General features: G+C 67.3%; 56 protein-coding genes (1 of these 56 cut by a window edge). 30 read left to right on the top strand and 26 right to left on the bottom strand.

The genetic code is table 11. The features are described from left to right. The 3 genes from IC40_RS0122760 to IC40_RS0122750 all read right to left on the bottom strand — a co-directional run. Positions 1-2,642, bottom strand: the 5' portion of a protein-coding gene (locus tag IC40_RS0122760; protein ID WP_051644423.1) for a (Fe-S)-binding protein. Its footprint begins 406 nt before the window's first position; only the first 2,642 of its 3,048 coding nucleotides appear in the window; its start codon is at positions 2,640-2,642; the stop codon falls past the left edge of the window. A 213-nt stretch (positions 2,643-2,855) separates the two neighbouring features. Beyond that, entirely contained in the window at positions 2,856-5,327 is a 2,472-nt protein-coding gene (iniR, locus tag IC40_RS0122755; protein WP_036470648.1) for an isoniazid response ATPase/transcriptional regulator IniR, read from the bottom strand. A gap of 7 nt (positions 5,328-5,334) precedes the next feature. After that, entirely contained in the window at positions 5,335-7,125 is a 1,791-nt protein-coding gene (locus tag IC40_RS0122750) for an Hsp70 family protein (RefSeq protein WP_030136974.1), read from the bottom strand. Between the two features lie 220 nt (positions 7,126-7,345). Between IC40_RS0122750 and IC40_RS0122745 the strand changes: the two genes are divergently transcribed. From IC40_RS0122745 to IC40_RS0122730, 4 genes are all read left to right on the top strand, one after another. Then, a complete protein-coding gene (locus IC40_RS0122745) occupies positions 7,346-7,828 on the top strand; it encodes an Rv0340 family IniB-related protein (protein ID WP_030136973.1) in 483 nt (160 codons plus the stop codon). Between the two features lie 248 nt (positions 7,829-8,076). Next, positions 8,077-9,048 carry an IniB N-terminal domain-containing protein gene (locus IC40_RS0122740; protein WP_030136972.1) on the top strand — a complete coding sequence of 324 codons (972 nt, stop codon included), beginning with the start codon at positions 8,077-8,079 and terminating at the stop codon, positions 9,046-9,048. 85 nt (positions 9,049-9,133) lie between these two features. After that, positions 9,134-10,963: a dynamin-like GTPase family protein gene (locus tag IC40_RS0122735; RefSeq protein ID WP_030136971.1), complete on the top strand. Its 1,830-nt coding sequence runs from the start codon at positions 9,134-9,136 to the stop codon at positions 10,961-10,963. Positions 10,964-10,983: 20 nt separating this feature from the next. Then, positions 10,984-12,495: a dynamin family protein gene (locus IC40_RS0122730; RefSeq protein ID WP_030136970.1), complete on the top strand. Its 1,512-nt coding sequence runs from the start codon at positions 10,984-10,986 to the stop codon at positions 12,493-12,495. Here IC40_RS0122730 and IC40_RS0122725 read toward each other — a convergent pair. From IC40_RS0122725 to IC40_RS0122695, 7 genes are read right to left on the bottom strand one after another with little or no spacing between them, the layout of a single operon-like run. Continuing rightward, the gene (locus IC40_RS0122725) at positions 12,492-12,908 is read right to left on the bottom strand and encodes a hypothetical protein (protein WP_234411538.1); all 417 of its coding nucleotides are present in this window, start codon (positions 12,906-12,908) and stop codon (positions 12,492-12,494) included. The genes IC40_RS0122730 and IC40_RS0122725 overlap by 4 nt on opposite strands. A 22-nt stretch (positions 12,909-12,930) precedes the next feature. After that, a complete protein-coding gene (locus IC40_RS0122720; protein WP_030136968.1) occupies positions 12,931-13,869 on the bottom strand; it encodes an LLM class F420-dependent oxidoreductase in 939 nt (312 codons plus the stop codon). A gap of 10 nt (positions 13,870-13,879) precedes the next feature. Next, on the bottom strand, positions 13,880-14,500 hold the full coding sequence (locus IC40_RS26670; RefSeq protein ID WP_036470645.1) for a DUF6461 domain-containing protein: 621 nt from the start codon (positions 14,498-14,500) through the stop codon (positions 13,880-13,882). 2 nt (positions 14,501-14,502) lie between these two features. Then, entirely contained in the window at positions 14,503-15,126 is a 624-nt protein-coding gene (locus IC40_RS0122710) for a TIGR03085 family metal-binding protein (protein ID WP_030136966.1), read from the bottom strand. Between the two features lie 16 nt (positions 15,127-15,142). Next, positions 15,143-15,712, bottom strand: a complete 570-nt coding sequence (locus IC40_RS0122705) for a hypothetical protein (RefSeq protein WP_030136965.1) — start codon at positions 15,710-15,712, stop codon at positions 15,143-15,145. Positions 15,713-15,739: 27 nt separating this feature from the next. Next, positions 15,740-17,059 (bottom strand): DUF445 family protein, encoded by a 1,320-nt coding sequence (locus IC40_RS0122700; protein ID WP_030136964.1) that lies wholly within the window; start codon positions 17,057-17,059, stop codon positions 15,740-15,742. Then, positions 17,052-17,957, bottom strand: coding sequence for an Abi-alpha family protein (locus tag IC40_RS0122695; protein ID WP_308193906.1), 906 nt, complete (start codon positions 17,955-17,957; stop codon positions 17,052-17,054). Before IC40_RS0122695 ends, IC40_RS0122700 begins: the two co-directional genes overlap by 8 nt. Before the next feature lie 279 nt (positions 17,958-18,236). On the opposite strand from IC40_RS0122695, the gene IC40_RS0122685 reads away from it, so the two are divergent. The 6 genes from IC40_RS0122685 (at position 18,237) to IC40_RS0122660 (ending at position 24,001) form a co-directional block, all read left to right on the top strand. Next, complete coding sequence (locus IC40_RS0122685) at positions 18,237-18,905, top strand: TetR/AcrR family transcriptional regulator (protein WP_030136962.1); 669 nt, start codon at positions 18,237-18,239, stop codon at positions 18,903-18,905. Next, entirely contained in the window at positions 18,906-19,766 is an 861-nt protein-coding gene (locus IC40_RS0122680; protein WP_030136961.1) for an alpha/beta fold hydrolase, read from the top strand. 219 nt (positions 19,767-19,985) lie between these two features. Next, complete coding sequence (gene dnaK, locus IC40_RS0122675) at positions 19,986-21,839, top strand: molecular chaperone DnaK (protein ID WP_030136960.1); 1,854 nt, start codon at positions 19,986-19,988, stop codon at positions 21,837-21,839. After that, complete coding sequence (gene grpE, locus IC40_RS0122670) at positions 21,836-22,447, top strand: nucleotide exchange factor GrpE (protein ID WP_030136959.1); 612 nt, start codon at positions 21,836-21,838, stop codon at positions 22,445-22,447. The genes dnaK and grpE overlap by 4 nt, the downstream gene beginning before the upstream one ends. A gap of 19 nt (positions 22,448-22,466) precedes the next feature. Then, positions 22,467-23,648, top strand: coding sequence for a molecular chaperone DnaJ (dnaJ, locus tag IC40_RS0122665; RefSeq protein ID WP_030136958.1), 1,182 nt, complete (start codon positions 22,467-22,469; stop codon positions 23,646-23,648). Then, entirely contained in the window at positions 23,645-24,001 is a 357-nt protein-coding gene (locus IC40_RS0122660) for a heat shock protein transcriptional repressor HspR (RefSeq protein WP_019512839.1), read from the top strand. The genes dnaJ and IC40_RS0122660 overlap by 4 nt, the downstream gene beginning before the upstream one ends. Here the strand turns inward: IC40_RS0122660 and IC40_RS0122655 are convergent. From IC40_RS0122655 to IC40_RS0122645, 3 genes are read right to left on the bottom strand one after another with little or no spacing between them, the layout of a single operon-like run. Further along, positions 23,989-24,990, bottom strand: coding sequence for an acetamidase/formamidase family protein (locus IC40_RS0122655; protein WP_030136957.1), 1,002 nt, complete (start codon positions 24,988-24,990; stop codon positions 23,989-23,991). The genes IC40_RS0122660 and IC40_RS0122655 overlap by 13 nt on opposite strands. After that, positions 24,977-25,738 (bottom strand): CbtA family protein, encoded by a 762-nt coding sequence (locus IC40_RS0122650; protein ID WP_030136956.1) that lies wholly within the window; start codon positions 25,736-25,738, stop codon positions 24,977-24,979. Before IC40_RS0122650 ends, IC40_RS0122655 begins: the two co-directional genes overlap by 14 nt. A gap of 13 nt (positions 25,739-25,751) precedes the next feature. Further along, positions 25,752-25,970, bottom strand: coding sequence for a CbtB domain-containing protein (locus IC40_RS0122645; protein WP_030136955.1), 219 nt, complete (start codon positions 25,968-25,970; stop codon positions 25,752-25,754). 255 nt (positions 25,971-26,225) lie between these two features. Between IC40_RS0122645 and nthB the strand changes: the two genes are divergently transcribed. The 6 genes from nthB (at position 26,226) to IC40_RS0122615 (ending at position 30,184) form a co-directional block, all read left to right on the top strand. Further along, positions 26,226-26,921: a nitrile hydratase subunit beta gene (gene nthB / locus IC40_RS0122640; protein WP_030136954.1), complete on the top strand. Its 696-nt coding sequence runs from the start codon at positions 26,226-26,228 to the stop codon at positions 26,919-26,921. Between the two features lie 25 nt (positions 26,922-26,946). Next, positions 26,947-27,543, top strand: coding sequence for a nitrile hydratase subunit alpha (gene nthA / locus IC40_RS0122635; RefSeq protein ID WP_030136953.1), 597 nt, complete (start codon positions 26,947-26,949; stop codon positions 27,541-27,543). Next, complete coding sequence (locus IC40_RS0122630; protein ID WP_030136952.1) at positions 27,544-27,948, top strand: nitrile hydratase accessory protein; 405 nt, start codon at positions 27,544-27,546, stop codon at positions 27,946-27,948. Positions 27,949-27,961: 13 nt separating this feature from the next. Further along, complete coding sequence (locus IC40_RS0122625; RefSeq protein ID WP_030136951.1) at positions 27,962-28,486, top strand: DUF1097 domain-containing protein; 525 nt, start codon at positions 27,962-27,964, stop codon at positions 28,484-28,486. A 61-nt stretch (positions 28,487-28,547) separates the two neighbouring features. Then, the gene (locus tag IC40_RS0122620; protein WP_030136950.1) at positions 28,548-29,006 is read left to right on the top strand and encodes a MarR family winged helix-turn-helix transcriptional regulator; all 459 of its coding nucleotides are present in this window, start codon (positions 28,548-28,550) and stop codon (positions 29,004-29,006) included. Between the two features lie 95 nt (positions 29,007-29,101). Next, entirely contained in the window at positions 29,102-30,184 is a 1,083-nt protein-coding gene (locus IC40_RS0122615; protein WP_030136949.1) for a substrate-binding domain-containing protein, read from the top strand. Here the strand turns inward: IC40_RS0122615 and IC40_RS0122610 are convergent. Together IC40_RS0122610 and IC40_RS0122605 are read right to left on the bottom strand one after the other, a co-directional pair. Then, a complete protein-coding gene (locus IC40_RS0122610; protein ID WP_030136948.1) occupies positions 30,124-31,062 on the bottom strand; it encodes an aldose 1-epimerase in 939 nt (312 codons plus the stop codon). The genes IC40_RS0122615 and IC40_RS0122610 overlap by 61 nt on opposite strands. Before the next feature lie 12 nt (positions 31,063-31,074). Beyond that, positions 31,075-32,241, bottom strand: a complete 1,167-nt coding sequence (locus tag IC40_RS0122605) for an FAD-binding oxidoreductase (protein WP_030136947.1) — start codon at positions 32,239-32,241, stop codon at positions 31,075-31,077. A 60-nt stretch (positions 32,242-32,301) separates the two neighbouring features. Between IC40_RS0122605 and IC40_RS0122600 the strand changes: the two genes are divergently transcribed. Further along, positions 32,302-33,252 carry a putative antibiotic biosynthesis monooxygenase gene (locus IC40_RS0122600; RefSeq protein ID WP_110783256.1) on the top strand — a complete coding sequence of 317 codons (951 nt, stop codon included), beginning with the start codon at positions 32,302-32,304 and terminating at the stop codon, positions 33,250-33,252. A 13-nt stretch (positions 33,253-33,265) separates the two neighbouring features. Here the strand turns inward: IC40_RS0122600 and IC40_RS0122595 are convergent, their stop codons facing one another. From IC40_RS0122595 to IC40_RS0122585, 3 genes are read right to left on the bottom strand one after another with little or no spacing between them, the layout of a single operon-like run. Further along, on the bottom strand, positions 33,266-33,937 hold the full coding sequence (locus IC40_RS0122595; protein ID WP_030136945.1) for a GAP family protein: 672 nt from the start codon (positions 33,935-33,937) through the stop codon (positions 33,266-33,268). A 25-nt stretch (positions 33,938-33,962) separates the two neighbouring features. Next, positions 33,963-34,352, bottom strand: coding sequence for an Rv0361 family membrane protein (locus IC40_RS0122590; protein ID WP_030136944.1), 390 nt, complete (start codon positions 34,350-34,352; stop codon positions 33,963-33,965). Beyond that, positions 34,349-34,987 (bottom strand): CYTH domain-containing protein, encoded by a 639-nt coding sequence (locus tag IC40_RS0122585; protein WP_030136943.1) that lies wholly within the window; start codon positions 34,985-34,987, stop codon positions 34,349-34,351. Before IC40_RS0122585 ends, IC40_RS0122590 begins: the two co-directional genes overlap by 4 nt. 163 nt (positions 34,988-35,150) lie before the next feature. On the opposite strand from IC40_RS0122585, the gene clpB reads away from it, so the two are divergent. The 7 genes from clpB to nhaA all read left to right on the top strand — a co-directional run bounded on the left by clpB (position 35,151) and on the right by nhaA (position 43,887). Further along, complete coding sequence (clpB, locus tag IC40_RS0122580) at positions 35,151-37,697, top strand: ATP-dependent chaperone ClpB (protein ID WP_030136942.1); 2,547 nt, start codon at positions 35,151-35,153, stop codon at positions 37,695-37,697. Between the two features lie 137 nt (positions 37,698-37,834). Continuing rightward, positions 37,835-38,668 (top strand): trehalose monomycolate transport factor TtfA, encoded by an 834-nt coding sequence (ttfA, locus tag IC40_RS0122575; protein ID WP_030136941.1) that lies wholly within the window; start codon positions 37,835-37,837, stop codon positions 38,666-38,668. After that, a complete protein-coding gene (locus tag IC40_RS0122570) occupies positions 38,669-39,436 on the top strand; it encodes an SDR family NAD(P)-dependent oxidoreductase (RefSeq protein ID WP_030136940.1) in 768 nt (255 codons plus the stop codon). Next, positions 39,436-40,332 carry a hypothetical protein gene (locus tag IC40_RS0122565; RefSeq protein ID WP_030136939.1) on the top strand — a complete coding sequence of 299 codons (897 nt, stop codon included), beginning with the start codon at positions 39,436-39,438 and terminating at the stop codon, positions 40,330-40,332. The genes IC40_RS0122570 and IC40_RS0122565 overlap by 1 nt, the downstream gene beginning before the upstream one ends. Next, positions 40,325-40,978, top strand: a complete 654-nt coding sequence (locus tag IC40_RS0122560; RefSeq protein WP_030136938.1) for a TrmH family RNA methyltransferase — start codon at positions 40,325-40,327, stop codon at positions 40,976-40,978. The genes IC40_RS0122565 and IC40_RS0122560 overlap by 8 nt, the downstream gene beginning before the upstream one ends. 15 nt (positions 40,979-40,993) lie before the next feature. After that, complete coding sequence (locus IC40_RS0122555) at positions 40,994-42,103, top strand: glycoside hydrolase family 76 protein (protein WP_030136937.1); 1,110 nt, start codon at positions 40,994-40,996, stop codon at positions 42,101-42,103. After that, a complete protein-coding gene (gene nhaA / locus IC40_RS0122550; RefSeq protein ID WP_030136936.1) occupies positions 42,100-43,887 on the top strand; it encodes a Na+/H+ antiporter NhaA in 1,788 nt (595 codons plus the stop codon). The genes IC40_RS0122555 and nhaA overlap by 4 nt, the downstream gene beginning before the upstream one ends. Here nhaA and IC40_RS0122545 read toward each other — a convergent pair. Then, complete coding sequence (locus IC40_RS0122545; RefSeq protein ID WP_030136935.1) at positions 43,884-45,308, bottom strand: MFS transporter; 1,425 nt, start codon at positions 45,306-45,308, stop codon at positions 43,884-43,886. The genes nhaA and IC40_RS0122545 overlap by 4 nt on opposite strands. A 50-nt stretch (positions 45,309-45,358) precedes the next feature. Between IC40_RS0122545 and IC40_RS0122540 the strand changes: the two genes are divergently transcribed. After that, entirely contained in the window at positions 45,359-45,961 is a 603-nt protein-coding gene (locus IC40_RS0122540; protein ID WP_030136934.1) for a TetR/AcrR family transcriptional regulator, read from the top strand. On the opposite strand, the gene IC40_RS0122535 is transcribed toward IC40_RS0122540, so the two are convergent. Next, positions 45,958-46,650 (bottom strand): DedA family protein, encoded by a 693-nt coding sequence (locus IC40_RS0122535; protein ID WP_030136933.1) that lies wholly within the window; start codon positions 46,648-46,650, stop codon positions 45,958-45,960. The two genes, IC40_RS0122540 and IC40_RS0122535, sit on opposite strands and share 4 nt — an antisense overlap. 25 nt (positions 46,651-46,675) lie before the next feature. Next, complete coding sequence (locus IC40_RS0122530) at positions 46,676-47,194, bottom strand: lipoprotein LpqH (RefSeq protein WP_030136932.1); 519 nt, start codon at positions 47,192-47,194, stop codon at positions 46,676-46,678. 102 nt (positions 47,195-47,296) lie between these two features. On the opposite strand from IC40_RS0122530, the gene fbaA reads away from it, so the two are divergent. Next, on the top strand, positions 47,297-48,334 hold the full coding sequence (gene fbaA, locus IC40_RS0122525) for a class II fructose-bisphosphate aldolase (RefSeq protein WP_030136931.1): 1,038 nt from the start codon (positions 47,297-47,299) through the stop codon (positions 48,332-48,334). 61 nt (positions 48,335-48,395) lie between these two features. Here fbaA and IC40_RS0122520 read toward each other — a convergent pair whose 3' ends face one another. Further along, a complete protein-coding gene (locus IC40_RS0122520) occupies positions 48,396-49,088 on the bottom strand; it encodes an Rv0361 family membrane protein (protein WP_030136930.1) in 693 nt (230 codons plus the stop codon). 80 nt (positions 49,089-49,168) lie between these two features. Here IC40_RS0122520 and IC40_RS0122515 point away from each other — a divergent pair, with 80 nt between their 5' ends. Next, positions 49,169-49,585: a DUF3151 domain-containing protein gene (locus tag IC40_RS0122515; RefSeq protein ID WP_030136929.1), complete on the top strand. Its 417-nt coding sequence runs from the start codon at positions 49,169-49,171 to the stop codon at positions 49,583-49,585. A 10-nt stretch (positions 49,586-49,595) separates the two neighbouring features. On the opposite strand, the gene IC40_RS0122510 is transcribed toward IC40_RS0122515, so the two are convergent. The 3 genes from IC40_RS0122510 to IC40_RS0122500 are packed head-to-tail and all read right to left on the bottom strand — an operon-like array spanning position 49,596 to position 51,924. Beyond that, on the bottom strand, positions 49,596-50,489 hold the full coding sequence (locus tag IC40_RS0122510; protein ID WP_030136928.1) for a cation diffusion facilitator family transporter: 894 nt from the start codon (positions 50,487-50,489) through the stop codon (positions 49,596-49,598). Positions 50,490-50,533: 44 nt separating this feature from the next. Further along, positions 50,534-51,313 (bottom strand): site-2 protease family protein, encoded by a 780-nt coding sequence (locus IC40_RS0122505; protein WP_030136927.1) that lies wholly within the window; start codon positions 51,311-51,313, stop codon positions 50,534-50,536. A 29-nt stretch (positions 51,314-51,342) separates the two neighbouring features. Continuing rightward, positions 51,343-51,924, bottom strand: a complete 582-nt coding sequence (locus IC40_RS0122500) for a hypothetical protein (protein ID WP_030136926.1) — start codon at positions 51,922-51,924, stop codon at positions 51,343-51,345. Positions 51,925-51,993: 69 nt separating this feature from the next. Between IC40_RS0122500 and IC40_RS0122495 the strand changes: the two genes are divergently transcribed. The 3 genes from IC40_RS0122495 to IC40_RS0122485 are packed head-to-tail and all read left to right on the top strand — an operon-like array spanning position 51,994 to position 54,557. Beyond that, positions 51,994-53,283, top strand: coding sequence for an adenylosuccinate synthase (locus IC40_RS0122495; RefSeq protein ID WP_030136925.1), 1,290 nt, complete (start codon positions 51,994-51,996; stop codon positions 53,281-53,283). Further along, positions 53,223-53,924: a PaaI family thioesterase gene (locus tag IC40_RS0122490; RefSeq protein WP_234411537.1), complete on the top strand. Its 702-nt coding sequence runs from the start codon at positions 53,223-53,225 to the stop codon at positions 53,922-53,924. Before IC40_RS0122495 ends, IC40_RS0122490 begins: the two co-directional genes overlap by 61 nt. A gap of 18 nt (positions 53,925-53,942) precedes the next feature. Then, the gene (locus tag IC40_RS0122485; protein WP_234411536.1) at positions 53,943-54,557 is read left to right on the top strand and encodes a hypothetical protein; all 615 of its coding nucleotides are present in this window, start codon (positions 53,943-53,945) and stop codon (positions 54,555-54,557) included. Here IC40_RS0122485 and IC40_RS0122480 read toward each other — a convergent pair. Beyond that, positions 54,554-56,143 carry an HNH endonuclease signature motif containing protein gene (locus IC40_RS0122480; protein ID WP_042509576.1) on the bottom strand — a complete coding sequence of 530 codons (1,590 nt, stop codon included), beginning with the start codon at positions 56,141-56,143 and terminating at the stop codon, positions 54,554-54,556. The two genes, IC40_RS0122485 and IC40_RS0122480, sit on opposite strands and share 4 nt — an antisense overlap. Between the last annotated feature and the right edge of the window lie 123 nt (positions 56,144-56,266).

Genomic DNA, 56,266 nt, shown 5'->3' with positions numbered 1-56,266 from the left:
TTGGCCGGTGCTGCCTTCTTGGCCCCCGGACGGCGGGCGCCGGAGGCGATCCCCAGTCCCTTGACCTCGGGTTCGGGCTTCGCGGGCTCGGCCGGTGCCGACTCGGCCGGGGCCGCGGCGGGTGCCGCTGCCGCGGGTGCGGCTTTCTTCGCGCCCGGACGCTTGGCGCCACCGGCGATGCCCAGACCCTTGACCGGAGCGGCCGTCTCGGCGGCGGGTGCGGCCTCGGCCGCGGGCGCCGATGCTGCCTTCTTGGCGCCGGGGCGCTTTGCGGCACCGGCGATTCCGAGGCCCTTGACGGGGGCGGCGGCGGCCGGAGCCGCGGCTTTCGCGGGAGCGGCCGTCTCCTCGGCGACCGGCTCCTCTTCGGCGGCCTCTTCGACCGCGGGCGCGGCGGCGGCCTCGGCCTCGGCACGCTTCTCGGCGAGCTCGGCCGACCACTTGGCCGCCGTGCCCTTCTCGGGCAGCGTGTAGAGGCTGGTCTCCAGCGAGGCCAGCAGCAGCTGCGCCACGTCGAGCACCTCTGCCTTCTCCCGGTCGGACGCGGTGGCCACCTCGTCGACACCGTCGGTGATCATGACGCGGCAGAACGGGCAGCCGGTGGCGATCGCCGAGGCGCCGGTGTCCAGCGCCTCCTCGGTGCGTTCCTGGTTGACGCGCTTGCCGATGTGCTCTTCCATCCACATCCGGGCGCCACCGGCACCACAGCACAGGCCGCGGTCGGCGTGCCGGGGCATCTCGGTCAGCTTCGCGCCTGCCGCACCGACCAGCTCACGCGGCGCCTCGTACTCCTTGTTGTGGCGACCGAGGAAGCAGGGGTCGTGGTAGGTGACGTCCTGGCCGACCGGGTTGATCGGGATGAGCCGCTTCTCGCGGACCAGGCGGTTGAGCAGCTGGGTGTGGTGCACGACCTGGTAGTCGGATCCGAGCTGCGGGTATTCGCGGTTGATCGTGTTGTAGCAGTGCGGGCAGGTCACCACGACCTTGCGCTTGGCGGTCTCGACACCCTCGAACAGCTCGTTGATGGTCTCGACGTTCTGCGCCGCCAGCTGCTGGAACAGGAACTCGTTACCCGCGCGGCGGGCCGAGTCGCCGGTGCAGGTCTCGCCGGTGCCGAGGACCAGGAACTTCACACCCGCGGTGGCCAGCAGTTCGGCGACGGCCTTGGTGGTCTTCTTGGCGCGGTCCTCGTAGGCGCCGGCGCAGCCGACCCAGAACAGGTACTCGAACCCGTCGAAGGACTCCACGTCCTGGCCGTAGACCGGCACGTCGAAGTCGACCTCGTCGATCCAGTTGGTGCGGTCCTTGGCGTTCTGGCCCCAGGGGTTGCCCTTGTTCTCCAGGTTCTTGAACAGCACACCGAGCTCACCGGGGAACTCGGATTCGACCATCACCTGGTAGCGGCGCATGTCGACGATGTGGTCGATGTGCTCGATGTCGACCGGGCACTGCTCCACGCAGGCACCGCAGTTGGTGCAGGACCACAGCACGTCGGGATCGATGACGCCGCCCTGCTCGGCGGTGCCGACCAGCGGGCGCAGCGCCTGCTCGGGGCCGGAACCCTCGATGCGTGCGAAGCCGTCCTCGGGCACACCGTGTCCGTGCAGGCTGTCGCCGAGCTCGGCGAAGTCGACCGAGCCCTCCTCGGGCATGGGCTTGCCCTCGATCAGGTAGGGCGCCTTGGCGAACATGTGGTCGCGCAGGTTCATGATGACGAGCTTGGGCGACAGCGGCTTGCCGGTGTTCCAGGCCGGGCATTGCGATTGGCAACGTCCGCACTCGGTACAGGTGGTGAAGTCGAGGTAGCCCTTCCAGGTGAAGTCCTCGATCTTGCCGCGGCCGAACACCGCGTCCTCGGCGGGATCGTCGAAGTCGATCTTCTCGCCCTTGTGCTCCATCGGCAGCAGGGGGCCCAGCCCGTCCGGCAGCCGCTTGAAGGTGACGTTGATGGGTGCCAGGCCGATGTGCAGGTGCTTGGAGTGCAGCACGATCAGCAGGAACACCAGCATGACGCCGATGTGGCCCATGAGCGCCAGCGTCTCGATCCACATGTTCGCGGTCGCACCCAGCGGGGCCAGCAGCCAGGCCACACCGTCGGAGAGGAACGCGCCGCTCTGGTAGGGGAACTCGTCGCCGAGCACGTTCACCGCGGCACCGCGGAACAACGCGTAGGTCGCGATGACCAGGAAGATCATGAACAGGATCTCCCAGGCGCCACCGGTGTGCGAACCGTAGAACCGGGATTCGCGGCCGATCTTCTTGGGCTCGCGGGCGATGCGGATGATCGCGAAGGTGACGATGCCCAGGAAGACCATGAGGGCGAAGAAGTCCTGCAGGAAGCCCAGCACGGCCCAGCGACCGACGAACGGGATGTGGAACTCCGGGTCGAACAGGACGCCGTAGGCCTCCAGATACACCGTGGCCAGGACGAAGAAGCCCCACATCGTGAAGAAATGCGCGATGCCCGGGATGGACCACTTCAGCAGCTTCGACTGCGCGAAGACTTCCTTGTTCTGGTTCAGGAAGCGGCGGACGAGATCGTCCTTGCGGCCGCGCTCGTCACCGAGTTTCTGGCCCGAGCTGATCAGCTTGGTGAGCCACAGGACGCGCTTTGCAGCAAACACCAACACGACGGCGGTCATCAGCAGTCCGAGGATCAATCTGCTGATTTCGAGAGTGTGCTGCACGGCGTGCCTCCCAGTGATTTCAGTTACTAGCCGGTAACTTGAGCGCGGTTACTCACGGGTAACTTAGGCTAGTTGCCTGCTCATAGTTACATCACCGAAGTTGGCACCGCTAGCAAGGCTGTCCTAACTAGTCGGTTGGCTACCTTGCGAGCGCTCCGGCGCGACCGCTCAGGCGGGCGTACCGAGTAGCGCGCGCAGCATCGACAGCATCTCCGAACGGGACTCCGCGCCGAGCCGGCGACGGATGCGGGCGACGTGATGCTCGACGGTTTTGGCCGAGATGAACAACTGGCTGCCGATATCGCGGTAGGGCATACCGAGCAGAAGGAGTTCGGCGACCTCGCGCTCGCGGTCGGACAGTGTCGAGGACGCCGCCGGCCGGGCCGGCGTGGGAGTCGACGTCGTGGCCGGGTCGGCGCCCGCTTCCGGGCGCTCTGTCCTGTGGGGAAGATCACCGTCGGATCCGTCCGGGTCCGTCATGGTGATCTTGAGATCGCGGGCCAGTTGCAGCATCACCCCCGAGATCCGTGGATCCGGGGTCTGCAGTGCCGCCTGACTCGCCAGCCGCGTCGCGTCCCAGGTGAGTCCGAACTGCGCCAGGCCGTTGGCGGCCGCGGTGACCTCGTCGACATCGACCTGATTGGCCAGCACCCGAAGCCAGGTCCGGCCCGCCGTTGCGAGTGCTCGGGCGAAAGTGCTGTGCGGCGCCGCCGCAGTCAGCGCGTGCCCGTGTGGGGCGACGGCGTCGGGGGAGTTGGACAGGATGCCGGCATGCACGCCGGCCCAGTGCAACGGCACCGACCACAGCACCGGTTTGCCGAGGCGCTCCAGCAGGTCGAAGGCGGTATCGATGTGATGCTGCACCTGGTCGACAAGGCGTAGCCGGGCGGCCGCCACCCACAGCTCGCCGAGCGGCAGCAGAGAGTAGAGGTCCAGCGAGTACTCCGAGAGCACCTCCATGGCCGCATACCAATGCTTATGCAACCCGCCACTGTCACCGTTGCGGCGCGCGATCGCGGTGCGCAACGCCGCCGCCCAGAGCGCATCGCGGCGATGCAACGTCACACCGTCGGTCGCAGCGACCTCGGCGGTGGCCCCGGCCAGCCGGCCGTCCAGCATCCGCGACCATCCCCACAGCAGCCGGTGCCGCTGGGCGGTGAAGGGTTCGGGATGTGCGCGCGTCGCCCGGCCGATGATGCTGCGGGCACGCACCGCGTCGCCACCGTGCAGTGCGGCGAGGGTGACCAGAGCGGACGGGCTGTCCGGGATGACGACCGATATCGGATGGTCGGCCGTGACCGCCTGGCTCAACGTCGCGATCGCGGTCGGGAACGGCGCCGTCAGCGACTCGAGCAGGCCCTCGGCCAGCCGGCGTGATGCCCGCGCGGTCGAGGTCGGCGGTCCGGCATCCGGTATCTCCAGGGCGGCGCGCGCCGCCGCGGTGTCGCCGGTACCGATCGCCACCACCGCCGCCGCTGATGCGATGACGGCGTCGGGGTAGGGGCCCAGCCAGGCGAACACATCGGCAGCCTGTGCGGCAGCACCGTCGTGGACCGCGACACTTGCCGCGACCCGGACCGCGGCGGCGCGCTGAGCCGGATCCGTAGCGGAGAGCATCTCGTCGGCCAACCGCGCCGCGGCCGCGCAGTCCCCGGTCAGCGCGAGCGCGTCGGCGAGCTCGGCACTGAGCTCGGTTGACCCGGCGTCGGCGGCCGCGCGGTACAGCCGGGCCGCCTGCGCCGGTTGGTCGCGGTGGCCTGCGGCCAGGTCGGCCAGCGCCGCGGCCAGCTGCGGATCGCGCAGCCCGTGCTCGGCCATGGCGAGGGCCAGATCGACTGTCAGGGTGGACATCTGAATCTGGGTGCGCAGCAGAGACAGTTCGAGGTCGTGATGGCGGGCGGCTCCGACGACCTCGGCGGCCGCGCGGTGCACGGTTCTGACAAAACCGCGCTGCCTGCCTGCGGCGAGCAAGCCGCCGGCATGCGCCCCGTCGACGAGCTGCCGGGCGGGGTCGATGTCCAGGCCCAGTGCCGCGGCGATATCGTCGGCTCCCAGGCCGGACACCAGCGAGCACAGCAACACGGTGTCCAGGACCGGTTGGGGCATCTGGCGTAGCCGCTCCACCAGGGCGAAGCGGGCCGAATCGGCCGGCGCGCGGTGCGGTGCGGACACCGCGGCGTGCACCAGGAACGGCAGGCCGGCGGTCGCGGTATGCACAGCCGCGACGAACTCGGGGTCGGGGGAGCCGCCGTTCTTCTCGGCCGCGGCGCGGTGGATCTCGGCCCCCGTCCACGGTCCGAGCGAGACCGCCGGTCCCTCTCTGGTGAGGGCAATGGTCAAGGCGCGCAGGGCATCCCGGTGCGCCGAGGGTTCACACGCCACCACGACGGTGCGGTCGGTGTCGGCCGCGAGCTCGGTCAACACGGCCAACTGGTCGTCGTCGAGAAGGTGCGCATCGTCGATGACCAGGGCTGCGGAAACGGCTTCCCCGGCTTGCGGGACCCGGCTCAGCACCGGCACCCCGGCGCTGCGCAGCGCGGCGCGCACCGTGCCGAGCAACGTCGTCTTGCCGGTACCGATCCCGCCGGTGACCAGCACCCGGACCGGATCGGCCGGTGCCTGCAGCAGCGCCGGGATCACGGTCGGACTAGGCGGCGCCGTCTATGACGGGATCCACCGGCTCGGGCGCCGGTTCTGGAGCCGGTTCGGGGGCGGGGGCCGCCGTGGTGGTGACGACCGGCTGCGTGGTGGTCACCGGAGGCTGGGTGGTGGTCACCGGCGGAGTCGTCGTCGTGGGCGGCGTCGTCGTGGTGGTCGTGGTGGTGGTCGTTGTTGTTGTCGTGGTGGTGGTGGTCGTTGTGGTCGTCGACGAAGTGGTGGACGGCGTGGTCGTCGTGGTGCTGCTGGACGGGGGCGGCGGTGGTGGTGGGATCTCCGAGGTGGTGACGACGCCGTTCTCGCCCGTGACGGTGACCGTCTGGGTGGTCTGTACCGGCTCGGTCGAGAAGCTGGTCGCGGTTTCGGTGACCGGGCCGCTGGGTCCACTGTTGCCGGTCAGCGTGACCGCCAGCCCGCCGACGGCCAGCAGCGCCGCGGCGGCCGCGGCGCCGAAGAGCAGCGGCGGCCGCTTGTACCAGGGCAGTGGGGCCGGTTCGGCGGGGTAGTCGTCCTCACCGGTGGCGAATTCGAGCTGCGGGCGGGCATCGGTAGGGCTTGGGGCGTAACCGGTTTGGTAGTCCGGCCCCTGGTAGGGCACGGGTTCGCCGGTGGGCGCGTCCTCGTCCTGCGACCAGGCCAACCCGCCCGACGGTCCCTCCTCGGCGGGGGGTGTGGCGCCGGCCCAGCCCATCGTCGGAGCCATGCCGGTCGGCGCCGCATCCGGCGATGCCACCGGAGCCAGACCGGTCGCCGCGCCCGCCTCCGACGCCAGGTCGGCCACCAGTGCCGCACCCGCGGCCACGCCGGCGGCCGCCATCGGGGCGGTGCTCACCGGGGCCTGCAGGCGTTCGGAAAGTCGCTGGGTGACAAGCGGGATGGCGGCACCGCCGCCGACGGTGGCGACCGCCGAGATGTCACCGGGGCCGATGTTGTTGTGCTGCAACAGCTCGTCGATTGCGCCGAGCAGGCCGCCGAGCGGGGCTTCGATGAGTTGCTCGAGCTCGGATCGGGTGACCCTGACCTCGGAGCTGAATCCGGGTAGTTCGGCCGGGATCGCGGTCGCCGTTTCGGCGGACAGCCGTTCCTTGGCGCGGCGACATTCATCGCGTAACCGGCCCAGCGATCCCACGGCCGCCGTTCCGGCCGGGTCCGCTGCGCCGGCATCGGCGATTCCGTTGATGACGTGATTGAGCAGCGCCTGGTCGATCAGATCGCCGGAGAATTCCGGGTAGCGCAGCGTCGCGCCGATCGGGGCGAGCTGGGCACCCGCATCAGCCAGCGTCACGCTGGTGCCACTGCCACCGAGATCGACGAGGGCGACGACGCCGGCGGACGGCAGATTACCGGCGGTACGCAGACCCGCAAGTGCGGCAATGGAATCCGGCACCAGGGCGGCATTGGCCAGGCCCGGCTTGTTGCGCAGTGCCCCCTGCAGAGCCGCCACCACATTGCCCGACCAATGGGCGGGAACCGCGATGGTGATCGGGTTGCCGCCGCCGACCGTATGTGCCATCGCATCGAGTGCCTCGGCGAGTACCTGTTCGCCCCGGTGCGAGGAGCCGTCAGAGGCGACCAGCGGAACCGGGTCGCCGACCCGGTCGACGAAACCGCCGAGCACCAGGCCCTGGCCGCCCAGGTTGGGATTTTCGCTCGGTAGACCCACCTCCGGTGCCCGGTCGGTGAACACGGTCAGCACCGACCGCCGGGTGACCGGCGCCCGACCTGCACGGGCCGCCACCAAATTGGTCGCCCCGACGGACAACCCCAGCGAGTCGCTCATGGAGCGGCCCCTCCCTCGTCTTTGCTCATCAGTCCTGCCACACCTTATCGGCTGGGATCCCGCGGAAGCGGTAATCCCCCTAACGTGTCGAAACCCCTAATGGGTCATCCCCTAACCGGTGATGCCGGCGAGTGGGTTCAACACCGATCTCGTGAGCCGCCGTCGTGGATAACATCGGTGCACGAGCGTCAGATGTAACGGACTTCAGGGACGGGGATTGATGAGTAACTCGCTACTCGACTTCGTGATGGCGGTGGTGCGTGACCCCGATGTCGCGGCAAGCTACGCCGCCGACCCCACCCAGGCGATCGCCGATGCCGGGCTGACCGACGTCACGATCGCCGATGTGAACCAGCTGATTCCGGTGGTCAGCGAGACCGTGGCTCCCGCCGCCGATGCCAACGTCTGGGCCACGGGCGCGGCCACCGCGGCGTTCGACGCCTTCGGCATCGACGATGCGGTCCCGACAACGGTCGATGACCTGCACCATCTCGATATTCCTTCCGTGGTCGACACCGCGCCGGAGGTCCACGACGTCGGTGCCACCCTCGACGACGTGTTCACGAATCAGGATCTTCCGGTGAGTCCGGTGATCGTCGACGAGCAGGTCGCCGATCCGGGGTTCGAACCCGTCGTGGCCGACTGGTCTGTGCCCGAGCAACCCGTCGACCCCGAGCATCACGACTTCCACACCTTCGGCTGATCCGCCGAGGACGAGCCCGCCCGCAGCCACTGTGGGCGGGCTTTTTCGTGTGCAGGTGTCGACTCCCCAAAGGCATCCCCTAATCCCCTAATGGGGTCACCCCCTAAACCCCTGTACGGGGCTCGGTCGGAAGGGGAATCAACCCCGTTTCAGCGGGGTCGGCGGGTCCATAACGTTGTCCTCAGTTCGCCGGACCATCCAGCGACAGGAACAAAGCCTCCTGAGCCAAGATCGAGAAAGGCACCGAAATGACCACCATCATCGACTACATCCTCGACCTGTTCCGCAGCCCCGACGTGGCCGGCGCCTTCATCGCCGACCCGGAGCAGGCGCTGCGCGACGCCGGTCTGCCCAACGTCACCGCGGCCCAGCTGCACGCCGTTGCCGCGACGGCGGCCCCGGCCGGTGTCGCCCTCGGCGGCGGGGACCCCATCCTCGGCCTGCAGCGCGCGGTTGCCGACCACCACAGCCTGGCCAACTCGTTCGCTCCGATGTACGCCCCGCAGCGCACCTTCGCCCCAGAGACCGATATCGCGAGCCACAACCGCACCAACGCCGAGTTCCTCAGCCCGGACCAGAGCTCCGGGGCCAACTCTCAGGTCGGCGGCTTCAACCTGGGCTTCGGTGACATCACCTTCGGCAACAAGACCGCCAACACCGCCACAGACGGCGGCGTCGTGGTCGACGGCAACAACGCGGGCACCGTCACCACCGGCAACGGCAACGTGGTGGGCGACGAGAACGTCACCGGCAAGGACATCGTGGTCGGCGACGACAACGTGACCGGTCACCACAATGTCGTCGGCGACGAGAACGTCACCGACAACTCCGAGGTCGACGTCAAGACCGGCAACCACTCGCCGGTCATCGTGGGCAGCGAGAACGAGGTGCATGACAACTCGCAGATCGCCGGCGACGACATCATCTCCGGCAACAAGGGCCCGGTGCTCAACGATGTCGACACCAGCGGCGGCCATGGCGGCGGCGCGGTGGCCGGCGGCGGACTGCTCGGCGGTGGCAGCGCCGTCGGCGGCGACGGCGGCAGCGGTGGTGGCATCACGATCGTCGACAACTCCGGTGTCCTCGACAACAGTGCCGACCACACCCTGGTCGACAATTCCGAGCACACCTCGGTCGACAGCTCGGTCGACAATTCGGTGGGCATCCACACCAACATGGACACCCACGTCGAGACCAACGTCGACGCCGGACTGTTCTGAAAAACCCTCCACCGAGAACTGGCGGGGACCGCTTCTGGTCCCCGCCAGTTCGCACGCCTACCGTTGACGCCAGGAGGGAACCCTGATGACGACGAACGCGCCGACGAGCTCAGATCCTCGCAACACGAAGGTCATCATCGAGCTCATCGACCACACCACCAGAATCGCCGAGCTCTACGAGCGCACCGATCTGGTGGCACGGCTGGGCGTCGCGAAGGACAAGATCGCCGATCCACACATCCGGGTGGTCATCGCCGGACAACTCAAACAAGGCAAGAGTCAGCTGCTGAACTCCTTGCTCAACCTGCCGGTCGCCCGCGTCGGCGACGACGAGAGCACGGTCGTGGCGACCGTCGTCTCCTATGCCGAGGAACCGTCGGCTCGACTGGTCCTCGCCGGGCCGGGCGGGTTGGAATACGCGCCCATCGAGATGGGCGACCTCAAGAAGGACCTGCGCCGGTTGCCGGTCGCACTGGGCCGGGAGGTGCTGCGCGCGGAGGTCGGTGCACCCGCGCCGATGCTCAAGAACGGCCTCACCTTCATCGACACCCCCGGCGTGGGCGGGCATGGGCAGCCGCACCTTTCGGCGACGCTGGGTCTGCTGCCCGATGCAGACGCGGTGTTGATGGTCAGCGATACCAGCCAGGAGTTCACCGAACCGGAGCTGACGTTCATCCGGCAGGCCGTCGAGATCTGTCCGGTGGCCGCCGTCATCGCCACCAAGACCGATCTGTACCCGTACTGGCGCGATATCGTCGGCGTCGACACCGCCCACCTCGGTCGCGCCGGAGTCCAGATCCCGGTGATCCCGGCCAGTTCGGTGCTGCGCGGACATGCCATCAGCCTCAACGACAAGGAGCTCAACGCCGAGTCGAACTTCCCGGCCATCATCTCGTTCCTTTCCGAGAAGGTGATGTCACGCGAGACCGACCGGATCCGCGACCATGTCGTCACCGAAATACGCGCCGCCGCAGAACATCTGCGGCTGTCCATCGATACCGAGTTGGCCGCGTTGGACGACCCGGCCACCCGTGAGAGGCTCACCGCCGAGCTGGAACGTCGCAAGCAGGAAGCCCAGAACGCGCTCCAGCAGACCGCGCTGTGGCAACAGCGGCTCAACGACGGTATCGCCGACCTGACCGCAGATATCGACCACGATCTGCGAAACAGATTCCGCCACATCACCGCTCACACCGAGAAGGTGATCGACGGTTGTGACCCGACCCTGCACTGGGCCGAGGTCGGTGCGGAGTTGGAGGATGCCGTGGCCACGGCCGTCGGTGACAACTTCGTCTGGGCCTACCAGCGAGCCGACGCCCTGGCCGCCGAGGTGGCCAGGCTCTTCATGGAGGCCGGCCTGGATGCCGTCGAACTACCCCAGGTCAGTGCCCGCGATATGGGCGCCGGGTTCGGTGAGTTCAAATCGCTTGCCCGGCTGGAGGCCAAACCGATCAAGGCGGGCCACAAGGTGGTCACCGGTATGCGCGGCTCCTACGGAGGCATCCTCATGTTCGGCATGCTGACCTCGTTCGCCGGGCTCGGCATGTTCAACCCGTTGTCGCTGGGGGCAGGATTCCTGTTGGGGCGCAAGGCCTACAAGGAGGACATGGAGAACCGGATGCTGCGGGTGCGCAACGAAGCCAAGACCAATGTGCGCCGCTTCGTCGACGACGTCTCCTTCGTGGTGAACAAGGAGTCCCGGGACCGCTTGCGCGCCATCCAGCGTCAGCTGCGCGATCACTACCGCAGCATCGCCGACCAGACCAGTCGGTCACTCAACGAGTCGCTGCAGGCCGCGCTGTCCTCGGCCAAACTCGAGGAGGCCGAGCGCGACACCAGGATCAAGGAACTGCGCCGTCAGCTCGACATCCTGCGTCAGGTGATCGAGAACACCGACAAGCTGGTGGGCGGCTAGTCACTAAGCTTGTCCGGGTCATGAGCACCAGCGATCACGTCCGCGCCATCCTGGCCGGCACCGTCAATGCCTATCGGGCCGATCCCGCCTACCGGAACCGGCCCGATGTGCATGCCGAACTGGATCGCATCGGCCGCCGGCTCAACCAGCCGATGCGGATCGCGCTGGCAGGCACCCTCAAAGCCGGTAAGTCGACACTGGTCAACGCCCTGGTCGGGGAGGACATCGCCCCGACCGACGCCACCGAGGCCACCCGCATCGTGACCTCGTTCCGGCACGGACCCACTCCCAAGGTGACCGCCAACCACCGCGACGGCCGCACCTCGAATGTGCCGATCGCGCGGGCCACCGAGGACGGGCAGCGTGGTCTGACGTTCAGCTTCGCCGGGCTGGACCCCGACGATGTCGAGGATCTCGACGTCGCCTGGCCGGCCGCCGAACTGATCGACGCCACCATCATCGACACGCCAGGTACGTCCTCGCTGTCACGCGATGTCTCCGAGCGCACGCTGCGTCTGCTGGTGCCCCAGGACGGGGTGCCGCGCGTCGACGCGGTCGTGTTCCTGTTGCGCACCCTCAACGCCGCCGATATCGCGCTGCTCAAACAGATCGGTGAGCTCACCGGCGGTGAGACCGGCGCGTTGGGTGTCATCGGGGTCGCCTCCCGCGCCGACGAGATCGGCGCCGGACGTCTCGACGCCATGTTGTCCGCGCGCGAAGTGGCGACGCGGTTCACCGCCGAGATGGACAAGACCGGCATCTGCCAGGCGGTGGTTCCGGTCTCCGGGCTGCTTGCGCTGACCGCGCGGACGCTGCGCCAGAGCGAGTTCGTCGCATTGGAGAAGTTGGCGGCCATGGAACCCGCCGATCTGACCAAGGCGATGCTCAGTGCTGACCGGTTCGTCCGCGAGGACGAGTCGTTGCCCGTCGATGCCGCGACCCGCGCGGACCTGCTGGAGCGGTTCGGCATGTTCGGCCTGCGTATCTCGATCGCGGTGCTGCGGGCCGGTATCAGCGATTCGGTGGCGCTGGCCGACGAACTGCTGGAGCGCAGCGGTCTGATCGCGTTGCGCGATGTCATCGACCAGCAGTTCGCCCAGCGTTCGGATCTGCTCAAGGCGCATACCGCGCTGTTGTCGCTGCGGCGGTTCGTGCAGGTGAACCCGATCTACGCGGCCCGACAGATCCTTGCCGACATCGACCCGCTGCTTGCCGACACGCACGCCTTCGAGGAACTCCGACTGCTGAGCCAATTACGTTCGCGCCCAACGACCTTGACTGATGACGAGATGGCCTCGCTGCGCAGGCTGATCGGCGCGGCGGGTACCGACGCGGCCAGCAGGCTCGGATTGGGGCCGTTGGTCCCCGGCCTGGGACCCGACGACGGCCCACGTGCGGCGTTTGCCGCCACCCAGCGCTGGCGCCGCCGCGCGGAGCACCCGCTCAATGACCCGTTCACCGCGCGGGCCTGCCGGGCCGCCGTCCGCAGCGCCGAGGCGCTGGTCGCGGAGTTCCACGCGCTGGGTCGTTAGGGAGCCGGGATCGGGTACAGCGTCCTGGTCTCGTTCTGTCGGTTGCGCCGGGTGGTGGTGGTTTCTTCGTCGTCCTCGTCGTCGTTGTCCCGGGTGCGCTCGGTGCGGGTCCGCTCGCGGGTGGTGGTCGTCGTGGTGGTGGTCGTCTCGCTGGTTTCGGGTCCCAGGATGTCGCTGGTCTGCGGCGGCACGTAACTGCTGGTCGGCGAGGTCGAGCCGGTGGTGGTGGCCGACGAGGTTCCGCTGTCATCGGAGAAGCTCGGCGTCACGTAATCCGGCGGGGGTGCCGGGGTGTTCACCTGGCGGACCAGCGTCATCGTCAGCCACACGACCAGGCCGATGGCGACCAGCGCCGCCACACTCGCGGCGAGCAGGGTGGGCGTTCGCTCATGCCATTTGGGATCGCCCGTCACGGCCACCGATCGTAGCGGTGTGTCAGTCCAGCTGCCCGATGACCTCGGAGGCGAAGAACTCCAGATGATCCAGATCGGACATGTCGAGTACCTGCAGGTAGACCCGCTGCACACCGGCTCGGGTGAAGGCGCCGAGCTTGTCGACGATCTCGGCCGGGGTGCCGACCACCGGCGAATTGCCCCGCATCTCGTCCAGCTCACGCCCGATCGCCCCGGCCCGCCGCGTCAGCACTGTCTCGTCGGCGCCGGCACACAGCACGAACGCCGCCGAGTACACCAGTGACTCCGGGGCGCGTCCGGCCGCGGCGACGGCGGCGGCCACCCGGTCGAACTGAGCGGTCAGATCCTCCAGTGAGGCGAACGGAATGTTGAACTCGTCGGCGAAGCGGGCGGTCAGCGCCGGGGTTCGCTTCGGGCCCGCACCGCCGATGATGATCGGCACCCGCTGCTGTGCGGGTTTGGGCAGGGCAGGGGAGTCCTTGATCGTGTAGTGGGTTCCGGCGAAGTCGTAGGTCTCACCGACCGGGGTACCCCACAGGCCGGTCAGGATCTGCAACTGTTCGGTCAGCCGATCGAAGCGTTCGCCCAGTGGTGGGAACGGGATGGCATATGCCTGGTGCTCGGCCTCGAACCAGCCTGCGCCGATGCCGAGTTCGACCCGGCCGCCGCTCATCTCGTCGACCTGGGCCACCGCGATGGCCAGCGGACCGGGATGGCGGAAGGTGGCCGAGGTGACCATGGTGCCGAGCCGGATGGTGGAGGTCTCCCGCGCGATACCGGCCAGGGTGACCCAGGAATCGGTGGGGCCGGGCAGCCCGTCACCTGCCATCGCCAGGTAGTGGTCGGACCGGAAGAACGCCGAATACCCCAGCTGTTCGGCGGCGCGGGCCACCGCGAGTTGGTCGGCGTAGCTCGCGCCCTGCTGTGGTTCGACGAAGACCCGGAAATCGATGCTGGACATGGTTTCCACCCTAGCCCGCGGACATGGGTACGACGGCGACCGTGAAGTCGGCCCGCTCGAACAATGCGGGGGTGCAGGCCACCCCGGTGATTCGCTCGGCGAGTGCGAATGCGGCCGCACTGAGATTCAGTGCCGAGACATCCTGGTCGGGATCCAGCGTGAGCCCGATGGCCTTCAGATGGTGCAATGCCGCGTCGGGCTCGTCGCCGGCACGCTCGGCAGGGAACAGCAGATCCAGATCGGTCAGCAGCCGCCCATCGCGCCACCACGCGAACTGATAGACCGCGTTGATGTTCTTGAAGTGCGCGACGACGGTCCGGCCCACGGTGAGTGGCCGGATGAGTTCATGTGTGACGCCCAGATATCCGTTCACCTCGGCGATCATCGTCCAGCCGGTCTCGGTGCAGGCCACCCCGATGAGCGCCTCGGTCGGGTTGTAGGACTCACCCGCGTGTGCGGCGGCGTGCGCCAGCAGCGCATCGATACCGGTTACCCGATCGATGAGGTGACCACCCAGATCGCTGATCACCTGCTCCGGGGTCGCGGCATCGAGCAGTGTCACGCAGTGCGCATCGGCCCAGTCCGGCCGAAAATCTTGCCACCAGAGGTAATCCGCGATCGTGGCGTCCATGCCTAGAGTCCGCGGCTGCCGGCTTTCACGGCGGCGATGGTGTCGGCGTCGCCGGTGAACTCCACCCGCACGGGTTCGCGGCCGGCGGCGAACAGCAGCAATTCCCCGGGCTCACCGGTCACGGTCACCGGGGCGCCCTTGCCCGCGGTCGTCAGTACGGTCCCGTCGGGCGTGGCCAGTGACACCTTCGCCGGCGACTTGGCCAGCGTCATCTTGGCGAACGAGCGGACCTGCTTTCGCAGCGCGGCCGTCGTTGCCTCATCGAGAACCCTTGGCTCCCAGGTCTTTGCAGCGCGACGCACATCCTCGTGGTGGATGAACATCTCGGCGACGTTGATCAGCGGGTCGAGCAGTTTGAACGGCGAGTACAGCGGCGGTCCCGCGGCGACCTGGCTGATCAGGTCGGACCAGTCCGTGGAGGCGGTCACCTGGTCCTGGACTCGGGCTGTGTAATCGGCCAACTGCGGGACCAGGATCCCGGGGGCGGCATCGAGGCGGCGTTCCCGCACGACCAGATGGGCGGCGAGGTCTCGGGTGGTCCAGCCCTCGCACAGGGTCGGCGCATCGGGGCCGGCGGCACGCATGGTGTCCACCAGTGCGGCCCGTTCTCTGCGGGCAATGGTCATAGCGGTCGGCCGTTCATCAGTACGTCTCCACACCCTCGATCCGGACGAACATCCCATGCCCGGTTCCGTCGTTGGTGAAACGGGTGCCGTCCTCGGTGGCGACGATCGTCCAGCCGAGCGCGGTGTAGGTGCGGTAGTCCAGTTGCACCGTCGGGATGTCGCCGAGATTTCCCGTCAGCCAGGTGACTTCCCCCGCTGCGGTGATGTTGACCCCGTTGGCGGGGAAACCGTCGACCTCCGGGGAGTTCTCGAACTCGGCCTCACAGCCAACTGCCCGGTCGGAGATCTGGCAACGCGTCTGGCCCGATTTCGTCTCGATGTATACGTAGCCGTTCTGCGGGGCCAGGTTCTCTCCGCCCGGCGGCACGGTGACCGGCGGCGGGGCCGGGGCCGGGGTGATGGGCGACTGGGTGGGCGTGGTGGTGGTGCGGTCCGGGCGCGAGGTGGGGAAGTCCGGTTCGGTGACTGTGGGTCCGGCGCCGACCGGGCGGCCGTCGGTGCTGTCCGAACACCCGCCGATCAGCAGCGCCAGAGCGATGCCGCCGCTGCCGAACCACAGCGCTGTCCGTTTCGCCCCACCCGTCACACCTGCGAGGCTACCGTCGTGGCGCGATTACAGGTGCAGGGCGTGCCGGACGAGCTGGGGTAGTGCGCTCACCGCGGCAGGCTCGTTGCCGAAGTTCTCGATCAACACCACCTGGAGTTCACCGACGACACCGCCGAGGATGGCCCCGACGGCGATCATCGTCGGCTCGTCGTCCTTGAACACCGGCCGCAGGATGGACTCGTACTCCTCATTGCTGAGCTGGCCCATCTTCTCGATGATGGTGTTCTCCAGATCAAGGGTCTTCATGGCGTAGTCCTGCGCCTCCACCAGTGTGGTGGGCAGCCGCTCCAACACGACCTGGACCAGGCTGTCCTTCAGGGCGTTGTAGCGCTGGGTGCCGACGGCCAGCTTGACCAGGGGCGTGGCCACTCCGGTCTGGGCGTCGATCGCCGCGCTGACCTCCTTGCCGACCAGGCTGAACAACTTGTCCGCGCCGGGGCCGCGCAACACCCCGTCGAACAGGATCTCCGGGGAGAACAGATCATCGGCCAGGATCCTGGCGTAATCGCGGGTGACCTTGTCACGCTGGGCGTGCAGCAGTCCCTGGAAAGGGATGAAGCCCAGGTACTTTTTCGGTTCGATCGGCCGGAACAGCATGTTCAACGCGATGTAGTCGCTGATGAAGCCGACGCCGAAACCGAAGGCCGGCATGATCCACGGGTTCTGGAACAGTGCCCAGGCGATCATCTGCACGACACCGATGACAAGGCCGAAGTAGATGCCGCTGCGCCGGACGAACGCCATTGCGTCATCGCCCATCCCACGCATCAGCTTGTTGAGCTTGTCCTTGTTACGCACCAGCGTGGTGACGGCGAGGAACTGGATGTCGACGAAACGCGGCAGATCGGCCCGCATCTCGTTGAGCAGCGATTCGACGACGCGGGGGGTCTCGTCCTGGATGCGCTTCTGGATGGCGCGTCGGGCCGGGTCGGGCAGGGCGTCCCACAGGCCGGGCCGGATCTGCTCGGCGACCTCGCGGGACACCTCGTCGATGGCCTCGGTGAGTGGTTCACGCAGTGCCTCGACCGCTTCTCTGGCATCGACGCGTTCGAGCAGCTCCTCGGGTTTGAGGAGGTTCTGGGTGAGTAGTTCGATGGTCTTGGAGCCGACCTTGCCTGCCCGACGCGGGACGATACCTTGCCAACCGAACGGGCCGATTCCGCGGAATTCCATTGGCCGGTAGAGCATTTCGACCGCGACGATCTTGGTGCTCCAGCCGACGAAGGCGGCCACGAACGGCATCGACAGATAGATGAACCAGTTGACCTCGAAGTCGGCGGTGATCTCCCGCCAGGACTGGATGGCGAGCAGGGTCTCGTTAGCCATCGGCGACGGCAGCCGCCCACAGGCCCATGCCGAGCGTGGAGAGGCTCAGCGAGAGCTTCTCCGTCCTGGCGATCAGCGGACCCTTCGATGCACCCTTCACCGCCTTGAGCACCATCGGTTCGGCCATCAGCACCTCGTAATCGGCTTTCTTGGACGGGTCCTCCGGACCGGTCTCGACAAGACCAAGGGATAGCAGATGATCGACGTACTGCGGGACCATATGGGGAAGTGCGACATTCGCGGTGCGTCCGATGAGGCACGCATTCTGCAGGACGACCTGGTTGCGCGACCGGCTGTAGATGTTGACCAGCGGCGAGGATGTCCCGTCTGACAGCGCGCCGATGATGCGGGCCTCGTCGGCCACCAACTGGTCCAGCAGACGGTGGTAGAGCTCCTGTTGGCTGCCGGCGGTGCTCTGGTCCAAGGCGCGGTCCAGTAGGCGACCCAGTTTGGTGTGCAGCGAGTCGTGCGGGGAGGCCTCGGGTTGCGGCAGCGGTCGCGGGGTGGGCTCGACGGCGTCCAGGCGGTTCTTGACGTAGGTGACGACCTGCTCCTCACCCCACGCGGCGAGCTTGAGACCCGTCTTGGCCGCATCCACGGCACGGTCGGTGAGCCCCAGCGGGTCGAACCATTTCGGCACCACCGGCTGTTGTTTCGGGGTGCGCACAGCGATCGCGATATCGCCCAGGGGGGTAGAGAAGCGGAACCCGCGCCGGTTGAAACCGTTGCGCTTGACCGGCGCCTTGTCGGTGACGACTCCCTCGGCAGGCTGGGGCTGCTCGTCGGGCTCGGGAAGTTCGGGGATCTCCGGCGGCTCGGGTTCGCTGTCGATCACGTGTGCAGGCGGCACGTCGACCGGGACCTGCACCGGGTCGTGATGCGGAATCTGCTCTCTCACCTGTGACCGAACCCCCAATTGCGCGCAACGGATACCGCAGGTTACCGGCTGCGCCGATATCCGTGGCAGGTGCCGTCGTGAATTGGGATCGGTAGCCGCACCGTTGCCATGGATGGCGGCACGAGCAAAGCGATGTTGTCATTGCCGGTCGCGGTGGCCGTGTTGCTCGCCGGCTGCACATCCCGGACCGCCACGCGAGAAGAGCCCGCGGCATCGGTGACCTGAGGTACCGTTGTAGTGACCGGATATCAATAGCTGGTCACTACGAAAGGTGCGGCTTTGCCCCGTCCGCGTGTCCCCGACCGTCGCGAGCGTGTCCTCGCGGCGGCGCATGAGCTGGCGCTGACCCAGGGCTGGTCGGGCACCACGATCGCCGAGATCGCCGCCCGCGCGGGAATCGGCAAGGGCGCGATCTATCTCGAATTCCCGGACAAACCGGCCATCCTGTCCGCCGTGCTGACCGGGCGTATGCGTGCGCTGACCGCCGGTATGCGCACCCGCGTGCTCGAGGCCGACGGCCTGGTCGACCTGCCGACGGCGTACCTATTCGCAGTCGAGGCGATCCTGGCCGATCCACTGATGCGTGCCCTGTATCTCGGCGACGCGGCCGTCCTCGGCGACCATGTGCGCGGCGTCTCCGACGATCGCTACGCACAACGCTTCACGTGGCTGGCCGACTATGTGGTCGCCCTGCAGAGCTGCGGCCTGATCGACCCCCGGATGGCCGTCGACCCCGTGGTGCGGATGCTCGGCGTGTTCACCATCGGTCTGCTGAATGGGCCCGCTACCACCGACGACCAGCTGCGCGATACCGTCGCGACCTTCGCAGATCTGGTCGGGCGGGGCTTGGCCACCGGCGGCCCGGTCGACCCCGAGGCTGCCCGACAGGCGCAGATCGTGCTGCTGGACCGCTTGGACGCGCAGCTGCGGCAGTTGGAGACGCTCTAGATGAGGCATGTCGACATCGCGGTCAGCGGCGGTCCGGTGCGGGTGTACCTGGCCGGTGACACCGGCCCGGCGCTGCTGCTCCTGCATGGAGCGATGCTGGATACCGGCCTGGGGGTGTGGCACGACGTCACCGCCGACCTGGCCCGCGACCACCGCCTGTACGTCGTCGACCTGCCGCGGCACGGCGGCAGCCGACCGTGGCGCGGCATGCTCGACGACCGGTTCTACCGCCGATTCCTGGGGGAACTGCTCGACGAGCTCGGGCTGGATCGGGTGGGGTTGATCGGTCTGTCGCTCGGCGGCGGGGTGGCCACCGGCTTCGCGCTAGAGCACCCCGACCGCGTCGATGCCCTGGTCGCGATCGGTCCGGGCGGACTCGACGCGGTCCGGCCCTACCAACTACTGACGTGGGCGGCCACCCGGACGCCGGGCTTGCTGAGGGCGAGCAGCTGGCTGCTGGCCAGGTTTCCCGGACTGGTCCGGTCGTCGCTGGCGGCCACCCTGACCGCGGGTGCGGATACGCCGGGCTTCGACCGAATCGTCGGGTCCGCGGTCGAGGAGGCCGTGGCGAAGAACCGGCACGGCGAGCGGGCACTCGACGACTGGCAGGTCCATGCCTACGGGCCGCGGGCGATGCGGGTGTATCTGACTCCCGAGCTGCACCGCCTTACCGTCCCGACGCTGTGGATTCGCGGCAGCGACGATCCGTTGGTCGGCGCCGACGTGCTGGACGAGGCGCACGCTCGGACGTCGGATTCGCAGTTGGTGACCATCGCGGGGGCGGGCCACATCGTGACCTATGACCAGCCCGCCGAGTTCCTCCGCGTGCTGCGCGAGTTCCTGCGCTCTCGTCGACAGTGACGTTTCGGCTGCTCAGGACGCATCTGTGACGACCGCACCGTCACTTTCGGCGAGGTGGGAGCGTCCGGGAACAAATCGCGACGACGGTGACGTTGACCAATTCGACAACAACTTGAGTGAATCGGGCTCAACTTCTACTTGACAGGGTGAACCGGTCGGGTGCAGGCTTGAGTGAGGTTCACTCAGATCCTATTCAAGCCAAACAGGAGGCAATGAACTATGGCTCGTGCGGTCGGTATCGACCTCGGGACCACCAACTCCGTCGTCGCAGTGCTGGAGGGTGGCGACCCGGTCGTCGTCGCCAACTCAGAGGGCTCCCGGACCACCCCGTCGGTCGTCGCGTTCGCGCGCAACGGCGAGGTGTTGGTCGGCCAGCCCGCCAAGAACCAAGCGGTCACCAACGTCGACCGCACCATCCGCTCGGTGAAGCGGCACATGGGTAAGGACTGGACCGTCGCCATCGACGGCAAGGACTACACCCCGCAGGAGATCAGCGCGCGCACGCTGCAGAAGCTCAAGCGCGACGCCGAGGCCTACCTCGGTGAGGACATCACCGACGCCGTCATCACGGTGCCCGCGTACTTCAACGACGCCGAGCGGCAGGCCACCAAGGAAGCCGGCCAGATCGCCGGCCTCAACGTCCTGCGCATCGTCAACGAGCCCACCGCGGCCGCCTTGGCCTACGGTCTGGACAAGGGCCAGAAGGAACAGACCATCCTGGTCTTCGACCTCGGCGGCGGCACGTTCGACGTGTCCCTGCTGGAGATCGGTGACGGTGTCGTCGAGGTGCGCGCCACCTCCGGTGACAACCACCTCGGTGGCGACGACTGGGACGACCGGATCGTCGAATGGCTGGTCGACAAGTTCAAGAGCACCAGTGGCATCGACCTGACCAAGGACAAGATGGCCATGCAGCGGCTCCGCGAAGCCGCCGAGAAGGCCAAGATCGAGCTGAGCTCCGGACAGAGCACGTCGATCAACCTGCCCTACATCACCGTCGACGCCGACAAGAACCCGCTGTTCCTCGACGAGCAGCTCACCCGCGCCGAGTTCCAGCGCATCACCCAGGATCTGCTGGACCGCACTCGTGCGCCGTTCCAGCAGGTGATCAAGGACGCCGGTATCTCGGTCGGCGAGATCGACCATGTCGTGCTGGTGGGTGGTTCCACCCGGATGCCCGCGGTCACCGATCTGGTCAAGGAACTCACCGGCGGCAAGGAGCCCAACAAGGGCGTCAACCCCGACGAGGTTGTCGCCGCGGGTGCCGCGCTGCAGGCCGGTGTGCTCAAGGGTGAGGTGAAAGACGTTCTGCTGCTTGACGTCACCCCGCTGTCCCTCGGTATCGAAACCAAGGGTGGCGTGATGACCAAGCTGATCGAGCGCAACACCACCATCCCGACCAAGCGCAGCGAGACCTTCACCACGGCCGATGACAATCAGCCCTCGGTGCAGATCCAGGTGTTCCAGGGTGAGCGCGAGATCGCCTCGCACAACAAGCTGCTGGGCTCCTTCGAGCTGACCGGTATCCCGCCGGCCCCGCGCGGCGTGCCGCAGATCGAGGTCACCTTCGACATCGACGCCAACGGCATCGTGCACGTCACCGCCAAGGACAAGGGCACCGGCAAGGAGAACACGATCAAGATCCAGGAGGGCTCCGGCCTTTCCAAGGAGGAGATCGACCGGATGATCAAGGATGCCGAGGCGCACGCCGACGAGGACCGTCAGCGTCGCGAGGAGGCCGACGTCCGCAACCAGGCCGAGTCGCTGGTCTACCAGACGGAGAAGTTCGTCGCCGAGCAGCGCAGTGCCGAGGGCGGATCCAAGGTTCCCGAGGACACCCTGGCCAAGGTCGATTCCGCGATCGCGGAGGCCAAGACCGCACTCGCCGGTACCGATATCGCGGCCATCAAGTCCGCGATGGAGAAGCTGGGCACCGAAAGCCAGGCTCTGGGCCAGGCCATCTACGAGGCCACCCAGGCAGAGCAGGGTGCCGGCGGCGACGCGGGTTCCCAGCAAGCCGATGACAACGTCGTGGACGCCGAGGTTGTCGAGGATGACCAGGAGCGCAAGTGAGCCAGGCCGATTCGCATGAAGAGCCGGTGACCATCACCGACAAACGGCGTATCGATCCGGACACCGGCGAAGTTCGCGAGCAGGAGCCAAACCCTCAGGACGATCCTGAGGGCTCGGCGCCCGCCGAAGCCGCCGGTGGCCCCGGAGCCGCCGACGAGAAGGTCGCCGAACTGACCGCCGATCTGCAACGGGTGCAGGCCGAATTCGCCAACTACCGCAAGCGGGCGTTGCGCGATCAGCAGGTCACCGCCGACCGGGCCAAGGCCGGCGTCATCACCCAGCTGCTGGGCATTCTCGACGATCTGGAACGCGCCCGCAGCCACGGTGACCTGGAATCCGGTCCGCTCAAGGCGGTTTCGGAGAAACTGGTCACCACCTTGGAGGGACTCGGATTGAGCAGCTTCGGGGCCGAGGGCGATGCCTTCGACCCGTCGCTGCACGAAGCGGTCCAGCACGAGGGTGATGGGTCGGCCCCGGTGGTCGGCACCGTCATGCGTCGCGGATACAAGGTCGGTGACGTGGTGGTGCGCCACGCAATGGTCGGAGTGGTCGACACGGTCGAGAATGCTGACTCCGGCAATGCCCAACCTGCACAATCAGAAGACTAGCCAGCGAAGGAGGTGACGGATGGCCCAACGTGAATGGGTCGAGAAGGACTTCTACAAGGAGCTCGGTGTCACCTCTGACGCCGGCAAGGACGAGATCAAGCGGGCCGCCCGCAAGATCCTGGCCGAGAACCACCCGGACCGGAATCCCGGTGACTCCGCCGCAGAGGAGCGGTACAAGGCCGCCTCCGAAGCCAAGGAAGTCCTGACCGACGACGCCAAACGCAAGGAGTACGACGAGACCCGTCGGCTGTTCGCCAGCGGTGGCTTCGGCCGCCGACCCGGCGGCGCCGGTGGTGGCTTCGGCGGTTTCTCCGGTGACGGAGTGGAATTCAACCTGGGCGACCTGTTCGACCAGGCCGGGCAGGCCGGCGGTGCCAATATCGGTGATCTGTTCGGCGGGTTGTTCGGCCGGGGTGCTCAACAGCCCCGGCCGAGCCGCCCCCGGCGCGGTAACGACCTGGAGACCGAAACCGAGCTCTCGTTCCTGGAGGCCACCAAGGGCGTGGCGATGCCGTTGCGGCTCACCAGCCCGGCCCCGTGCACCAATTGCCATGGCAGCGGCGCGCGTCCGGGCACCAGCCCGAAGGTGTGTCCCAGCTGTAACGGCGCCGGGGTGGTCAACCGCAACCAGGGCGCGTTCGGCTTCTCCGAGCCGTGCACCGAATGTCGTGGCAGCGGGTCGATCATCGAGCACCCGTGTGACGAGTGCAAGGGCACCGGTGTCACCACCAGGACCCGCACCATCAACGTCCGCATCCCACCGGGCGTCGAGGACGGACAGCGAATCAGGCTGGCCGGTCAGGGTGAAGCGGGCCTGCGCGGCGCACCGTCGGGTGATCTGTATGTCACCGTGCACGTCCGCGCCGACAAGGTGTTCGGTCGCGACGGTGACGACCTGACCGTCACCGTTCCGGTGTCCTTCCACGAATTGGCACTGGGGACAACACTTTCGGTGCCCACCTTGGAGGGCAAGGTCGGAGTGCGGGTGCCCAAGGGCACCTCCGACGGCCGGATCCTGCGGGTGCGTGGACGCGGGGTGCCCAAACGCTCCGGCGGTCACGGCGACCTGCTGGTCACCGTGAAGGTCGCCGTGCCGCCCAATCTGGAGGGTGAGGCGGCCGAGGCGCTGGAGAACTATGCAAAGGCCGAGCGGGCCACCGGATTCGACCCCAGGGCGGGTTGGGCAGGAAATCTGTCATGAGCCGCCAAGAGGACGCCAGGACCTTCCTCATCTCGGTGGCCGCCGAGCTGGCCGGTATGCACGCGCAGACCCTGCGCACCTATGACCGACTCGGTCTGGTCAAACCGCAGCGCAGCTCCGGAGGAGGTCGACGTTATTCACAGCACGACGTCGACCTGCTCCGCGAGGTGCAACGGCTCTCCCAGGACGAGGGCGTCAACCTGGCCGGTATCAAACGGATCATCGAACTGACCAACCAGGTCGAGGCCCTCCAGAGCCGCGTTGCCGAGCTGACCGCCGAGGTAGACCGGTTGCGCAAGCCCAGCACCGCGCTGGTGCTGTGGCAACCCCGCGGGAAGCGTCAGTCAAGCTGACCAACAGCGGCACGCATGCGGGCATGCGTGCCGCTGTACGGATCGGCTTGTGGCAGAAGCGATTTGTGAATCTTCGTCACCGCGCTGTAGTTCACGTCGACGACGTTGGCCAGGGGTGAAAGACACAGCTGCGAACACAGCTGGTAGGCGTCCATGGTGGCGAGGTCATACAGTTCGGTCAGCCAACGGACCATCTCCACCTGCGAGCAGCGCCACGCATCTTCCAGTGGACGTGCCGACCCGACCGTCAGCAGCGCATCGTCGTGTTCCAGGCGCGGCCACGCCGGTGCGCCGCCCTTGATCAGTTCCACGAGTACCGTCACGTTCATCGCGCCCTCCAACGCGGTGCCACAGGTTTCCCCCTCGCCCTGCCGGTAGTGCCCGTCGCCCACCGAGAACAGCGCACCTTCCACATTCACCCCGAGATACACCGTGGTGCCGGCGCGCAGTTCGGGGGTATCCATGTTGCCGCCGAAGTAGTCCGGCACCAATGTCGTTCGCACCTCCCGCAGCGCGGGGGCGACCCCGACGGTGCCGAGCATCGGAGCGAGCGGCACCGTCAGCGTGAAATCGGTTTCGTGCGCGGTGAAGACCGCGGTGGACTCCGCGCGATCGATCTGGTAGATCCAGGTCTGCTCGGGTAGCGCAGGCTGCAGGCCCGCGGTCCGGTCGGTGCCGGTGAGCGCCCCGAACAACGGAATGGTGGTCGACGCGGCCCAGTCACGCGCCGGCTCCAGTGACACGATGTGCAAAGCCAATGTGTCACCCGGTTCGGCGCCCGTGACGTAGAACGGGCCGGTCTGGGGGTTGAGCTCTTTGGGATTGAGCACCTCACTCGGCTTGTCCGAGCTCGACGTCACTCGGCCCGCGAAGGCATCCTCGGTCCACAGTTTCAGCACCGTTCCCGGTGCCACCTCCATGATCGGATCGGCGCCCCCGAACGTCCAGACGTACTGATCGGGGGTCGGGCTGAACTCAACGATGGGCACGCAGATACTCCTCTGGGGTGACGGTGCGCAGCGCGCGGGGCAACAGACAGGCGAACGTGGCTCCGATGACCAACCACAGCAGTGCCTGGTTGGTCAGCGATGCGAGCCGGAAATCGGCGAGGACGTCGGCGGGGAAGCCGTGCGGTGTCTCGTCGAAGGACGGCAGCGCCGACACGAGGAGCGTCACCGCCACCAGGTATCCGACCGCGGCCGTCACTGCCGATGGCCAGCCCCCGATGCGTGTGCGCAGCGCGAGCCCGACCGCCAGCGCCGCACAGGCGATGGCGACCGAACCGGTGATCAGGACGAGGTAAGCGGTGGTCCTGGCGCCCACGGTGGCGTCGTCGCCGACCCCAGGTGGGCTCGCCGGATAGGTGAGCAGCGGCACCGCCGAGACGACGCAGAACGCCCCCGCCGCGGTAAGGGCCGCCACGGTGCGCGGATCGGCAGGTAGGCGCCTGTTGCGCAGCATGCTCAGCAGCACAGCGAGTGCGACGGCGAACAGCGCACCCATGATGACCGCGGACATCACCGAGCCGACGGCGGCACCGATATTCTCCTGGATTGCCCTGCTGAACACCTCGGGTTCGTGTTCGTGCGCCTCCGCGACGGGCCCGTGCGTGTGTGCGCCCTCCATGCCGATTGCCACATCGATGAGTGGCGTGATCTGGATGCGGGCGAAGCCGTAGGTGAGGATGCCGGCGAGTGCGCCGGCACCGAGTCCCAGCCCGATGAGTCTCTTTTCCATCGTCGGATTCCGCTCAGTGGCAGGGGAAGCCGAGCAGATGGCGGGCGTCGTGCAGGAACTCGTGCACATGGGTGTCCGACCCGAAGACCGAGACCGCGCCCTGGTCATAGCCGAGGAAGTAGTACGCGATCAGCGCGAGGGCGACGGTGCCGGTCAACCATAGGGCCGAGCCGACGGCGGCATCATCGGCGGGGGTGACCGCAGCCGCCCGCGCAGTGCGTGAAGTGCTCATGAGGATCTCTCTCCTGACTATTAGTTCCACGGAACAACTATTCCGCTGGTGTGTGATGGTTACCGCCGACCCGGCCTGACGCAACCGCTACAGGCGGATAAAACAGCTCACGAAACGCATATTTAACTTCCGAATGGCCGGTGGTAAATGCCGTGTTACGGATTCCTGGACAGATTGCGACCCACGCCGCACCGGCGAATACTTCCAACTCGAAGTGTTGTGGAGAAGAACCGATCGACAGGAGTGCCTCACAAAATGCACGGTCCACATGACGTCGGCGGACGGGATGGGCTCGGTCCCATCGATCCCGTGTTCCTCGAACCGGACATTCCCAATTGGCGCTATCCCTTCGAAGGCCGGATGCACGCAGTCACCGCGATGGCGATCGCCAAGGGTGCCTTCAATCTCGACGAGCAGCGGCACGGCATCGAACTCATGGGATGGAGTGATTACACCGATTCGACCTACTACGCACACTGGTTGTTCTCGGTGGAGAAGCTGCTCAACGACAAGGGATACATCTCCCACGACGAGATCGATGCTCGGATGCAGCAACTGGGTACGCCGTCGATGAACCCACATCCGGAAAAGCCGGAGACGTTGTCCCCGTTCGCCGAACAGATGGTCGACGTGCTGTGGAAGGGAACGCCCCATGACCTGCCTGCGGACACACCGCCTGCCTATGAGGTAGGTGCGACGGTGACGGTGCGCAACATTCACGAGGTCACCCACAACCGGCTGCCGGGGTATCTCAATCGCGCCACCGGTGTCGTCGCCAAGCAGTACGGGGCCTATCACGACCCCGCGGCCAGCGCCCACCAGCAGACCGACGTCCCCCACCAGCTCTACATGGTCCGGTTCACCTCGACCGAACTGTGGGGCGAGGCCGCCGCCGAGAAGTTCGACCTGTACGCAGACCTGTTCGAGGACTACCTCGAACCCGCAAGCTGACGAAACTCTAAGGAAGAGAACACACATGGACTGGCTTTCACTATCCGATGTCGAGGCGCGGGTGAACGCGCTGGAATCGCTCATGGTCGAGAAGGGACTTGCCGAGCACGAGGCCGTCGACGCCGTCGTGTCGTCCTTCGAGAACGACATGGGCCCGGTCAACGGCGCCAAGGTGGTCGCGCGCGCCTGGACCGACCCGGAGTACAAGGAATGGCTGCTGCGTGATGCCACCGCTGCGATCGCCGACATGGGATTCACCGGGCTGCAGACCGAACACATGGTGGCCGTCGAGAACACCGCGGAAAAGCACAATATCGTGGTGTGCACGCTGTGCTCCTGCTACCCGTGGACGCTGCTGGGCATCCCGCCGGCGTGGTTCAAGTATCCCCAGTACCGTGCCCGCGTGGTCAAGGAACCGCGCAGCGTGCTCGCCGAATTCGGGGTGACGCTGCCCGACGATGTCGCCATCGATGTCTGGGACAGCAGCGCCGAAATCCGCTATCTTGTTGTCCCGCAGCGTCCGTCGGGCACAGAGGGGCTCTCGATCGACGAACTGGTGGATCTGATCAGCCGTGACTCGATGGTCGGAACCGCTCTGGTCTCCGCGGGGCAGGAGAGCTAGATGACCATCACCCAGGATGTCACCGATATCGTCGGATTCGACGATCAGGACGGTGCGACGGCACTGCCCCGATCCAACGGCGAACTGATCTTCGACGCACCATGGCAGGGCAGGCTGTTCGGGCTCGTCGTACACCTCTGCAAGGCAGGAACCTTCGAGTGGGACGAGTTCAAGTCACATCTCATCGCGGTGATCGACGAATCCGGGCTCGGCGATGTCTGCGACCCGGCGGTCTACTACCGACAATTCGGGGAGGCGTTCTGCCGACTGGCCGCGCAGAAGGGCTTCTTCGACGCCTCGACCCTGGAGCGCCGCGCCCTCGTCGAGGGCGAGCGGTTGGCGCACACAGGCCATGAACACGACCATGAACACGACCATGACCATGACCACGGACACGCTCACTGATGGAGAACATGCGATGAGCAAGGCCACTGCGCTGTCCATCAGTGTCGGAATCTTCGGCGCCCTGTCGACCTGGCTGACCGCCGCCGTCTGGCCGCTACCCGTCTGGGTGTTGTTCCTGGCGTGGGCGTCGTTCTTCTTCGTCGGGTCCGGGATCGGTGGGCTGTTGAAATCGGTGGCGTGCAACTGGACAGGCATCGCCATCGCGACGTGCACCCTGCTGGCGGTCAACGGAACCGAGAGTGCGGTACTGCTGGCCGTCGCCGTCGGGATCGGCAGTCTGGCAATGGTTCAGGTGTCGCGCATGCCGTGGTTGTCGGCGACGCCGGCGATCGTCTTCGGCTTCGCGATGACGGTCGGCACCATTGCGGCGACCACGCATCCGATCACCACCTCCGGTGTCTCCAATCCGGCGCTGATCGCCGCGACGACGGCCTTGGTGGGCGCGGCCTTCGGCGTGGCGTCGGAATGGTTGGCCCAGATCGTGCTGCGGGCGTGGCCGGTGCCCGGCGAAGCCCCCGATATGGCGCAGCCGGCGTGAGTGTGCGGGTCGTGATGAGGCCGGATATCCTGCACGAACCCAATTATTCGAGATGGAAGAGATGAGCGGGGGAGCGGTGCCGACGACGACCGGTCCCGACAGCGTGTCGGAGGTCCTGTTCCGGGCCGGCCGGTGGTGGTCGGATGCGTTGGCGAGTGGACTGCTGGACGCCGATGTCACCAGTATCGACGGGTGGCGTGTGCTCGGATCGCTGCGCGGCGGCGACGGATTTACGATGAGCGATATCGCGCTTGCCCTGACGATTCCGCCCCCGTCCCTGACCAGGATCGTCGACAAGCTCGTCGATGGCGGATTCGTGGTGCGTCGGGTCGATGCGATGGATCGCAGGCGGGTCCTGATCTACCTCTCTGCGCGGGGAAAGACCAAGGTGCGCAAGTTGGTTCGACAGGAGGGCCTGGTCAAATCGGCCCTCATCGACGAGTTCGGTGAGGACACCGCGGTTCATCTGATCCGCACGCTGGCGCGGGTCAGCGACCTGTCGATGCCCTGCTCCCGCTGAGGACAACTTTTCATCGAACCAACAGTTGCGCAACGCGGCGTTAACGACAGCGGTCGAGGATCGAACCCGGATAGTGGCGGGACGGAGATGCGGCGATGGTCGACGAATCGGGACGAATCGGGCGCGACACCATCGACGTCGCGCTCGTGGTGCCGTTCAGCGGATCGGCCGGCATCTACGGTCCGTCATGTGAAGCCTGTGCCGAACTCGCCATCGCTGATATCAACGCCGGACCTGGATTACTCGGCAGACAGGTGCGATTGGTCCCCGTCGACGGAAGTCGCGCGCCGACAGTCGTCGCCGCCGAAATCGCCGCGCTGATCGATCTGGGCGCCGTCGATGCGGTGACCGGCTGGCACATCTCACCGGTGCGCAAGGCGATTGCCGAGGTCACCGCCGGCCGGGTGCCCTATGTCTACGGTCCGCTGTATGAGGGTGGCGAGCGCACGCCCGGTCTCTTCCTCACCGGCGAAACCCCGTCCAAGCAGCTGCTGCCGGCGATGAGCTGGATGAAATCGGAGTACGGTATCGATCGCTGGGTGGTGATCGGTAACGACTACGTCTGGCCACGGGAGACCGGGTCGGCGGCGCGGGTCCACGCCAGGGCGTCCGGGCAACCGCTGCTGGCAGAGATGTACTTCCCGCTGGGTACCGACGATTTCGGTGCGGCAATCAGCCAGATCGAACAGACCGAGGCCACCGGTGTCCTGCTGTTGTTGGTCGGTGGCGACGGTGTCGCGTTCAACCGCCAATTCGCGGCCGCGGGCCTGGGGCGGGCGGTACCCAGACTGAGCCCGCACGTCGAGGAGAACATGCTGCTGGCCAGCGGACCCGAGAGCAACGAGGGTCTGTTCGCCGCCGCCGGATACTTCGAGGCACTGAACACCACTGCCAGCATGGATTTCGCCCGCCACTATTACGGTCATTTCGGGGTTGCGGCGCCGGCCCTGAACAGTATCGGTGAATCCTGTTACGAGGCACTGACATTGTTCGTGACGCTGGTCTCACGTGCCGGCTCACTCGGCATCGAGTCGATGACCATGGCGGCGACCGACCTGCGCTACTCCAGCCCGCGCGGTGAGGTGCGGATGCACGGCAACCAGATGTCCCAGGACATCTACATCGCCGAGGCGTTGGGGCTGGATTTCGAGGTTCGGGAGAGGATCTCGGCCGCCTGAACGGTGATGCTGAACTCGAATACCGCGGGATCGCCCTCGGCCACCCGGTAGCCGCCGCGCCGTAACGCGTCGGTCGGGGCCGCCATCGGCTCGATGGCGACCAGGTCAGCGTCGGGCGGTGCGAACAGCTGAGCCGCCGGATAGCCACGACCGAAACGCACCTCGATGCGCCGCCCACCGCCGGCGATGGCGAACACCGCCCCCTCGGGCACCTCGTCGAAACCGTCGTCGAGCGCGCGGTCGGCCAGCGGCTCCGCAGCCGCCGGCCACACCTGGTGTTGACCGGTCGGAAGACCGGCATCATCGACCGGCAGCCACCGCATGCCAGGAGTGCTCAACACCCAGTCGGCCCGTGGCACGTCCGGGATCGTGAGATACGGGTGATAACCGAAGCACAGCGGTACCGCGACGCCGGGCTCGGGCGCCACCGTCGTCGTGATGGTCAGCGTCCGGTCTGCCAGCCGCACCCGTTGGGTCAGCACATGCGGAAACGGGAACGCCGCCAACAGCTCCGGGGTCGTGTACTCCAACACCGCGAGCAGCTCATCGGCCGAATGCTGCACCTGCCATCCGGGGTGCGCGGCCAGGACCCCGTGCATCGGTGCGCCGTGCGGATCGGTCCGCACACCGGGCGCACCGTCCAACCGCACCGTCGTGGTGCCGACCGCATAGTCCTTGCCGCTCAGCCTGTTCGCCCACGGATACAGGATCGGGATGCCCATGGTCTTGCCCTCGGCGATGTACGCGTCCAGGCCACGGCGCTGCCCGAGGAACTCGACACCGTCCTCGGCAAGCGAGGTGCCGATCATGCCTGCACCGGGGACGAAGGTCGCGGTCAGCGAGGACGACGGATCATGCAGCACCAGGGATTCGGGCATGGACCGATCCTTTCACGAGAGCGGATCGTGCTGGATGCGCTCCGGTGGCGCACCCTTGGCGATCAGCGCCGCCTTCGTGGCGGTCACCATCTGTGGCCCGCCGCAGATCAGGATCTGCCGATCCCCCCAGCCGCCGTAACCCGACACGACCTCGGGGAGCAACCCGGTCTGACGTACATGCAGGCCGCGCGGTGGCGCGTGATCCGGGTAGTCGGCGGCCCATGGGGGATCGGACGAGAACTCGGATACCGGGGTGACCGACAACCACGGGTTCATTGATGCGATCTGCCACAGAGTCGGCAGATCGTAGAGGTCGCTGGGGTACCGGCCGCCGAAGAAGAGGTGCACGCGCGGGTTGTCCGCCTCCCGGCACAGATCCATGATCAGCGAACGCAACGGGGCCAACCCGGTGCTGCCGGCCACCATCAACACGTCACCGGCGTCCCGATCGACGTGCAGACCACCGTGCGGGTGCGACAGCCGCCACCGGTCGCCGACCGTCGTCTCCCCGATGATCGCCGGGCTGACCATGCCACCGATCACGGAGCGGATGTGGAACTCGACGGCCCCGCTGCCGTCATCGGGGATCGCCGGGCTCAGATAGCGCCACCGCCGTGGCCACTGCGGCACCTGCACCGTGACGTACTGCCCGGGGTGATACGGCAGTCGCTGGTCCAGTTGCAGTCGCACCACCGACACATCCCGGGTCGTGCGGATGTGCTCGACGACGGTGCCGTCGCAGAACGGCGGCCCCTGCTCGGCATCGGCAGCACCGCGCATCACCCCGATGACCAATTCCACGAAGTCGACCGTCGCCTCGGCGATCCGGCCGTCCCAGACATACGTCAGATGACCGCGCAGGGTCGCCAGCAGCGCCTCCCGCATGGTGTCGTAATGGGCGTGCGTCACACCGTATTTGCGGTGATCGCGACCCAGCTGGGCCAGGAAGGCGACCGGTTCCTCGGCGCGCTGGGCGATCATCTCACCGAGTAGCCACCCCAGCGCCTGGCTGAACGCCCGGCGCTGGGGCGCCATATCCGGCGGGAACAGGTCGCGCACGGTCGCGTCGCTGGCGAACCAACGGGTGTAGAAGCGGCCGATCAGTGCGTCCGAATGGGGGCCGTTCGGGTCGACGGCGGCGCGCAGTGTCTGCAGCGCGTCGCGATCGTCGAGTCCCACGTCCGCCGAGTTTAGGTGAGTCGCCACCAATACCGACGCACGGCAGGTTGCCGCGATACCGTGTGCACCATCGAAGAGACAACGGCGATTCTGGTGTTTCACCACGGTGGCGACGGCTCGTTCGCCGAGTGGGCCGACACGGTGGTGGCATCCGCGTCGGCCGCAGCCGGCCATGTCGCGGCGTGGGTGTCGATGGTCGACGGTCCCTTCGAGCCGGCGCTGGCGGTGAGCTTCGGCACCAGCGCCGCGGCCGATGTCTGGTTGGACAGCGCCGAACGCGCAGCAGTGATGCGTGCCGGTGCTGCGCTCGGCTGGCGGTCCGCCGCGCCGGCACTGTTGCTCGACGGGACGGGGGCACCGCCACCCGGAATCAGTGCTTTCCGGCATCAGCTCAGGGCGGGCCTGGTCGGCGAATTCCTGGAATCCCAAACCGATCTCACCGCGGCGGCGAGCGGATTCAGCGGATACGAGGGCACCTCGGTGTTCGTGCAGGGCGAGGAGGAAGCGCTGTCGGTGCTGCGATTCCGCACCGACCGGCAGCTGGCCGCGTGGACATCATCGCGGCAACGGGAGAATGCCCTGCCCTCCTTGCGGTCGAGCCTGCGGGGTGATTTCGCCTCGGTGTCGGGCACCACTGCGTTCGGCACCACGGTGCGCGCCGAGGGCGGCCGGGTGCTGATGACGCCGAACTGGAAGTCGGCCATGCTGGTGTTGCTGGTGCTCTACCCGACGGTGATGCTGTTGTCGCGATTCCTCGGGCCGCAGCTGGATCGCTCGGGAGCGGACCCGTGGCTGGCGTTGTGGCTGAGTCAGGTGGCCAGCATCGTCCTGATGCAGTGGTGGCTGATGCCATGGGCCTCAAAACCGTTCCGGCGCTGGCTCGATCCGGTGGAGGGCTCGGGTTGGCGCAGTAATCTGGCCGGCGCAGCGGCGATCGCGACGATCTACCTGGTGACGCTGTCGTTGTTCGGGACGGTCCGGTGGCTGCAGTACTGGGACTACGCAAACTGATCAGGCCAACCGATCAAACCAACCCGTGAATCCCCTTGTACAGCACCATGATGCCGATCACAAGCAGAATGGCCGCGACCAAGGTCGCGTGCTGGTGCTCCATCCACATCCGTAGCCGACGCAGTGGTCCGGCCAGTCGCTCACCGCTGATCGTGTAGGCCACAATCGGCAGGATGACGGTACTCGCGGCGAGCACCACGAAATAGGGGACCGCAAGCCAGGCGTGTTCGACGCCCACGCCGGCACTGCCGATGGCCAGCCCGGCGGCGATGCAGATGAACAGCACTTTCGGGTTCACCACCGCCAGCACCGCCGCGGTCGCCGCCGCGCGGGTCGGGGTGAGGCCGCCGAGCGTGCGCATCCAGGCCGGGGAGTGCTCGGACTTGTGCCGGGTGGCGAACCGGTAACCGCCGAACACGATCAGCGCGGCGCCCACCACCAGCCGCAGCCAGGACGCCCAACCCGGTGGCTCGTCGAAGGACCCGACCAGGCCCGAGGCGGCGACGAAAACCGAGGTGAGCACCCCGAGTCCCACCAGCCAGCCGGCCAGGTACGCCAGTCCGGTCGGGCGCGGACGAGCGGTGTCCAGGGCGAGCACCGCGGGGATGATCGAGAGCGGGGACAGCGCGATCACCATTGCCAGCGGGGCCAGCTCGGCAAGCAATGATCCCCAACCTGTGGTCATGCAGCAGAAGGTAGCAAGCTGCCGGTCAGTATTCGCACCACTTCCACTGGCCGCCCTCCCTGACGAAAACGATCTCGTCGGCGTCCACACCGTGATTCTCGATGACCGACCGCGCCGAGGAGCCGTCGATCTCCAGCTCCAGGATCGTCAGGTCCAGCGTGCCGTCGGCGCGGGCGTCCTGCAGTTCAGCGTCGGAGAACACGTCCTGAGCCAGCAGCTCGGTGCACATCAGCTGCCGTAGACCATCGAAATCACTGGTGTTCCAGGCCGATTCGAACTCCTGAACGAGTTCGGCGATCTGCGCTTCGGCGGACCACGGCCGCACGTCGGTGGGCGCCGCGGCGGTCCCGGTCGTGGCCCGGGTGCAACCGGCCAGGCTCAGGGCCACGCAGATCAGCAGCGCCAGCCGAGTCATGGTCGCTGCGAGGACCCTTCGACATCGTTGTGCCCGAGGGAGTCGACGAAGCGTGGGCCGAGCCGGGCGAGCTCGTCGCGATAACTGGTGGCCCAACCCCCGAAGGGCTTGTGGGCCAGATACTCGTTGCGGAACCGGTCATCCTCGGAGACCTCGGTGGCGCAGAAGGCCGGGATGGTCAGGTCGACCACGGGTGCATTCCGCTCGACCTCGGCCAGCAGTAGCGGGGCGTTGCGGCCCAGGAAACGGTCGATGACCCAGCCATCCTCGCCGAGCCACGCCGAATAGCGGACCTTGGCGATGACATGCTCGGCGCGCGCCACGATCTGCCCGGCGACCATCGGGTCCAGATCACGTTCGGCCTCGTATCGGGTGCCACCGGCCGCGGGGCCTTTGGCGGTCATGGTGCCGATGGCGTCGTCGCCGAGCGCGTCGATCAGCTCGGCCGGCGTGGCGTCGAGGTCTTCCGGTGCGGAACCTTGCAGACGGATGCGCACCGCGTACCCGTCGGCGGCGAAGAGATAGGCCTGCACGATCAGGGCGGGCCGGGGATCGAGGGCAGCGACGGCGGGCAACTCGTGGACGTAGAACTTCCGCTCGAACTCGAAGTCCCCGAAATCCTGGGATTCGGACATGTTCCGACGTTAGTCCCTAGACGCGGCTCCGGCCGGGCGCGGAGACTGTGTGTCACCGACGTCAAAAAAAGATAGACTTGAGCGGAACAGACTCAACCCTGACCGCGTTGGACTACACGACAAGCATTTTTACCAAGCTGCACAACCTAGAAAGGTAGGTGTCGTGGACTCGTTCAATCCGACCACGAAGACCCAGGCGGCACTGACCTCGGCCTTGCAGGCGGCGACCACCGCAGGCAACCCGCAGATCACTCCCGCCCATCTGTTGATGGCGTTGCTCACCCAGAACGACGGCATCGCTGCACCACTGCTGGAGGCGGTCGGAGTGGAGCCCGCGACCATCCGGGCCGAGGCCGAGCGCCTGCTCGGGCGGCTTCCCAGCGTCTCGGGCTCCACCTCGCAACCCCAGCTGAGCCCGGATGCGATCGCGGCGATCACCACCGCTCAGCACCTCGCCACCGAGATGGACGACGAGTACGTCTCCACCGAGCACCTGCTGTACGGACTTGCCAGCGGCGACTCCGATACCGCCAAGCTGCTCACCGGTGCGGGCGCGTCCCCGCAGGCACTGCGTGACGCCTTCGTGAAGGTGCGCGGCAGCGCCCGGGTGACCAACCCGGATCCCGAGGGCACCTATCAGGCGCTGGAGAAGTATTCCACCGACCTGACCGCGCGGGCGCGCGAAGGCAAGCTCGATCCGGTCATCGGGCGCGACAACGAGATTCGTCGTGTCGTGCAGGTGCTGAGCCGCCGGACCAAGAACAACCCGGTACTCATCGGTGAGCCCGGCGTCGGCAAGACCGCCATCGTCGAGGGCCTCGCCCAGCGCATCATCGCAGGCGATGTGCCGGAGTCCCTGCGGGACAAGACCGTCGTCTCGCTGGACCTGGGGTCCATGGTGGCCGGTGCCAAGTACCGCGGTGAATTCGAGGAGCGGCTCAAGGCCGTCCTTGATGACATCAAGAACTCCGCCGGACAGGTCATCACGTTCATCGACGAGTTGCACACCATCGTCGGCGCCGGTGCGACCGGCGAATCCGCGATGGACGCGGGCAACATGATCAAGCCGATGCTGGCGCGTGGTGAACTGCGGCTGGTCGGTGCGACCACGCTCGACGAGTACCGCAAGTACATCGAGAAGGACGCCGCCCTGGAGCGCCGTTTCCAGCAAGTGCTGGTCGGGGAGCCGTCGGTGGAGGACACCGTCGGCATCCTGCGCGGACTGAAGGACCGCTACGAGGTGCACCACGGTGTGCGCATCACCGACTCGGCGTTGGTCGCCGCCGCCACCCTCTCCGACCGCTACATCACCAGCCGCTTCCTGCCGGACAAGGCGATCGACCTGGTCGACGAGGCCGGATCCCGGCTGCGGATGGAGATCGATTCCCGACCCGTCGAGATCGACGAGGTCGAGCGGTTGGTCCGGCGCCTGGAGATCGAGGAGATGGCGCTGGCCAAGGAGGAGGACGACGCGTCCAAGGACCGGCTGGAGAAGTTGCGGGCCGAGCTCGCCGACAAGAAGGAACAGCTCTCCGAGCTGACCACCAGGTGGCAGAACGAGAAGGGCGCCATCGACGTCGTGCGCGAACTCAAGGAGCAGCTCGAATCGCTGCGTGGTGAGGCCGACCGGGCCGAGCGCGACGGTGATCTGGCCAAGGCCTCCGAGCTGCGCTACGGCCGCATCCCCGAGGTGGAGAAGAAGCTCGACGCCGCACTGCCCGTCGCCGAGGCGCGCGAGAACGTGATGCTCAAGGAGGAGGTCGGGCCCGACGACATCGCCGAGGTGGTGGAGGCCTGGACCGGCATCCCCGCCGGGCGCATGCTCGAAGGTGAGACCGCCAAGCTCCTGCGCATGGAGGAGGAGCTGGGCAAGCGCGTCATCGGACAACGCTCGGCGGTGCAGGCCGTCAGCGATGCGGTGCGCCGCAGCCGCGCCGGGGTGGCCGACCCGAACCGGCCGACCGGCTCGTTCATGTTCCTGGGCCCGACCGGCGTCGGGAAGACCGAGCTGGCCAAGGCGCTGGCGGAGTTCCTCTTCGACGATGAGCGTGCCATGGTCCGTATCGATATGAGCGAGTACGGCGAGAAGCACTCGGTGGCCCGACTGGTCGGTGCACCTCCGGGCTACATCGGCTACGACCAGGGCGGTCAGCTCACCGAGGCGGTGCGCAGGCGTCCGTACACGGTGGTGCTGTTCGACGAGATCGAGAAGGCCCACCCGGACGTGTTCGACGTGCTGCTGCAGGTGCTCGACGAGGGTCGGCTGACCGACGGTCAGGGCCGCACGGTCGACTTCCGCAACACCATCCTCATCCTGACGTCCAACCTCGGCGCCGGGGGTAGCGAGGAGCAGGTGATGGCGGCGGTGCGCTCGGCCTTCAAGCCCGAGTTCATCAACCGGCTCGACGATGTCCTCATCTTCGACGCGCTGAACCCGGCGGAGCTGGTCTCCATCGTCGACATCCAGCTGGCCCAGCTGCAGAAGCGGCTGGCTCAGCGGCGACTGGTGCTGGAGGTCTCACTGCCCGCCAAGCAATGGCTGGCCGAGCGCGGTTTCGATGCGCTCTACGGCGCCCGCCCGCTGCGCAGGCTGGTGCAGCAGGCCATCGGCGACCAGCTGGCCAGGATGCTGCTGGCCGGCGACGTGCACGACGGCGACGTCGTTCCCGTCAACGTCAACGCCGCGGGTGATGGTCTGGTCCTGGGCTGACCCTGGAGGCTGGGTGGCCACTTGTCGCACGGTTTCGCAAAGATTCCGGGCGATGAGTGGCCATTCGGCGTTCCGGTCGAAGATTGTGACCACTTCGAGTTCTGGCGAATCCGGGTCCAGCAAGTACGCTGAAGGCGATGGTTCCTCTCTGGTTCACGCTGTCCGCACTCTGCTTCGTGGGTGCGGCAGTTCTGCTGTACGTGGATTTCGGCCGTCGGCGAGGTCTCGGCCGACGCCGTAAGTCGTGGGCGAAGTCGCACGGTTTCGACTACGAGCACGAATCCGCCGACATCCTCGACCGCTGGAAGCGCGGTGTGATGTCCACCGTCGGCGAGAGCGCGCACGCCCGCAATGTGGTGCTCGGCCAGATCCGCGGCGAGGCGGTGTTCATCTTCGATATCGACGATGTGGCCACCGTGATCGCCCTGCACCGCAAGGTCGGCACCAATGTGGTGGTCGACCTGCGGCTCAAGGACATCAAGGAGCCCCGCGAAAGCGATATCTGGCTGCTCGGTGCGATCGGCCCGCGGATGGTGTACTCGACCAACCTGGATGCGGCCCGGCGCGCCTGCGACCGTCGGATGGTGACCTTCGCCCACACCGCACCTGACTGCGCCGAGATCATGTGGAACGAGCAGAACTGGACGTTGGTGGCCATGCCGGTCACCAGCACCCGCGCCCAGTGGGACGAAGGTCTGCGCACCGTGCGCCAGTTCAACGACCTGCTGCGGGTGCTCCCGCCCGTGCAGCAGGCCGGCACCAATGGCGCGCGGGCCGGCCAGCCCGCGTTGGCCCGCCGCAGCGGTTCACCGAGCCGGCCGCTGGCATCCCGGCCCTCCGCGCTGCAAAGCCCCGCCGAGCTGCCTGCCGGCCGCGGCGATCAACCGCCCGGTCGCAGCGATGTGAGCCGCTACACCCAGCAACGGCCGCCGGTGCACCAGCCCCGCCAGGCGCCCCACTTCCAGCGGTAGATGCAGGTCCTGATCACCGGCCCGACCTCGGGGCTCGGTGCCGGATTCGCCCGTCGCTATGCCGCGGACGGCCATGACCTGATCCTGGTGGCCCGCGACGCCGTCCGACTGAACACGTTGGCCGCCGAACTCGGCGACCGCCACGGTGTCTCCGTCGAGATCATCTGCGCCGACCTCGCCGACCAGGCGGGCCGCGATGCGGTCTGCGAGCGGCTGCGCGACGGCGTGCATGTTCTGGTCAACAACGCCGGGTTCGGCACCTCCGGTGAGTTCTGGACCGCGGACTACGTCCAGCTGCAATCCCAGCTGGACGTCAACGTCACCGCCGTCATGGCGCTCACCCACGCCGCGCTGCCCGCCATGCTGGCCGCCGGTGCCGGCACCGTCATCAACGTCGCCAGCGTCGCCGGCCTCATGCCGGGTCGCGGATCGACCTACTCCGCCTCCAAGGCATGGGTGATCGCGTTCTCCGAGGGGTTGGCCAATGGTCTCGGCGGTACCGGGGTCGGCGTCCACGCGCTCTGCCCAGGATTCGTGCACACCGAATTCCACGAGCGGGCCGGTATCGACATGGCCGGAACGCCGACCTGGTTCTGGCTCGAGGTCGACGATGTCGTCGCCGACACCCTCACCGCTGTCGCCGCTGACAAGGTCGTCATCGTGCCGGGCCTGCAGTACAAGCTGCTGACCACCGGCAGTCGGCTGCTCCCGCGAACTCTGTTGCGCGGTCTGACCAAACGCGTCGGCAAGGGTCGTGATCGCACGTGATGCGCACCGCCATCGCGCTGCTGGTGGCCATCATGCTGGTGGCCGGGTGTGCCGGCGGCGATGATCACCAGGGGCCGTTCGGTGCCGAGCAGGCCACCCTCGGGGAGGCCCAGTCCCTGCTCGGCTGGAACATCTCGGTGGCCAATCTGCGCTTCGAGGGCAACCAGGTGCTCGTCGACGTCGACGCAGCCGTCGCCGACGAGAACGCCGAGCATGTCGCCGCGGACAGCCTGCGCTTCGGTCTCTACGGAGCGCTGTCACATCCGCTGGAGGCCACCGCCGTCGGCAGCTGCGACTCGGTCACCGACCTGAACCTGCAACCCGTCACCGCCGCCGATCCCGCCAGGCTCAGCGGCACCGTCTGTCTCGGCCCGCTGCGCGACCAGAGTCAGGTGCGCGGCATCTACGTCTATTCGCCCAAGGACCGGATGCCGAAGACCACCGTCGCCTACCCGGCCGCCTTCCCGCTGGGCCTGGCACCCACACCCGACACAGACACCGGACTGGTCATCACCTCCACCAGCGTCGACGGGTTCGCCGCCGACGGGTCGCAGCTGCGGCCCGAGGCGATCGGTGATCCCAACGCGTTCACCGGTAACGGCTACATGCTGCTCGGCCTGTCGATCGACGGTCTGGCGCAGCGGTATCGGGAGGATTCGCAGAACCGCGGCGGGCCACTGATGGTGCTCACCGGTCCGACACTGCCGGGCAAGGGACTTTCGCATGCCTGCTCGGCCTACGGGTCCTCGCTGCTGGTGTTGCCCGACGAGACCCGTGATGCCGTCGCGATCCGGGCCTCGCTGTGCACCCAGGGTGAGATCAACGCCGCGCTGCTGTACCCGACCGTCTCGGTGGTCGGTACCCACGCCGCGTTGTGGATCACCGCCGATGACTGAGTCGCCCGGACCCACCGAGTGGGGTGCGGGCCCCGGTGTCGGCCCGTGGCAGGGCCCGCTGCCCACCGGAGCGGACGCGGCGCGGTACGACCCGGAGCTGCTGCGCGCCGGTGACACCCGCAATGTCGTTGACGCATACCGCTATTGGACCCGTGAGGCAATCATCGCCGATATCGACCGGCGCAGGCACCCGCTGCACATCGCGATCGAGAACTTCGGCAGCGATGCCAATATCGGCACCGTGGTGCGCACCGCCAATGCCTTCGCCGTGGACACCGTGCACATCGTCGGGCGGCGCCGATGGAACCGGCGCGGCGCCATGGTCACCGACCGTTATCAGCGGCTGCGCCATCACGAGGACACCCCCGGCCTGCTCGCCTTCGCCGCCGATGCCGGGCTGACCGTCGTCGCCGTCGACAACGTGCCCGGATCGCGTCCACTGGAGACCGCGGTCCTGCCGCGCGACTGCCTGCTGGTGTTCGGTCAGGAGGGCCCGGGGATTACCCCGGAGGCCTCGGCCGGCGCGGCGTTCACGGTGTCCATCGCGCAGTTCGGCTCGACCCGCAGTATCAATGCCGGCGTGGCGGCCGGTATCGCGATGCACGCCTGGGTCCGCACACATGCCGACATAACAGCGGCCTGGTAGGGCAAAATCGTGCCCATGGTCGACGTATGGGCAAATCGCGCCGCGAGCTCGGAGGCCGCCGTCACCGCGCGGCACCTGCGACGGCTGTGGGGTCTGCCCGGAACCCAGCTCGGGGTCACCGCATGGCCTGCGGCGCGCAACCAGGCCCTCTTCGGCACCTGGCATTACTGGTGGCAGGCGCACCTGCTCGACTGCCTGGTCGATGCCCAGCTGCGCGATCCCCAGCCGCAACGGCTGACACGGATCAAGCGTCAGATCCGCGGTCACCATCTTCGAAACAACCTGCGCTGGACGAACAGCTACTACGACGATATGGCCTGGCTGGCCCTGGCCCTGGAGCGCTCCGGGAGACTGGTGGGTGTCGGCCGCCCCAAGGCGTTGCGCACCTTCACCGAGCAGTTCCTCAACGCCTGGGTTCCCGAGGACGGCGGCGGAATTCCCTGGCGCAAACAGGATCAGTTCTTCAACGCCCCGGCCAACGGTCCGGCAGGCATCTTCCTGGCCCGGTCCGAGGACCGGCTGCGCCGTGCGCAGCAGATGGCCGACTGGATCGAGGACACCCTGATCGACCCCGAGACCAAGCTGGTCTTCGACGGCATCAAGGCCGGGTCGCTGGTGCGCGCCCAGTACACCTACTGCCAGGGGGTCGTGCTCGGCCTCGAGGTCGAACTGGCCAACCGCACCGGCGACCCCGAGCACGCCGAACGGGTGCACCGGTTGGTCGCCGCCGTCGAGCAGCACATGACCACCGACGGCGTCATCCGCGGTGCCGGCGGTGGTGACGGGGGATTGTTCAACGCCATCACCGCCCGCTATCTCGCCCTGGTGGCCACCGATCTGCCCGGCAGCACCCCCGCCGACGAACAGGCCCGCGCCACCGCGCGCACGATCGTCCTGACCTCGGCGCAGTCGGCGTGGGACTACCGCCAGACCGTCGACGGGATGCCGCTGTTCGGCCCGTTCTGGGACCGCAATGCCGAGGTGCCGCAGGCAGCGACCAAGACCGCACAATCGGTGGACGGCGCGGTCAACGCCTCCGAGACGCCCGAACGCGATCTGTCGGTGCAGTTGTCGGGCTGGATGCTGATGGAGGTCGCCCACACCCTGGATGCCGGTACCGCGTGATCCGGCGCATTCCGACCGCCGCGCGCAGCGGCGAGAACACTGCTGCCGGTCTGCTGCTGCTGTTCACGCTGTTGGCCATCCTGTGGTCGAATTCGCCCTGGGCGCACAGCTATACGGAATTCTGGGACACCCACGTGGGATTGACCTTCGGCAGCGCGCATGCCGAGATGAGCGTCAAGCACCTCGTCAACGACGCGTTGATGACGTTCTTCTTCTTCCTGGTCGGTTTGGAGGTCAAGAGCCAGTTCGTCATCGGTGAGCTGACCGACCGGTCCCGCGCCGCGGTACCGGTGTTGGCCGCGCTGGCCGGCCTGATCGTGCCGGCACTGGTGTTCCTGTTGTTCAATCCCAGCGGCGACGAGGCGCGGGCCTGGGGTGTGGTGATCTCGACCGACACCGCCTTCCTGGTCGGCGCGCTGGCCATCATCGGGCCCAAGCATCCGTCCCGGCTGCGGACGTTCCTGCTGACCCTGGCCGTCGTAGACGATGTCGGTGCGCTGCTGGCGATCGCGCTGTTCTACTCCGATCAGATCCGGATCTGGCCGTTGCTGTTGTCGGTGGTGCTGATCGCGCTGCTGGCCATGGTGCGGCTGCTGCCCGCCGCCCGCGGCCCCGCCTACTTCGTGCTGGGTCTGGGCTTGTGGCTCGCCCTGTTGCAGGGCGGTGTGCACCCGACGCTGGCCGGTGTCGCGGTCGCCTTGTTGATCCCGGTCTTCAACCCCGAACGCGATCGGGTGGAGGAGGCCGTCGAGATGATCGGCGTCTTCCGACAGTCCCCGAACTCCGAGTACGCGCGGGAGGCGGCGCGACGGCTGCGCGACTCGATCTCCATCAACGAGCGCCTGCAGACCGCGTTCACGCCGTACGTGTCCTACCTGATCCTGCCGGTGTTCGCGCTGGCCAACGCCGGCGTCCAGTTCAACATGCAGACCATCGAGTTGGCCGTCCGCTCGCCGCTGACATGGGGCATCATCGCCGGCCTGGTGGTCGGCAAATTCGTCGGCATCACCGCGGCGACGGCCATCGTGCGGGCCAGCGGCCTGGGTCAGCTGGCACCGGGGCTGACCCTGCGCCGGGTGGCCGGCGGCGCGGCGCTGTCCGGGATCGGGTTCACCATCTCGCTGTTCATCGTCGACATCGCGATCAGCGATCCGGTCAGCCAGGATTTGGCCCGTGTCGGTGTGCTGGTGGCCTCGGTGGTGGCCTTCGCTCTCGGCTGGCTGCTGTTCGCCGTCACCGACCGGCTCAGCCCCCCGGTGGCCGTCGGTGCCACCCTGTTGCGCCCCGTCGACATCGAGCGCGACCATATCGCCGGAAATCCGCACGCACCGCTCACTCTGGTCGAGTACGCCGATTTCGAATGCCCGTTCTGCAGCCGGGCGACCGGTTCGATCGACGAGGTGCGCGCGCATTTCGGAGATCGGCTGCGCTACGTGTGGCGGCATCTGCCGCTGGAACGGGTGCACCCGCATTCGGTGGATGCCGCCCGCGCCAGTGAGGCCGCCGCGTTGCAGGGGCGGTTCTTCGAGATGGGTGCCCGCATGTTCGAGATGCAGGACCACCTGGAATGGCAACACATCTACCGCTACGCCGACGGGGTCGGCTGCGATATCGCGAAGTTCGACGAGGATGTGCAGTCGGCCAGGGTGATGCACCGGGTGACCGATGACATCGAGGATGCCGAACTGATGGACCTGGGCGGGACGCCGACGTTCTTCGTCAATGGTGTCCGGCACACCGGGCCGTACGACGCCGCGAGCCTGATCCGCGCGCTGGAGGGTTAACGGCTGCGCCCGCGCACCGAACCGAAGACGACCAGCGCCGCTGCCAGGGCGGTGAGCACCAGCCCGGCCACCGTGACGGCCTGCCGGAACTGGCCGGTCTGCGTCGCGGTCCAGTTCCCGGTGGCCAGCGAGCCGGTGAACAGCGCCGCCAGAATGGTGCCGGTGACGACGATCCCGATCGCCGAGGTCACCTGTGCGGCGGTATCGGTCAGCGCCGTGCCGAGCGAGGTCCGGTCCTCCGGCAGCCCACGCAGCACGTTGAGCGCGGCGACCACGCCGACCACCCGCATGCCCGCGGCCACCAGTACCAGCGACAGGGCAACCCACGGATAACCGAACCGGCCGAGCAACCCGAACACGGCCAGGCCGATCACCACGGTGCAGGCACTGAGCCAGGCGGCACGCTCCGGTCCGACGCGGCGGACGAACGGATCGACGAAGGCACTGCCTGCGATCAACACGAGGACCTGAGGCAGCATGCCGAGCGCGGCCAGCGCCGGCGGCCACCCCCAGTCGAGCTGCAACTGCAGCGTCACGAGGTAGCCGAGCCCCGCAACCGCCAGCCCGGCGGCCGCCTTGAAGGCCAGCCCGCTCGAAACCAGCGGGCGCGCAACGAGTTCCAGGGATATCAGCGGGAAGCGCGTGCGCCGCTCGCGCACGACGAACAGTGCGAGGGTGGTGACGGCCGCCGCGGCGGCCGCCCACGGCAGCCATGATCCGACGCCGCGGTCGACGAAGAGCGTGGGCGTCAGCAACGTCAGCAGGACCGTCGTGGTCCCCAACGCCGCACCGGGCAGATCCAGCGGGTCGCGGTGCAGATCGGCCGCGCGGTCTGCCGCCACGCCGCGACCCACCCCGATGATCGCCAGCGCGGCAATCGGGACGTTCACCAGCAGGAGTAGCTGCCACGGCGCGATCTGGATGACCAGGCCGCCGACGGTCGGTCCGATGGCGAGCCCGACCAGGCCGACGGTGGAGATGAGGGTGATGGCGCGCAGTCGCAGGGTGTCCTCGTCGAAGAGCCGGAACGCCAGCGCCATCGAACCGGGCGTGGTCATCGCCGCGGCGACGCCGGTGAGCACCCGGACGGTGATGAGTTGTTCGGCGGTGGTGACGAAGGCGGTGGCCAGGCTGGCCGCGGCGAGCAGGGTGAGGCCGATGATCATCAGCCGCCGGCGGCCGAACCGGTCGGCGAGCGCGCCGAAGATCAGCATCAGCCCGCCGAACACGACGGCGTAGGCGCCGACGACCCACTGCAGGGCGGTGGTCGAGGCGTGCAGATCGCGGCCGATGGTGGGCAGGGCGATGGTCAGCACCGAGTTGTCGAGCATCTCGAAGAGGAACACCGCGCTGAGCCCCGTCAGGGCCATCCACGCCTGGGCCAGTGACCGGGGAGGCAGAATGCGGGAAGCAACGGACATACGCACTAAGTTAAGTCACTAAACTTAGTGAGTCAACAGATGGGATGGTCATGCCGAGAACTTCGGAGCGCGGGGGGCCATTGACCCGTCGCAAGATCTCCGACGTCGCCACGATGTTGTTTCTTGAGCGCGGGTTCGACACCGTCACCGTCGCCGATGTGGCGCGTCAGGCCGGTGTGTCCAGCGTGACGGTGTTCAAGCACTTTCCCCGCAAGGAGGACCTGCTCTTCGACCGCGTGGAGGATGCGGTCGCGATCCTGCGCGCGGCGGTGCGCGACCGGGGTGCCGGCGTCGATGCGCTGACCTCGCTGCGCGACGCGTCCTTCCGATTGGTCGACGAGCGCCACGCGCTGTCCGGGGTGAAAGCGGGATCGATCCCGTTCTATCGGACGGTGGCCGCCTCACCCGCGCTGATCGCGCGCGCCAGGGAGATCGCCGCGGAACTGGAGCAGACCCTGGCCGCCGATCTGGAGGTGGACGCGGAATTCGACGGGGACCCGACGCTGTTCGCGGCCCTGTTCATCGCCGGCTACACGACGGTGCTGACCGGGACCGCGCGCCGTGTCATCGCCGCGGACGCACCGGATCCGGTGGTCGAGGACCACCGCGCGCGATTGACGGCACTCTTCGATGCTTTGCGCAGCGGGCTCTAACCCTGCTCGGCCAGCGGTCCCTCGCCGGCATCCTTGACGGCCTTGCGCCGCTTGTACCACTCGATGGCGATGGGCAGCACCGAGAGGATGACGATGCCGATGACGATCGGCTCCAGCAGCTTCTGGATGATCTCGAACCGGCCCAGCCAGAAGCCCAACAGCGTAAGACCGCAGCCCCAGACGATGGCGCCGACGGCGTTGTACAGCGTGAACACCGCGTAGTTCATCTTGGCCGCGCCGGCGGTGATGGGCGCCAGGGTGCGCACGATCGGCACGAACCGGGCGATCACGATCGCGAAGGGCCCGCGCTGCTCGAAGAACACATGCGCCTCGTCGAGATACTTCTGCTTGAGGAATCGTGCGTTCGGCTTGAACATCGCCGTACCGACGTTGCGGCCGATCCAGTAGCCGACCTGTGCGCCGAGGATCGCCGCGACCGGGATGAAGACCAGCAGCTGCCACAGCTGGAAGTTGACGTCGGCGACGTTGCCCTCGGCCGAGGCGGTCTGGATACCGGCGGCCAGCATGCCGGCGACGAACAGCAGCGAGTCACCGGGCAGGATCGGGAACAGCACCCCGGATTCGACGAAGACGACCACCAGCAGCCCGATCAAGGCCCAGGTGCCGAAGTAGCTCAGCAGGTTGATCGGGTCCATGAAATCCGGCATGAGCGCCAGGTTGGTGGTCATGGGGTTCGAAGATACCGGCTCGACCTTAGGGACAGGCGACGGCGATGCGGTAGCTGGAATCGACGATGCGCGCCGGATCTGCGGAATCGGTGCCGCTGCCCGACCCGGTGACGATCCAGGTGGCGTCGTTGCGCAGCACCGTGGGCTCTCGTCCGGTCGCTGCGGGGAGCGGGACGTCGGAGGAATAGGCCAGGGCGACGCCGCCGACGTCGCCGATGGTCACCGACCGCACGGCGGCCACACCGTCCTCGTCGCCGGGCTCGTCGATGATGACGGTGACCCCCAGCGATGAATCCCCGATGCTGATGGTGAGCGGGCCGGCATCGTCATCGCACTGCACCGGACCGGTGGGACCGGTCGCGCCGTTGACGACGACCTGCGCGGTGCCCGCGGGCACCGCGTCGAGCTGGACCGGCGGTGGTTGCGCGACCGATGTCGCCGTGGGGGTGGTCTCCGGCGGGGCAGGCTGGGCGCAACCGGAAAGGATGCCCGCCATCGCTGTGGCCAGAAGGACGAACGGGGTCGGAACCGGCTTCGCGCGCATTTCTACCCGAGAGTAACCGGTGTACCCGGCATCCGCCCTGCCACGGCCGAGGGCTTCTTGAGATACTGCCAGGGACAGCGCACGCGACCCAGGAGGAAGTCCATGCCCATCGCCACGCCCGAGGTCTACGCCGAGATGCTCGGCCGTGCCAAGGAGCACTCGTTCGCCTTCCCGGCGATCAACTGCACCTCCTCGGAGACCATCAATGCCGCGATCAAGGGATTCGCCGACGCGGGCAGCGACGGCATCATCCAGTTCTCGACCGGCGGTGCGGAATTCGGTTCCGGCCTCGGGGTCAAGGACATGGTCACCGGGGCCACCGCCCTGGCCGAGTTCGCGCATGTCGTCGCGGCCAAGTACGACATCACCGTCGCGCTGCACACCGATCACTGCCCCAAGGACAAGCTGGACGGCTTCGTCCGCCCGCTGCTGGCGATCTCCGCCGAGCGCGTCAAGAACGGTCAGAACCCGTTGTTCCAGTCGCACATGTGGGACGGCTCGGCGGTGCCCATCGACGAGAATCTGCAGATCGCGCAGGAACTGCTGAAGCTGTCGACCGAGGCCAAGATCATCCTCGAGATCGAGATCGGTGTCGTCGGCGGTGAAGAGGACGGCGTCGAGGCCGAGATCAACGAGAAGCTGTACACCTCTCCCGAGGATTTCGAGAAGACCATCGACGCCCTCGGCGCCGGCGAGAACGGCAAGTACCTGCTGGCCGCCACCTTCGGCAACGTGCACGGTGTGTACAAGCCGGGCAACGTGAAGCTCAAGCCGGAGATCCTGGCGCAGGGCCAGCAGGTCGCCGCGGCCAAGCTCGGCCTGGCCGACAACGCCCAGCCGTTCGATTTCGTCTTCCACGGCGGGTCGGGCTCGCTGAAGTCCGAGATCGAGGACTCGCTGCGCTACGGCGTGGTGAAGATGAACGTCGACACCGACACCCAGTACGCCTTCACCCGGCCTGTCGCCGCGCACATGTTCACCAACTATGACGGTGTGCTCAAGATCGACGGCGAGGTCGGCAACAAGAAGGTCTACGACCCGCGCAGCTACCTGAAGAAGGCAGAGGCCGGGATGACCGAGCGCGTCATCGAGGCGTGCAACGACCTGCACAGCGCAGGCCGGTCGGTCTCCGCCGGATAAGGGCCCGAAACAACAATCGGCGCGTTCCCACCTCGGGGACGCGCCGATTTTTTTCTCCCACTCAGCCGTTCTGGCAGATCTTCCATTGGTCGTCGCGGAACTGCAGATCGAAGCTGCGGGTGGACCGGGTCTGCGGTGCATTGGCCATGAAGGTGGTCACGTTGGCCTCGGCGTGATCGTTGACCACGACCACCTCGTCGATGCTGGCCACCACGGGGTACTGCTTGGCCGCCGCGACCCGGCGGTGCGTGTCGGTCCAGGCCTTGTCGTCGTAGCGGACATAACTGTCGCGGGTGGCGCCGCAGGTCAGTCCCCGCAGCGCCGCCAGGTCGCCCTTCTGGATGGCGACATCGAAGTTCTGGATCGTCGAGCGAACCTGGTCCTCCTGGGAGGCGGCGCCGTCGCTGCCCCTGGTGAGCAGCACGGTGCCGAGGATCGCGACGGCGGCTACAGCGGCGATCACCAGCACAACCGCGATCACCCAGCCCCAGCTGCGCCGTCGGGCCGGCGCCTTGGGTGCGTCATCGCGCGGCGGAATCACCTGGGGGGCAGCCATTTTGGAGGTGTCGATCATCTCCGTCGGCTCGCCAGCAGCGAAGATCTCGGTCGGTGGCTCGGGTACCGATTGGATGATCTGGGTGGAGCCGTCGAATCCCGACGGCGCGGTGTACCGGCGCTCCGAGGAGTCCTCGGCCTCCGATGCGTCCGAGGTGGGCTCGGTGTTCGGGTCCCCGGGTTCTGTTGGGTTCGACATCCCTGCTGCGGTCCTCCCTCGCGAACGCTCTCCGCAAGCCTAGTCACTGGCGGCATATCCCCGCACGGCACAATAGGCCCATGACGCGTATGGGTGACCTGCTGGGGCCGGATCCGGTGTTGCTGCCGGGTGATACAGAGGCCGAAGAGGAACTGGCCGCGGGCGAGGAGCCCGCCATCGTGGCGGCGGCGCACCCAAGTGCGTCGGTGGCCTGGGCCGCGCTGGCCGAAGCTGCGCTCGCCGACGAGCAGCCCGTCACCGCGTACGCCTATGCGCGGACCGGTTATCACCGCGGGCTCGATCAGCTGCGCCGCAACGGGTGGAAGGGTTTCGGTCCGGTGCCCTATGCGCACGAACCCAACCGCGGCTTCCTACGTTGTGTGGCATCGCTGGCGAAGGCGGCGCAGACGATCGGGGAGACCCCGGAGTACGCGCGGTGCCTGGACCTGCTCGACGACTGCGACCCGGAGGCGCGTGCGGCCTTGGGCCTGGCCTGACAGCCCGTCCTCAACAGCCGTGCGCCCCGCAGTCGTCATCGCCGGTGGCCTCCACCTGGACCGTGGCGTGCTCCAGGCCGTGGGCGGCCAGGACCGCCCGGGCATCGACCAGTACCCGCGCGGAGTCCGCGCTGCTGGTCAGGTGCGCGGTGGCCATGTCCTTGCCCGGAACGAGCGTCCAGACGTGCAGATCATGCACGCCGGTGACGCCGTCGACCGACTCCAGATCGGTGCGCAGTTCCTCGACGTCGATATGCGCCGGTGACGATTCGCTGAGTATTCGCAGCGCGGCCCTGGCCAATGCGACGGCGCGGGGGAGCACCCACAGCGCGACCAGGACGGCGACCACGACGTCGGCGTAGGGCCAGGAGGTCGTGACGGTGACGATGCCCGCGATGAGCACGCCGATGCTGCCGACCGTATCGGCGACGACCTCCATGTAGGCGCCCTTGACGGCGAGGCTGTGCTCGGCGTCCGAGCGCAGCAGCAGCACCACCGCGATATTGGCCAGCAGACCCAGCAGCGCGACCACGATCATCGGCACACCAGGCACGTCGGGCGCATCGCCGAGTCGTTCGAAGGCCTCGTAGAGGATGAACGCGGCGACGCCGAACAACAGTGCTGCGTTGGCCACGGCGGTGAACACCTCGGCGCGGTGCCAGCCGTAGGTGCGTGCCGCCGAGGTCGATCCGCGGCGGGCCATCAGCACCGCGGTCAGTCCCATGAACATGGCGACCAGATCGGTGAGCATATGGCCGGCGTCGGCGAGCAGGGCGATCGAGTTGATGCTCAGCGCGGTGACCAGTTCGACGACGAAGAACGTGGCCAGGATGGCCGCGCCGATCATCATGCGGCCTACCCGCGTATCGCTTCCACCGTGGCTGTGGTCATGTCCGGCACCCATGCCGCCGAATATATGCGGAAGTATGCATATGTTGCAAGGGCGCCCTAGAGCCAGGCCGACCAGAATCGGGTGAGGCCTCCGCCGAGGGAGACCAGGGGGCCGGGGACGCCGGACAGTTCGACGAACCAGAACACCGCGCCGAAGAAGAGCTGGTTGAGCTGCGGCACCAGCAGCACGATCAGCAGGATGACAAAACCCCATTGTTTGACCGGGTCCAGGGCGCGCTGGGTGTCGGTGCTTAGATGGGGTTCCAGGGCGTTGTAACCGTCCAGGCCGGGGATCGGCAGCAGATTCAGCAGCACGGCGGTGACCTGGAGGAAGCCCAGGAAGGCCAGACCGCCCCAGAACACCGCGTGGGCCGGGTCGTAGAACAGGCGCGTGGCGCCGAGCAGCAGGATGGCCAGGACCAGGTTCGCCAGCGGACCGGCCAGGCTGACCTGCGTGCGCTGTCGCGCCGTCATCCACGAGGTGTGCAGATAGACCGCGCCCCCCGGCAGCCCGATCCCGCCGATGGCGATGAACAGCATCGGAAGACCCAGCGACAGAAGGGGATTGGCGTACTTGAGCGGGTTGAGCGTCAGGTAGCCACGCACCTCGACGTTGTGGTCACCGAACCGCCATGCGGTGTAGGCGTGGCCGAACTCGTGCAGACACAGCGATACCAGCCAACCGGCGATCACCAGCACGAAGACCGAGACGTAGGAGAGCGTCTGCACCCGATCGGCGCACAACCACGCGCCCAACCCGCCCGCCACGGTCAGCGCGACGATCGCCAGGAAGATCGGGCTGGGGCGCACCGACTGACGCAGTGGTCTGATGTTCACGTCCCGACGCTACCTAGTGCACGGGTTTGTCACCGGACGGCCAGCCAGCCCTGTGTGTGCCGGTAGAACGTCGACCGCTTCACCGCGCGGGTGCTCGGCTCGCCGTCGCGGACCACCAACGCACCCGGCGTTCCCAGCTGCGCGGCGCGTCCGGTCACCCAGCGGCCCGGTCGCATGCGTCGCGACAACACGGTGGCGCGCAGCCCGGGTTGGTCGGCAATCGGTTCCACCCGCACCCCGGCGACCTCGCCGTCGAACAGCACCGTGTCGTCGACCACCGCCTCACCGATCAATGCCGAATCCGCGCCGACCCAGACGGCGGCACCCACGATCACCGACCCTGTCTCGTCCCTGATCAGCGGTACCCGGGTGGCCCGACCGGACAACGCCCGGCCCGCTCGCCACGGTCTGCGCACGTGCGCGACCTCGATATCGAGGCGGTCCGCCCGCAGCAGACGCTTGAGCACCGAGGCCAGGTCGGCGTCGGCGCCGACGACGATGACGCGCCGGAAATCGGTCACCTCCTCGGGTGAAATCCCTGGTAGTCCGCGTAGCGAACGAGGTGTCCGACGACCGCCGAACAACAAAACGCCCACGTCATTTGTGGCCAACGCAACTCCTACGGCTCCGCTCGGATAGGGTGGGTCACCGGCTGCATCACTTTAAGCGGGAGAAATGCCATGCCGGCAATCGTGCTCATCGGCGCCCAGTGGGGCGATGAGGGCAAAGGTAAAGCCACCGACCTGCTCGGTGGACGTGTGCAATGGGTAGTTCGCTACCAGGGGGGTAACAACGCGGGTCACACCGTGGTGTTGCCGACCGGTGAGAACTTCGCGCTGCACCTCATCCCCTCGGGAATCCTCACCCCGGGTGTCACCAACGTCATCGGCAACGGTGTCGTGGTGGACCCGGGTGTGCTGCTGACCGAGCTCTCGGGTCTGGAGGAGCGCGGGGTCGACACGTCCCGGCTGCTGATCTCCGCCGACGCGCACCTGCTCATGCCGTATCACGTCGCCATCGACAAGGTGACCGAGCGGTATATGGGCAGCAAGAAGATCGGCACCACCGGTCGCGGTATCGGGCCCTGTTATCAGGACAAGGTCGCGCGCCTGGGCATCAGGACAGCCGATGTGCTCGATGCGGCGCTGCTCGAGCAGAAGATCGAGGCGGCGCTGGACTTCAAGAACCAGGTGCTGGTCAAGATCTACAACCGGAAGGCGCTGGAGCCGGCCGAGGTTCTGGAGAACCTGCTGACCCAGGCCGAGGGCTTCAAGCACCGCATCTCGGATGCCCGGTTGCTGCTGAACCAGGCGCTGGAGGATGGCCAGACGGTGCTGTTGGAGGGCTCGCAGGGCACCCTGCTCGACGTCGACCACGGCACGTATCCGTTCGTCACCTCGTCCAACCCGACCGCCGGTGGTGCGTCGGTGGGCTCGGGCATCGGGCCGACGCGCATCACCACGGTGCTGGGCATCCTGAAGGCCTACACCACCCGGGTGGGTTCGGGACCGTTCCCGACCGAGCTGTTCGACGAGCACGGGGCCTACCTGGCCAAGACCGGCGGCGAGGTGGGCGTGACGACCGGCCGCGCCCGGCGCTGCGGCTGGTTCGACGCCGTGATCGCCCGGTACGCCACCCGCGTCAACGGCATCACCGACTACTTCCTGACCAAGCTCGACGTGCTCTCCAGCCTGGAGACGGTGCCCGTGTGCGTCGGCTACACCGTCGACGGTAAGCGCACCGACGAGATGCCGATGACCCAAGCCGATATCCACAAGGCCGAGCCGATCTATGAAGAGCTGCCCGGTTGGTGGGAGGACATCTCCGGTGCGCGGGAGTTCGACGATCTCCCGAAGAACGCCCGCGACTACGTGCTGCGGCTCGAAGAACTTGCGGGAGCGCAGGTCTCATGCATCGGTGTCGGTCCGGGTCGAGATCAGACCATCGTGCGCCGGGACATCCTGGCGTGACCGACTTCGGGCTGGATCCGCGCCGAGCCGACCCCGAGTACGACCGGCACGGCGGGTTTCCGGTCTTCGAGCTCGCGGATCCGGGCCCGGGCTTCGCCCGCTTCCTGGCGGCGATGCGTCATGCGCAGGACCTTGCGGTATCGGCCGATCCCGATAGTGAGACCTGGGATGGCGCAGCCGATCTGGCCGAACAACTGGTGGCACTGCTGGCGCCGTATCGGGCGGCCGAGGGGGTCGGACCCGCGAGCCGGGTGCCGTCCCTGCCCGGGGCGGGCAGTCTGTTGATGCCGCCATGGCAGATCACCAAGTTCGATGCCGACGGCGTCGAGCTGACGGTGCAGTTCAGCCGGTATCACGTTGGCGGTAACGGCGCCGTGCACGGTGGGGTGCTGCCGCTGCTGTTCGACTCGGTGTTCGGCATGGTGATCCACGCGGCGGGTCGCCCCGTCAGCCGGACCGCTTTTCTGCATGTCGACTATCGGGCCGTGACACCGATCGACCAGACACTGACGGCGCGTGGTTGGGTGCGTGAATCCGAGGGACGCAAGGCGTTCGTGAATGCCGAGCTGCTCGACGGTGACGGGAAGCTGCTGGCCGAGAGCAACGGTTTGATGATCAGATTGCTGCCCGGTCAGCCCTGATCATGTGACCATGTCCGTGTGACGAACAGGCTGACCACTCCGCGGGTTGCCGCGGCCGCCGGGGTGGTGTTCGCTGTGTTGTTCGGGACGGCATTGCTGCTGATCCGATTGGCGTTACCCGAGGGTGCCGAGCCGGGTGCGCAGTGGTTGGTCGAGGGCAGTATGAATCTGGGCGTCGCCGCGAAGATCATGCCGTTCGCGGGGATAGCGTTCCTCTGGTTCATGGCAGTGGTCCGTGATGGACTGGGCGGTTACGAGGACAGGTTCTTCTCGACGGTATTCCTCGGCAGCGGCCTGTTGTTCTTGGCGATGATGTTCTTGGCCGCAGGGGTCGGTGCCGGGCTGGAACGCAGCGGCGCGGCCATCGATCCTGGCGTTGCGGCGTTCGGGCAGATGGTGTTGCTGACGGTGGCCAAGACGTATGCGCTGCGGATGGCGGCGGTGTTCATGATCTCGCTGGCCACCATCTGGCGTAAGACCGGGCTCATGCCGGGCTGGTTGGTGATCGCGACCTACGTTGCCGCAGTGGGACTTCTGATCGCCAGTGACCTCAGCATGTGGCTGACGATCGCCTTCCCGGCATGGGTGCTGGTGGTCAGTGTCTTGTTGCTGCGGCGGGCCGCCCGCGCCTAGAAGTCCGGTTGTCCGCGGGCGTTTTCGAGGGCGAGTTCTCCTGCGTTGCGGGTTCGTTCGGCGTTGATGCGGTAGTCGCGGTCGTGTTGTCGGGTGCGTTGGCGTCGTGGGATGTCGGGTTCGCGGTCGGGGTGATCGATGAGGGTGATGTGTCGCGCTCTAGGGATGTCAACCTCAGTTATGTTGTGCCCGAACAGGACCGGACCGAGCGGCATCGTCGCATATCGGTGCCCGGATGGTGAGGTCCATGTGGTGGTGCCGTCGGGGCGGGCTGTCGGGGTCCACCCAACTTTCATGGTTTTGAGCAGGTGGTGTTCGCGGCAGAGCGGGCGCAGGTTGCCCGGGTGGGTCGCCCCGGCCGGCCACGCGACAACATGGTCCAGGTCGCAGCGTTGGGCGGGTTTCCCGCAGCCGGGGAAGCAGCAGGTCATCGCGGTCATCCGGACGTAGGCGGCCAGCTTTGCCGAGGGGCGGTAGCGGGGTTCGGAGCCCAGGTCTGTGGCGCTGCTCAGGGGCCGGACTGTCGCGCCGGTGTTGATGAGCTCGGCCAGCAGGTGGGCGGGGATGATCTTGCCGTCGAGCGTGATGCCGGCACCCAGTCGGGTTCTGGCGGCCGGTGCGGCGGGGCGTGGATCGGCGCCACCGTCTTCTTTCGCGGCGGGCTGCTCGGCCGGCGGCTCGACCACCGGCTGTTCCTCGTTCTTATCGGTCCTCGGGTCCTGCCTACCGCTGCCATCCGGTCCGGGCCCCGACGCGGGCTCCACCCCGTGCCCGGTATCGGGTTCCTGTCCGGTGAGCACGTAGATGGTGACTGCACCGGCCCGGGGATCCTTGCTCGATCCGGTGCAGTCGGGGTTACCGCACAGGCACGTCAAGGTTTCGGCGCCGGCCAGGACGGCGGCCAGGGCGTCTGCGCGGCGTTCGGCCACGGTGCGCGGATCACCATCGCAGACACTGTGGGCGAGGTCGTTGAGGCGGGTGTCGCTGATTGCCGCGTCGGTGGTGCGCATCCGTCCCCAGAACGACACCACCCCGTCGGGGTCATCGGTGTCGCCGAAGTCGATATAGCGGTCTTTGGCCGCGGCCTTGGACCGGATGGCCGCGACCGGATCAAACTTATGCACCCAGAAGTCGACCGCCCGGATCAGCGCGGTCTCCGAGAGCGTGCCGTACTCGTGGGCGGTGCCGGCGATCCCGGCATCGATCAATCCCAACGCCTCCTCATCGCAGACCAGTTGGGTCCGCCAGGTGATCGCATTGATCACCTTCGCCGACACCAACCCGCGGGCGAACACCTGCGCGGTCTTCGGCAGCCGATCGCGCAGGGCCATTCCGATGCGCATCTGGGCGCTGGCGGCGCGGGGACCGAGGGTGCAGGCGGCGCTGATTTCGGCTTTGGCCAATGCCCATCCGTCGATCAACTTCAACGCCGACGATTCGTCTTCGTCCTCGCAGTGTCGGGCGGTGACCTCGGCGATCAACGCAAGCCGGCGGGCCGCCGCGGCCGCCTCGGCGCGGGTGGCATCGGTGACCTCGGCGATGAGGTCCTCATCGCTCAGCTCCGGCAACCCCGATCGTTCGAACATGTGTTCTATAATACTCGCGACCACGACAAGTGAAATGTGATCTCTCAGGACATCGGTGACAGTTCTGTATCAGGACATAGGTGACAGTTGGTGTATCAGGACATCGGTGACGGTTTCCCGGTT

The sequence above is a fragment of the Mycolicibacterium neoaurum ATCC 25795 genome (assembly GCF_000691525.1).
Classification (GTDB): domain Bacteria; phylum Actinomycetota; class Actinomycetes; order Mycobacteriales; family Mycobacteriaceae; genus Mycobacterium; species Mycobacterium neoaurum.
The sequence above is the reverse complement of the archived record's forward strand: the minus strand, read 5'-3'. Positions and strand labels throughout refer to the sequence as shown.

Coding starts and splice junctions, on each gene's coding strand:
- IC40_RS0122615 (WP_030136949.1), top strand. CDS start 29,102: ATGGTCGACGAATCGGGACGAATCGGGCGCGACACCATCGACGTCGCG.
- IC40_RS0122585 (WP_030136943.1), bottom strand. CDS start 34,987: ATGTCCGAATCCCAGGATTTCGGGGACTTCGAGTTCGAGCGGAAGTTC.
- IC40_RS0122495 (WP_030136925.1), top strand. CDS start 51,994: ATGCCGGCAATCGTGCTCATCGGCGCCCAGTGGGGCGATGAGGGCAAA.
- IC40_RS0122570 (WP_030136940.1), top strand. CDS start 38,669: ATGCAGGTCCTGATCACCGGCCCGACCTCGGGGCTCGGTGCCGGATTC.
- IC40_RS0122520 (WP_030136930.1), bottom strand. CDS start 49,088: ATGTCGAACCCAACAGAACCCGGGGACCCGAACACCGAGCCCACCTCG.
- IC40_RS0122700 (WP_030136964.1), bottom strand. CDS start 17,059: ATGGCTAACGAGACCCTGCTCGCCATCCAGTCCTGGCGGGAGATCACC.
- IC40_RS0122735 (WP_030136971.1), top strand. CDS start 9,134: ATGACGACGAACGCGCCGACGAGCTCAGATCCTCGCAACACGAAGGTC.
- ttfA (WP_030136941.1), top strand. CDS start 37,835: ATGGTTCCTCTCTGGTTCACGCTGTCCGCACTCTGCTTCGTGGGTGCG.
- IC40_RS0122710 (WP_030136966.1), bottom strand. CDS start 15,126: ATGACCATTGCCCGCAGAGAACGGGCCGCACTGGTGGACACCATGCGT.
- IC40_RS0122530 (WP_030136932.1), bottom strand. CDS start 47,194: ATGCGCGCGAAGCCGGTTCCGACCCCGTTCGTCCTTCTGGCCACAGCG.
- IC40_RS26670 (WP_036470645.1), bottom strand. CDS start 14,500: ATGGACGCCACGATCGCGGATTACCTCTGGTGGCAAGATTTTCGGCCG.
- IC40_RS0122595 (WP_030136945.1), bottom strand. CDS start 33,937: ATGACCACAGGTTGGGGATCATTGCTTGCCGAGCTGGCCCCGCTGGCA.
- IC40_RS0122515 (WP_030136929.1), top strand. CDS start 49,169: ATGACGCGTATGGGTGACCTGCTGGGGCCGGATCCGGTGTTGCTGCCG.
- IC40_RS0122610 (WP_030136948.1), bottom strand. CDS start 31,062: ATGCCCGAATCCCTGGTGCTGCATGATCCGTCGTCCTCGCTGACCGCG.
- IC40_RS0122540 (WP_030136934.1), top strand. CDS start 45,359: ATGCCGAGAACTTCGGAGCGCGGGGGGCCATTGACCCGTCGCAAGATC.
- IC40_RS0122480 (WP_042509576.1), bottom strand. CDS start 56,143: ATGTTCGAACGATCGGGGTTGCCGGAGCTGAGCGATGAGGACCTCATC.
- IC40_RS0122740 (WP_030136972.1), top strand. CDS start 8,077: ATGACCACCATCATCGACTACATCCTCGACCTGTTCCGCAGCCCCGAC.
- IC40_RS0122645 (WP_030136955.1), bottom strand. CDS start 25,970: ATGAGCACTTCACGCACTGCGCGGGCGGCTGCGGTCACCCCCGCCGAT.
- IC40_RS0122490 (WP_234411537.1), top strand. CDS start 53,223: ATGCATCGGTGTCGGTCCGGGTCGAGATCAGACCATCGTGCGCCGGGA.
- IC40_RS0122620 (WP_030136950.1), top strand. CDS start 28,548: ATGAGCGGGGGAGCGGTGCCGACGACGACCGGTCCCGACAGCGTGTCG.
- IC40_RS0122650 (WP_030136956.1), bottom strand. CDS start 25,738: ATGGAAAAGAGACTCATCGGGCTGGGACTCGGTGCCGGCGCACTCGCC.
- IC40_RS0122545 (WP_030136935.1), bottom strand. CDS start 45,308: ATGTCCGTTGCTTCCCGCATTCTGCCTCCCCGGTCACTGGCCCAGGCG.
- IC40_RS0122750 (WP_030136974.1), bottom strand. CDS start 7,125: ATGAGCGACTCGCTGGGGTTGTCCGTCGGGGCGACCAATTTGGTGGCG.
- IC40_RS0122660 (WP_019512839.1), top strand. CDS start 23,645: ATGAGCCGCCAAGAGGACGCCAGGACCTTCCTCATCTCGGTGGCCGCC.
- IC40_RS0122535 (WP_030136933.1), bottom strand. CDS start 46,650: ATGACCACCAACCTGGCGCTCATGCCGGATTTCATGGACCCGATCAAC.
- IC40_RS0122560 (WP_030136938.1), top strand. CDS start 40,325: ATGACTGAGTCGCCCGGACCCACCGAGTGGGGTGCGGGCCCCGGTGTC.
- nthA (WP_030136953.1), top strand. CDS start 26,947: ATGGACTGGCTTTCACTATCCGATGTCGAGGCGCGGGTGAACGCGCTG.
- fbaA (WP_030136931.1), top strand. CDS start 47,297: ATGCCCATCGCCACGCCCGAGGTCTACGCCGAGATGCTCGGCCGTGCC.
- nthB (WP_030136954.1), top strand. CDS start 26,226: ATGCACGGTCCACATGACGTCGGCGGACGGGATGGGCTCGGTCCCATC.
- IC40_RS0122730 (WP_030136970.1), top strand. CDS start 10,984: ATGAGCACCAGCGATCACGTCCGCGCCATCCTGGCCGGCACCGTCAAT.
- IC40_RS0122565 (WP_030136939.1), top strand. CDS start 39,436: ATGCGCACCGCCATCGCGCTGCTGGTGGCCATCATGCTGGTGGCCGGG.
- IC40_RS0122720 (WP_030136968.1), bottom strand. CDS start 13,869: ATGTCCAGCATCGATTTCCGGGTCTTCGTCGAACCACAGCAGGGCGCG.
- IC40_RS0122510 (WP_030136928.1), bottom strand. CDS start 50,489: ATGGGTGCCGGACATGACCACAGCCACGGTGGAAGCGATACGCGGGTA.
- dnaJ (WP_030136958.1), top strand. CDS start 22,467: ATGGCCCAACGTGAATGGGTCGAGAAGGACTTCTACAAGGAGCTCGGT.
- IC40_RS0122680 (WP_030136961.1), top strand. CDS start 18,906: ATGAGGCATGTCGACATCGCGGTCAGCGGCGGTCCGGTGCGGGTGTAC.
- dnaK (WP_030136960.1), top strand. CDS start 19,986: ATGGCTCGTGCGGTCGGTATCGACCTCGGGACCACCAACTCCGTCGTC.
- IC40_RS0122625 (WP_030136951.1), top strand. CDS start 27,962: ATGAGCAAGGCCACTGCGCTGTCCATCAGTGTCGGAATCTTCGGCGCC.
- IC40_RS0122630 (WP_030136952.1), top strand. CDS start 27,544: ATGACCATCACCCAGGATGTCACCGATATCGTCGGATTCGACGATCAG.
- IC40_RS0122590 (WP_030136944.1), bottom strand. CDS start 34,352: ATGACTCGGCTGGCGCTGCTGATCTGCGTGGCCCTGAGCCTGGCCGGT.
- IC40_RS0122745 (WP_030136973.1), top strand. CDS start 7,346: ATGAGTAACTCGCTACTCGACTTCGTGATGGCGGTGGTGCGTGACCCC.
- IC40_RS0122555 (WP_030136937.1), top strand. CDS start 40,994: ATGGTCGACGTATGGGCAAATCGCGCCGCGAGCTCGGAGGCCGCCGTC.